The sequence below is a fragment of the Streptomyces sp. NPDC090045 genome (assembly GCF_044747975.1).
Taxonomy (GTDB): Bacteria; Actinomycetota; Actinomycetes; order Streptomycetales; family Streptomycetaceae; genus Streptomyces.
The window spans coordinates 1-57,671 of the sequence record NZ_JBIVFA010000012.1 but is presented as its reverse complement, the minus strand read 5'-3'; the positions used below and the strand labels follow the sequence as shown (position 1 = coordinate 57,671).

The 57,671-nt window shown below is 73.6% G+C and carries 19 protein-coding genes and 1 pseudogene (1 of these 20 running past the window's edge); 16 read left to right on the top strand and 4 right to left on the bottom strand.

The genetic code is table 11. From position 1 onward, the window contains the following. The 16 genes from ACIPYQ_RS28195 to ACIPYQ_RS28120 form a co-directional block, all read left to right on the top strand. A protein-coding gene (locus ACIPYQ_RS28195; protein ID WP_401256431.1) for an MAB_1171c family putative transporter crosses the window boundary here: on the top strand, positions 1 to 868 show its 3' portion. Its footprint begins 326 nt before the window's first position; only the last 868 of its 1,194 coding nucleotides appear in the window; its start codon lies off the left edge, out of view; its stop codon occupies positions 866 to 868. Positions 869 to 943: 75 nt separating this feature from the next. Further along, on the top strand, positions 944 to 1,747 hold the full coding sequence (locus tag ACIPYQ_RS28190) for an APH(3')-V family aminoglycoside O-phosphotransferase (protein WP_401256696.1): 804 nt from the start codon (positions 944 to 946) through the stop codon (positions 1,745 to 1,747). A gap of 84 nt (positions 1,748 to 1,831) precedes the next feature. Next, entirely contained in the window at positions 1,832 to 3,904 is a 2,073-nt protein-coding gene (locus ACIPYQ_RS28185) for a UvrD-helicase domain-containing protein (RefSeq protein WP_401256428.1), read from the top strand. Between the two features lie 35 nt (positions 3,905 to 3,939). Then, a complete protein-coding gene (locus tag ACIPYQ_RS28180; protein ID WP_401256425.1) occupies positions 3,940 to 4,437 on the top strand; it encodes a hypothetical protein in 498 nt (165 codons plus the stop codon). Positions 4,438 to 4,708: 271 nt separating this feature from the next. Beyond that, complete coding sequence (locus tag ACIPYQ_RS28175) at positions 4,709 to 5,239, top strand: toxin-antitoxin system HicB family antitoxin (RefSeq protein WP_361754698.1); 531 nt, start codon at positions 4,709 to 4,711, stop codon at positions 5,237 to 5,239. A gap of 107 nt (positions 5,240 to 5,346) precedes the next feature. After that, positions 5,347 to 6,195 carry a DUF4097 family beta strand repeat-containing protein gene (locus ACIPYQ_RS28170; RefSeq protein WP_361754701.1) on the top strand — a complete coding sequence of 283 codons (849 nt, stop codon included), beginning with the start codon at positions 5,347 to 5,349 and terminating at the stop codon, positions 6,193 to 6,195. A gap of 45 nt (positions 6,196 to 6,240) precedes the next feature. Then, entirely contained in the window at positions 6,241 to 7,254 is a 1,014-nt protein-coding gene (locus tag ACIPYQ_RS28165) for an ATP-binding cassette domain-containing protein (protein WP_362232567.1), read from the top strand. Further along, entirely contained in the window at positions 7,251 to 8,048 is a 798-nt protein-coding gene (locus tag ACIPYQ_RS28160; protein WP_361754707.1) for an ABC transporter permease, read from the top strand. Before ACIPYQ_RS28165 ends, ACIPYQ_RS28160 begins: the two co-directional genes overlap by 4 nt. A 338-nt stretch (positions 8,049 to 8,386) precedes the next feature. After that, positions 8,387 to 9,181 carry a thioesterase II family protein gene (locus ACIPYQ_RS28155; protein ID WP_401256419.1) on the top strand — a complete coding sequence of 265 codons (795 nt, stop codon included), beginning with the start codon at positions 8,387 to 8,389 and terminating at the stop codon, positions 9,179 to 9,181. A 206-nt stretch (positions 9,182 to 9,387) separates the two neighbouring features. Continuing rightward, positions 9,388 to 16,014: an amino acid adenylation domain-containing protein gene (locus ACIPYQ_RS28150; RefSeq protein WP_401256417.1), complete on the top strand. Its 6,627-nt coding sequence runs from the start codon at positions 9,388 to 9,390 to the stop codon at positions 16,012 to 16,014. Between the two features lie 10 nt (positions 16,015 to 16,024). Further along, positions 16,025 to 33,595 (top strand): amino acid adenylation domain-containing protein, encoded by a 17,571-nt coding sequence (locus ACIPYQ_RS28145; protein WP_401256414.1) that lies wholly within the window; start codon positions 16,025 to 16,027, stop codon positions 33,593 to 33,595. 2 nt (positions 33,596 to 33,597) lie between these two features. Continuing rightward, positions 33,598 to 34,830, top strand: coding sequence for a cytochrome P450 (locus ACIPYQ_RS28140; RefSeq protein WP_401256411.1), 1,233 nt, complete (start codon positions 33,598 to 33,600; stop codon positions 34,828 to 34,830). 46 nt (positions 34,831 to 34,876) lie between these two features. Beyond that, positions 34,877 to 36,070 carry a cytochrome P450 gene (locus ACIPYQ_RS28135; RefSeq protein WP_401256408.1) on the top strand — a complete coding sequence of 398 codons (1,194 nt, stop codon included), beginning with the start codon at positions 34,877 to 34,879 and terminating at the stop codon, positions 36,068 to 36,070. Positions 36,071 to 36,199: 129 nt separating this feature from the next. Further along, a complete protein-coding gene (locus ACIPYQ_RS28130; protein WP_401256405.1) occupies positions 36,200 to 37,408 on the top strand; it encodes an NAD(P)/FAD-dependent oxidoreductase in 1,209 nt (402 codons plus the stop codon). Next, positions 37,405 to 40,566, top strand: coding sequence for an amino acid adenylation domain-containing protein (locus ACIPYQ_RS28125; RefSeq protein WP_401256402.1), 3,162 nt, complete (start codon positions 37,405 to 37,407; stop codon positions 40,564 to 40,566). Before ACIPYQ_RS28130 ends, ACIPYQ_RS28125 begins: the two co-directional genes overlap by 4 nt. Positions 40,567 to 40,655: 89 nt before the next feature. Then, a complete protein-coding gene (locus ACIPYQ_RS28120) occupies positions 40,656 to 41,915 on the top strand; it encodes a cytochrome P450 (protein ID WP_401256398.1) in 1,260 nt (419 codons plus the stop codon). A gap of 80 nt (positions 41,916 to 41,995) precedes the next feature. Here ACIPYQ_RS28120 and ACIPYQ_RS28115 read toward each other — a convergent pair whose 3' ends face one another. From ACIPYQ_RS28115 to ACIPYQ_RS28100, 4 genes and pseudogenes are all read right to left on the bottom strand, one after another. Beyond that, positions 41,996 to 42,793 (bottom strand): thioesterase II family protein, encoded by a 798-nt coding sequence (locus tag ACIPYQ_RS28115; RefSeq protein ID WP_401256395.1) that lies wholly within the window; start codon positions 42,791 to 42,793, stop codon positions 41,996 to 41,998. Further along, positions 42,790 to 44,868 carry an alpha-hydroxy-acid oxidizing protein gene (locus tag ACIPYQ_RS28110; RefSeq protein ID WP_401256392.1) on the bottom strand — a complete coding sequence of 693 codons (2,079 nt, stop codon included), beginning with the start codon at positions 44,866 to 44,868 and terminating at the stop codon, positions 42,790 to 42,792. The genes ACIPYQ_RS28115 and ACIPYQ_RS28110 overlap by 4 nt, the downstream gene beginning before the upstream one ends. Continuing rightward, positions 44,865 to 51,479 (bottom strand): annotated as a pseudogene (locus ACIPYQ_RS28105) (type I polyketide synthase); the annotation flags it as partial. The gene ACIPYQ_RS28110 and the pseudogene ACIPYQ_RS28105, both read right to left, overlap by 4 nt. Before the next feature lie 136 nt (positions 51,480 to 51,615). Further along, a partial coding sequence (locus ACIPYQ_RS28100) for an SDR family NAD(P)-dependent oxidoreductase (RefSeq protein ID WP_401256389.1) occupies positions 51,616 to 57,671 on the bottom strand: 6,056 nt, incomplete at its 5' end.

Below are 57,671 nucleotides of genomic sequence, written 5' to 3'. Positions count from 1 at the left end.
CGCCGTCATGGCCGTACTGCTGGTGCTCGCGGCCCTCGGACGGGGGCCGGAGCAGGCCCACGGACCCCGGTTCGCCCTGGCCCGTGACCCCGGCACCGCCTACTGGCTCCTCCTCATCGCCCTCCACGGCGTGGCCTGCGCCGCCTGCGTCCGGGTCTGCTGGGTGTACGGCCGGTGCAGCAACAACCGGTCCCTCAACCTCGGCCTCGGGCTGTTCGGCTGGGGCACCGCCTTCGCCGGACTGTTCTGGCTGGCCCACCTCGTACTGCTCGCCGCCGACTCCAGCCCCGGCCCCGCACTGTGCCTCCTGCTCAGCGCACACGCCGTACTGCGCGCGGCCGCGCTGCTGGTCCCCACCGCCCTCGAACTGCGGCGCGCCCTGGCCCACGCGCGCACCATCTGGCGGATCTGGCCCTTGTGGCAGGACCTGGTGGACGCCGTGCCGCACGTCGCGCTCGGGGAAAGCCCCAGCCGCCTGCTCGCCATCCTCCAACCGCACGTCTCCTGGCGGCTGATCGCGTACCGGAAGTCCATCGAGATCCGCGACGCCATCCTCACCCTCGGCCACTACGCGGATCCGGCCATTTCCGACAGCGCCCGCGCCCATGTGGCGCGCTGCGGTGTCCCGCCCGAACGGGCCGGGATCCACGTGTCGGCCTGCGTGCTCCGCCGTGCCCGCGCCGCCAGACTCTCCGGCGCCGACCCGTACCCGGCCGCCGACGCCTCCGCCATCAGCCAGGACACCGGTGACCTGGCGGCCGAGACGGCCTACCTGCGGCTCCTTGCGGAGGCGTACCTCTCGCCCTGCGCGAGGGAGTTCGACGCGGCGGGAACGACGGCGCCGACCGCCGCAGGAGAACTCCGGTGAACCCCTCGGAGACTGTGTCCGAAACCATTCCGGACCCGTCAAAAGCATCCGGCGGGAAGTGCGCCTTCTGCCATGATGCCGCTCATGGACAGCACGTTGCGCCGGAAATACCCGCACCACGAATGGACTCCCGTGAATGAGGGGGATTCGGGGGCCTTCGTTTATCACCTCACCGGACACCAGCCCGAGCTCTACGCGAAAATCGCACCGCGCGCTCCGGGCAATTCCGCCTTCGACCTGGCCGGCGAGGCGGACCGGCTCGAATGGCTGATCGGCCACGGCATCCCGGCCCCCCGTATCGTCGAGCGCGGCGAGGACTCCACCTCCACCTGGCTCGTCACCGAGGCGCTGCCGGGCGTACCCGCCTCCGAGGAATGGCCCGAGCACCAGCGGTTCGCGGTCGTCGAGGCGATCGCAGGCCTGGCCCGCACCCTGCACGGCCTGCCGGTCGACGACTGCCCCTTCGACCGCGGTCTGACCGTGACCGTCGCCGAGGCCCGCCACAACGTCCGCGCCGGACTCGTGGACCTCGACGACCTCCAGGAGGAGCACGAAGGCTGGTCCGGCGACCGACTGCTCGCCGAACTCGACCGCACCCGACCGGAGACGGAGGACCTGGTCGTCTGCCACGGGGACCTCTGCCCCAACAACATCCTGCTCGACCCCGACACCTGCGAGATCACCGGAGTCATCGACGTGGGCCGGCTCGGCCGCGCCGACCGCCACGCCGACATCGCCCTGACCGCCCGCGAACTGGCCATCGACGAGGACCCCTGGTTCGGCCCCGCCTACGCCGAACACTTCCTCGAACGCTACGGCGCCCAGCGCGTCGAGAAGGACAAGATGACCTTCTACCAGCTCCTCGACGAGTTCTTCTGACCCCTCGCCCCGGCGGCAGGCGCTCTGCCCATTTCGTTGTGGTCCGTCCTATGATCGCTGCTCCGCGTACGAGGGGGGCTTGGTATGGGGACGGGTGGGGCGGGAGCGCAGCGGGTGCAGGAGGCGCGGCGGCAGGAGCGGTTGCTTCGGGAGCAGTGGCAGGCCGCCCGTCGGCAGGCCCTGGGGTGGACGGCGGTCGGTGAGGGCGAGCAGCGGGTCCTCGCACAGCTGTTGGTGCTGACCGCGCGCGGGTGGCGGTTGCTCGTCGACCGGCGATGGTCCGGGACGCGGAGCGCGAACGCGGACATGCTGCTGGTGGGGCCCGGCGGTGTCTTCGTCGTCGACGTCACGGCCGGCGGCGAGCCGCGGGACGAGCACGCGGCCGGGCTGCTCGCCGCCACGAAGGCCGCCGAGAGCGCGGTGGCCTCCCTCGGGATGTCACCCGTGGCGGTCCAGCCGCTCATGGTGTTCGCCGGGCGGCGCTTCGACGCGGGCCTCGGCCGGATACGGCTCCTGGGCGAACACGAGATCGGGCCCGTGCTGCTGTCGCAGCGGCACAGGCTGCGGGCGGAGTCGGTCCGTGCGATCGCCGATCATCTCGAGCGGGTGTTCCCGGGTTACGTGGGGTCGGCGGTCGAGCAGCAGGCGCCGTCCGTGCCCGAGCTTCACCGACAGGAGTCCGTGGAGGGGCTGTTCGATCTGGAGGGGCTGCGCGACGCGGCCTTGAAGGGGGCGAGGGAGGCGCCGATCGAGCAGTGGATGACCTTCCTCCACCCCGATCAGGTCGCACTGGTGCGCCGCAACTGGTCGGGCCCGGCACGCATCAGCGGACCGGCGGGTACCGGGAAGACGGTCGTCGCCCTGCACCGTGCGGCCCACCTGGCCCGGCGGACCACCGGCCGCATCCTGTACGTCACCTTCGCCAACAACCTGCCCCGGGTGCAGAGCACCTTCCTCAGGACCATGGCGCCGGCCGTCGCCGACCGGGTGGACTTCCGCAGCCTGCACTCCTGGGCACAGGAGTTCCTGCAGGAGCGGGGCGTACAGGTGCGGCTGCACGGGGACAAGGCCGAGACCGCCTTCAGCCTCGCCTGGAAGAACGTCGGCCGCGAAAGCCGACTGGTCGAGCTCGATCCGGCGCCGACCTACTGGCGCGAGGAGATCGACTACGTCATCAAGGGGCGGGGCCTCACCAGCTTCGAGGAGTACGCGACCGTCCACAGGAGGCGACGGAAGGCGAGCCTGCGCCGAACCCACCGGCAGTCGGTGTGGGAGCTGTACGAAGCGTACGAATCGCTGCGCGGCGAGCGCGGCGTCCACGACTTCAACGACGTCCTCTCCTTCGCCCTGGCCGAAGCGTCACGCCGGCGCGAGCGGCCCCCGTACGCGGCCGTCATCGTGGACGAGGTCCAGGACCTCACCCTGGTCGGCGTGCGCCTCCTGCACGCACTCGTCGGGGACGTGCCCAACGGTCTGCTGCTCGTCGGCGACGGCCAGCAGACCGTGTACCCGGGCGGCTTCCGCCTCACCGACGCGGGCATCGACATCCGCGGCGACCGTGGACAGGTGCTGCGCACCAACTACCGCAACAGCAAGCAGATCCTGGACGCGGCCCTCGCCGTCGTGGCCGACGACGCGTTCGAGGACATCGACGGCCTGCGCACTCCCGGCCGCCGCGACGTCGACCTCACCTACCACGAGGGGGAGGTCGTACGCGTCACCAGGCCCACCGTGGACGCCCACGACAGGGAACTCCTGGACGCCTTGCGCGCCCTGCCCGACGGCGCGCCGGCCGACACCGCGCTGCTGTGCCCCTCCATGCGTGCCATCGGGCACTACCAGCGACTGCTCACCCAGGCGGGCATCCCGGTGTGCCAGTTGGAGCACTACGAAGGCCACGCGGTCGACGCGGTGAAACTGGGCACCTATCGCCGGGCCAAGGGCCTGGAGTTCAAGAACGTCTTCCTGCCCCAGCACGATGCGGTGTTCGCGAACGGGGCGGCGGCCGGCACGGCAGGCGGTACGGAGACGCCGCAGACGGCCCGGGAGCGTGAGGAACTGCTGCGCAGCCAGCTCTTCGTGGCCATGACAAGGGCTCGTGACCTGCTCTGGCTCGGCAGTGTCACCCGTGTCTCCGAAGGCGGCGCCCCGAGCTGACAATGGGAGGGATTCCCAGGAAAAAGGACCGGTTGATGCACCTCTTCTCGTATGTGCCCGCCCAGGACCCGCTGTTCGGCGTGGTCGATGTCGAACTCGACCACGAGGGCGGGAGTCTCGTCGTGGACGGGGAGGGGATCGTGCGGGTCGAGGTGCGGCGGGCCGCCGGTGCGGCGGTGGAGAGCCATGTGCCGATCGGGACGCGGGATCCGGCCTGCCTGTCGATGACCGTCGACGGGGCGGAGGTGTCGTTGCGGCCCGCGAAGGGGTTCCTGACGCGGAAGTCCTACCGGGTGGATGTCGGCGCGTACCGGCTGGTCCCCGACTCGCTCGACGGGAGCAGGCTGCTGCGGGACGGAGCGGTGCTCGGGGTCTTCTCGTCGAGCGGGGACGGCCGGGTGTCCGTCGAGTGGAAGGGCGGGCCGTCTGCCGACGACGCGGCCGTCGGGTACGCGCTCGCCGCGGCGTTCGGGACGGGTGCCGAGCCGATGTGGAAGCTCACCCTGGACGCGCTGCTCGAGCTCTGGCCGTAGCGCCCGTAGCTCCTGCAGCTCCCGCAGTTCCCGCGGCGCACCGTTTCCGATCAATGTGCGGGGGTGGGTGCCTTTGTCCTGCCGACGGGACGGGACGGGTGGAGCCTGGCGCCGCGTGGTGCCGGAGTGGTGCGATCGAGGGGTGGTGGCGCCATGTGGCTCAGAGTGGCGCACCGGTGATGCCGCTCCTGACCTGCAGGTTTGTAGATGGTGGCAGATGTGGTGCCAGTTTGGCTCGACATGGCGCCACGTGTGTGTCATGCTTTGGGACATGGACCTCACGCCCTATGTCGCCAGTCTTCGGCACGAGCTCGCGGTGGCCGCCGAAGCGGGTGGCGACGATGCTCGCGCTCTCGCCGAGCGCATCACCGCACCGCTAGAGTCGGCAGCCAGACTCACCCTCCTGAACGCCCTGTCGGACGCCATGGGTGAGGTCACCCGGGAGCTCGCTCCGGGGTCGGTGGACGTGCGGCTGCGCGGGCTCGAGCCCGAGTTCGTCGTGACCGCGCCGCCGAGGGACGAGCCCTTCGCGGCGCAGGGCTTCGAGGAAGCGCATGCGCTGCCCGCCGTGCCGCCCGTGCCGGAAGGAGAGGACAGCAGTACCGCACGGATCAATCTCCGACTCCCCGGCCACGTCAAGACGCGTGCGGAGCAGGCGGCCGCGCGGGAGGGGCTGTCGCTCAACGCATGGCTCGTCAGGGCCGTTTCGGGAGCGCTCGAGCCCGGCGGCGGACGGCAGGGTGACGGGCCGGCGCCCCAGCGGGGCAGTGGCAGGAAGAGCTTCACGGGCTGGGTGAGCTAGCCCCACCGGAGCACCGTATCGGCGTGCGAGAGGCCGACCACTCTCGCGTCACATCTTCACGTCCCCGGAGCGGGGGCGACCACCAGACTCACGAGGACGGGACAGCCATGCCTTCTTACGACACCAAGGGACCCATCACCGCGAACATCCACGTCGAGGTCGGTGTCGCCCGGATCACTGCCGGGGACCGCACCGACGCGGTGGTCGAGATCCACCCCCGCACCGCCGGGGACAAGGACGACCAGCGCGCCGCCGACGAGACCAAGGTCGACTTCTCCGACGGCACGCTGACGATCCGTACGCCGAAGGCGCGCGGGCTGTTCACCGCCCGCGGTTCGGTCCTGGTCGAGGTCGCGCTGCCGCAGGGCTCGCGGCTCCTCGGGACCCTGGAGATGGGCGACATCAGCTGCAAGGGAACGCTGGGCGAGTGCGAGGTCCGCACCAGCGCCGGCGACATCCGGCTCGACCAGGCCGGTCCGGTGCGCCTGAAGACCCAGCACGGGGACGTGCAGCTCGACACGGCGACGGGCGACGTCGACGTCACGACCGGTTCGGGCGAGGTGCGGGTCCGCACGATCGGCGGGGACGCCGACATCAAGAACTCCAACGGCAACACGTGGCTGGACGACGTGGCGGGCGATCTGCGACTGAAGGTCGCCAATGGAAACATCACCGTCGGCCGGGCGCAAGGGTCGGTGACGTCAAAGAGCTCGAATGGCAACGTACGCATCGAGGAAGTGGCGCGCGGCACCGTCGAGCTCCAGACTAAGGCTGGCAACCTCGAAGTCGGGATTCGCCAGGGGACTGCCGCCTGGCTCGACATCAACTCCCAGTCCGGGACGGTCTACAGCACCCTCGGATCCGCCGAAGGCCCCACGGAGGGCGCGGAGACCGTCAAGGTGCACGCGAGGACCAGCCTCGGTGACATCACCATCCAGCGTGCGCACGGCGCCTGACGTCAGAGCTCTGCCTCGCAACAGCTACGAAATGGAGGGGGCACGATGAGTGCCGCGACCGAACAGATGGCCCCGCCCAAGGGGATCAGCGCAGTCGGCCTGCGCAAGTCGTACGGGGAGAAGCTCGTACTCGACGGGATTGACCTGCATGTGCAGGCGGGCACGATCTTCGCGCTGCTCGGTCCGAACGGGGCGGGGAAGACCACCACGGTCCAGATCCTCTCCACGCTCATCGCCGCCGACGGTGGCGAGGCGACCGTGGTGGGGCACTCGCTGGAGCGGAGCGCGGACGCGATTCGTGCCCGGATCGGTGTCACCGGCCAGTTCGCGGCGGTGGACGGGCTGCTGACCGCCGAGGAGAACATGCTCCTCATGGCGGACCTGCACCACCTGGACCGCGCGGAGGGCAAGCGCCGTACCGCCGAATTACTCCGGCAGTTCGAACTCACCGAGGTGGCCGGCAAGATGGCCTCCACCTTCTCCGGGGGCATGCGCCGCAAGCTGGACCTGGCGATGACCCTGGTCGGGAACCCGAGCCTGATCTTCCTCGACGAGCCGACCACCGGCCTCGACCCGCGCAGCCGCCGCACCATGTGGCACCTGATCCAGCAGCTCACCGCCCAGGGCGTGACCATCTTCCTCACCACGCAGTACCTGGAAGAGGCCGACCAGCTCGCCGACCGGATCGCCGTCCTCGACAAGGGCAAGATCGTCGCCGAGGGCACCGCGGACGAGCTCAAGCGCCGCATCCCCGGCGGGCACATCCGCCTTCAGTTCTCCGACGTCCTCAGCCTGGACGCCGCCTCCCGCCGGCTCGGCCTCGACGAGGGCGCCCGCGACGAGGAGAAGCTCACCCTGCAGATCCCGAGCGACGGCAGCATCCCCGCGCTGCGCGCCGTCCTCGACCTCCTGGAGGGCGCCGGTGTCACGGCGGACGCACTGACCGTCCACACGCCCGACCTGGACGACGTCTTCCTCGCCCTCACCGGTGACGGGTCGCGCCACCACGCGACCACCGTTCCCAGCCCCGCCAACACGGCGCAGGAGGCCCGCCGATGAGCACCACCTACGCGATGCGCGACTCGATGACGATGCTGCGCCGCAACCTCAAGCACGCACAGCGCTACCCCTCGATGACGATCTCGATCGTCGCGATGCCGATCCTGATGCTCCTGCTGTTCGTCTACGTCTTCGGCGGTGCGCTCGGCGCCGGCATCGAACTGCCCGGTGGCGGTACGGGTGACCGCGGCGACTACACCAACTTCGTGGCCCCCGGCATCCTCCTGATGGCGGCCACCGCCGGCGCGGTCTCGACCGCCGTGTCGGTCTGCACGGACATGACCGAAGGCATCATCAACCGCTTCCGGACCATGTCGATCTCGCGCTCCTCGGTGCTGACCGGGCACGTGGTGGGCAACGTCATCCAGACCATGATCAGCCTGGTCCTGGTCATCGGCGTCGCGCTCCTGGTGGGCTTCCGGCCCAACGCCACCGTCGTCGAGTGGATCGCCGCCCTCGGCATCCTGGCCCTGCTCGCCTTCGGCCTCAGCTGGCTGTCCGCGGCGATCGGTCTGGGCTCCAGCAGCGTGGAGGCGGCGAGCAACGCGCCCATGCCGCTGACCTTCCTGCCCTTCCTCGGCAGCGCCATCGTCCCGCCGGAGTCCATGCCGGTCGGACTGCGCTGGTTCGCCGAGTACCAGCCCTTCACCCCGATGACCGACACCCTCCGTGGCCTGCTCATGGGTACGGAGATCGGCAACAGCGCGTGGCTGGCGCTCGGTTGGGGCGTCGTCCTCAGCGTCCTCGGCTACCTCTGGGCCCGCTCCGCCTTCAACCGCGAGGCGAAGATCTAACCGCGGCACCGCACCACGCGAGCACCCGAACGGGGCTGCCCGGCCGAAAGGCCGGGCAGCCCCGTTCTTCGTGCTCCCGCCGTCCCGTCGACGGGACAGCGGGAGCGCAAAGAACGGGGCGCGATGGCCGAAAACGCAAGGAGGAATCGCTCACCAGTACCCGTTCGGCAGAGCTGTGCGGGCATTCCTTGCCTCGTCGGAGGGCCACTCCTACGATCAATTGCGGAAGTGCGGGAAATAGGCCGTGACCGATCCGGCCCACTGCACCAGCGCACCCGGTACTGCATTCCACTTTCTGCGTTCTGCTTTCCGCTTCCACCGAAATCTGCAGAGGGGTCATGGTCATACACACGCGCAGCCACGCAACGGAAACCGCCGCCGGACTGGTCGTCGAAAGTCCCTTCATATGGCGGGCGCGACGGCCCGGACACCGCCACCAATTGGTCTGCTTCCCGCAGGCGGGCGGCGGCGCGGGGGCCTTCGCCGACTGGGTGCAGGAACTCCCGGCCGACATCGAGGTGGTCGCGGTGCAGCTGCCCGGCCGGCAGAACCGCATCATGGAGGACCCCGCCACCGAGGTCGGCCCGCTCGTCCGGGCCCTGATGCAGGCCCTGCGCCCCGTCCTGGACGGCCCGTTCTCCTTCTTCGGCCACTCCTGCGGGGCCCTGCTGGCCTTCGAGCTGGCGCTGGCACTCCAGTCGCGCGGCGGCCCCCGGCCGGCCCACCTGTTCCTCTCCGGCCAGGCCTCGCCCGAGCCCTTCCGTGACCGGCCCCAGCTGCACGGACTGTCCGACGAGGAGTTCCGCGCCGAGGTGCTGCGGCTCGGCGGCTTCGACGAGGAGCTCGCCGACGACGAGGACGCCATGGAGGCCCTGCTGCCGTCCGTGATGGACGACTTCTCCCTCTGGGAGCAGCACGCCATGCCCGTCGACGCACGGCTGGACGTGCCCATCACGGCACTGGTCGGCGAGTCCGACAGCCGGGCACCGCTGAACGAGATGGAGACCTGGGGGGCGCACACGGACACCGCCTTCGACCTGCGTGTCTACCCCAGCGGGCATTTCTATCTCTTCGAGCCCGGACTGAGCTCCGAGCTCCTCGAATTCATCGCCGGTACGGTGCTGGAGCCCTAAGCTCCCCATCGGGTCGCATTCGGGCGGTGCGGTTTCCGCGGGAAATACCTGTGTGGCAGCTTTTTCGGGCTTGCCGCACCGCTCGCCGGCTGAGATCAATGAGAAATCAAACCCACGAGATTCCGGTCTTCATGTCCAACCATTGGGGGATGGTCGCTTTGTGCTCGTTCCATGACACGGCGGTGCCGGCGGCGACGATTCCTGAGATGTTCGAGAAGCAGGTCGTCGCCGCGCCGGACGCCGTCGCGCTGGTCTTCGGCGAGACCTCGCTGACCTACCGCGAGGTCGACGCCCGTGCCAACCGCCTGGCCCGGGTCCTGATCGGACGCGGAGTCGGACCGGAGTCGGTCGTGGGCGTGGCCGCGCAGCGGTCGCCGGAGCTGTGGGTGGCCGTCCTCGCGGTGCTCAAGGCGGGCGGCGCGTACCTGCCGATGGACGCCGCGTACCCCGCCGACCGCCTCCAGTACATGGTGGAGGACTCCGGCGCCCGCCTGGTCCTGGCGGACGCCGTCACCGGCGCCCTGCTGCCCGGACTCCCCGCCCCCGTACTGCTGCTGGACGCCCCCGAGACCACGGAGGCCGTCGGCGCCGCGGCGGCCGGCCCGCTGACCGACGAGGACCGGATCCGCCCGCAGCGGGTGGCGCAGACCGCGTACGTCATCTACACCTCCGGCTCCACCGGCCGCCCCAAGGGCGTCGCCGTCACCCACAACGGCCTCGCCCCGCTGCTCGCCACGCACGTAGAGCGGCTCAAGGTGACCCCCGCGAGCAGAGTGCTGCAGTTCGCCTCGCCCAGCTTCGACGCCTCGGTGTGGGAGATGTGCATGGGCCTGCTGTCCGGCGCCGCCTTCGTGCTGGCCGACAAGGAGGCGCTGGCCCCCGGCGACCCCCTGGCCGACACCATCGCCCGGCACGGCGTGACCCACGTGACGCTGCCGCCCCCGGTGCTCGCCGCGCTCCCGGCCGGGGCCATGGCCTCCGTCGAGACCCTCGTCGTCGCCGGTGACGCGACCACCCCCGAGCTGGTCGCCACCTGGTCGGCCGGCCGCCGCATGATCAACGCGTACGGGCCCACGGAGACGACCGTGTGCGCCACGATGAGCGCGCCGCTCGCCGGCGACGGCCGCGTACCGCCGATCGGACGCTCGATCACCGACACCGGCGTGCACGTCCTGGACGACGCGCTCCGCCCGGTCGGCGCCGGCGTGATCGGCGAACTGTACGTCTCCGGCGCCTCGCTGGCCCGCGGCTACCTGGGCCGCCCCGACCTGTCCGCCCTGCGTTTCGTGGCCTGCCCCTTCGCCGGGCCCGGCGCGCGGATGTACCGCACCGGCGACCTCGTGGAGTGGACCCCGGAGGGCGAACTCGTCTTCCACGGGCGCGTCGACACCCAGGTCAAGATCCGCGGCATCCGGATCGAGCCGCTCGAGATCGAGGCGGTGCTCAGCGGCCACCCCGGCGTGGCGGACACCGCGGTCCTCCCGTACGAGCGGCGCGGCAGCCGCCAGCTGGTGGCCTACGTCGTCCCCGCGGCCTCCGGCCGCCCCGGCCAGGCCGGCCCGCAGGGCAGCGCCTACGGCAGCATCGCCCTCGACTCCGGCTTCGGCGTCGGTGAGCTGCGCGCCTTCGCCGCCGCACACCTGCCCGACCACATGGTCCCCGCGGCCTTCGTCCTGCTGGACCGGCTGCCACTGACCCCGAACGGCAAGCTCGACAAGGCCCGCCTGCCGGAACCCGAGTTCAAGGGCGAGACCTACCGGGCCCCGCGCACCCCACAGGAAGAGATACTCGCCGACCTCTTCGCCAAGGCGCTGGGCGTGGGCCAGGTCGGCATCGACGACGACTTCTTCACCATCGGCGGCGACAGCATCCAGTCGCTGCAGGTCGTGTCCTGGGCCCGGGCCCGCGGCCTGGTCGTCACCGCCCGCCAGGTCTTCGAGCAGCGGACCGTCGCCCGCCTCGCCGAGACCGCCGTCGCGAACGGGGAGGGCGCCCCCACCGGCCCGGTCCTGGAGGAGTTCGAAGGCGGCGGCACCGGATGGATGCCGCTGCTGCCCGTCGCCCGCTGGATCCGCGAGTGGGGCCCCGGCTTCGACCGTTTCCTGCAGGCCATGGTGCTGGAGCTGCCCGAGGGCATCGACCGGGCCGGCCTGGCCGCCACCCTGACGGCCGTGATGGACCGCCACGACCTGCTGCGCTCCCGCCTCGTCGCCGACGCCGAGGGAGAGGGCGACGGTGAGGCCGACGGCCTGGTGGTCGCACCCGCCGGCTCCGTGGACGTGGAGCCGCTGCTGCACCGGGTCGCCTGCGACGGCCGGTGGGACGCCGAGTCCTGGCGGGGCCTGCTGCTCGGGGAACTGGAGGAGGCCGCGCAGCGGCTGGACCCGGCGGCGGGCGTGGTCGCCCGGTTCGTCTGGTTCGACGCGTCCGGCAGCGAGGGCGCCGAGGGCGCCGCCGTCGCCGAGGGCGCCGAGAGTGCCGGGCGCGGTGGCACCGGACGGCTCCTGCTCGTCCTCCACCACCTCATCGTGGACGGCGTCTCCTGGCGCATCCTGATGCCCGACCTCGCCTCGGCCTGGCAGCAGATCAGCGCCGGCCGCACCCCCGAACTGCCGCCCGTGGCCACCTCGATGCGCCGGTGGGCGCACGCCATGGCCGACGAGGCCCTGCGCCCCGAGCGGGTCGCGGAGCTGGACCTGTGGCGCTCGATCGTCGAGGGTCCCGACCCGCTGCTCGGCACCCGCCGCCTGGACCCGGCCGTCGACGTACGGTCCTCGGTCCGCGTCACCCACGTCCAGCTCCCCGTCCCCGTCACCGAGGCCGTGCTGACCGACCTGCCCGCGGCCTTCCACGGCGGGGTCAACGACGGCCTGCTGGCCGCGCTGGCCCTGGCTCTCGCGCAGTGGCGGCGTACCCGCTCCGTCGACGAGACCTCCGCGCTGATCCGCCTCGAAGGACACGGCCGCGAGGAGGCCGCCGCCCCCGGCGCGAGCCTCGCCCGCACGCTGGGCTGGTTCACCACCGCCTTCCCGGTGCGCCTCGACCTCGCCGGGGTGGACCTCGACGAGGCCTTCGCGGGCGGACCGGCCGCCGGGGTGGCCGTCAAGAAGGTCAAGGAGCAGCTCCTTTCCCTGCCCGACAAGGGCATCGGCTACGGCCTGCTGCGCCACCTGAACCCGCAGACCGCCGCCCAGCTCGCCGGACACCCCCTCGGACAGGTCGGTTTCAACTACCTCGGCCGCTTCGCCGCCGGCTCCGACCGGCCCGGCGAACAGGGCGGGGCGGGCTTCACCCAGGCCCCCGAGGCGGCGGCCATCGCCGAACTGGCCGAGCTCGACGCCGCCCAGGACCCGCGGATGCCGGCCTCCGCCGAACTCGACATCAACGCCACCGTCAGCGACCAGCCGGCCGGCCCGGTCCTGAACGCCGCCTTCAGCGCCCCCGAGGGGGTGCTCACCCCGGCGGAGGTACGGGAGCTCGCCGACCTGTGGTGCGCCGCCCTGGAGGGCCTCGCCCGGTACGCGGCCCGGCCCGGCGCCGGCGGTCTGACCCCCTCGGACCTGCCGCTGGTGACCGCGAGCCAGTACGACATCGACGGCTGGGAGCGGCGCTTCCCGGGCCTCACCGACGTCTGGCCGACCACCCCGCTCCAGTCGGGCCTGCTGTTCCACTCGATCTTCGAGGACTCCTCCTTCGACGCCTACCAGGTGCAGTACGCCCTGCACCTGACCGGGCGGGTGGACGCCGGCCGGCTGCGCGCCGCCGGACAGTCGCTGCTGGAGCGGCACTCCAGCCTGCGGACCGCCTTCGTGCACAACGCGTACGGGGACCTGGTCCAGCTCGTCCTGGACTCCGTCACCCTGCCCTGGCAGGACCTCGACCTGTCCGGGCTCGGCGAGGCGGAGCGCTCGGAGGCCTTCGAGCGGTTCCTCGCCGAGGACCTGACCACGCACTTCGACCAGATCGCGCCGCCGATGCTGCGCATGACGCTGATCCGGACCGGCGAGGAGAGGTACGAACTCGTCCTGACCGCCCACCACGTGCTGTTCGACGGCTGGTCGGTGCCCCTGCTGATGCAGGACCTGCTCACCTTCTACGGCTCGGCCGGGCAGGCCACCGGGCTGGAACCCGCCCGCGACTACCGGGACTTCCTGGCCTGGCTCTCCCGCCAGGACCCCGAGGAGTCCGCCCGCGTCTGGCGCGAGGAGCTCGGCGGACTGGGGGAGCCGACGCTGCTCGCCCCGGTCGTGGCCACCCCGGCCGCCGCCGGAGCAGCCCCGGCCGCCGAGTCCGCCGAGGACATCGCCATGCGGCAGGCCGAGGTGCCGCTGCCCGTCGAGGCCTCCCGCGAGCTGTTCCGGCGCGCCTCCGATCTCGGCGTCACCCTGAACACGGTGGTCCAGGGCGCCTGGGCGATCCTGCTGGCCCAGCTCACCGGCCGCCAGGACGTGGTGTTCGCCTCCACCGTCGCGGGCCGCCCGCCCGCCCTGCCCGGCGCCGACTCCACCGTCGGCATGTTCCTCAACACCCTGCCGGTCCGGGTGCGGTGCGCCCCCGCGGACACCCTCGCCGAGCTGCTGACCACGGTGCAGGGCCGGCAGGCCGCACTGATGGACCACCACCACTTCGGCCTGAGCGAGATCCAGCAGGCCGCCGGAATGGACACCCTCTTCGACACGATCGTCGGCTTCGAGTCCTTCCCGATGGACCGGGCGGGCATCGTCGAGGCCAGCCGGGCCGCCGGGATCTCGATCACCGGTATCCGCTCCTTCACCGCCAGCCACTACCCCGTGACGGTGCTCGCCTTCATCGAGCCCGACCGGCTGCGCCTGGCGGTGCAGTACCAGCGCACCGTGCTCGACCCCGCCGTGGCCGGGTCCATCGCCGCCCGGTTCGCCGCGATCCTGCGGCAGCTGGCCGAGGACACCGGCCGCCGGGTGGGCGCCGTGGACGTACTGGAGCCCGCCGAGCGGGACCGGCTGCTGAACGGGCTCGGCGCGGGCCCGCGGACCGCCGGCGCGGAGACCGGCGGGACGACCGTCCCGGAGCTGTTCGAGCGGCAGGCCGCCGCCACCCCCGACGCGGTCGCGGTGGTCGCGGGCGCGGACTCCCTGACCTACCGGGAGCTCGACGAGCGGGCGAACCGGCTGGCACACGGCCTGATCGCCCGCGGGGCCGGCCCGGAGACCCCGGTGGCCCTGGCCCTGCCCCGGTCGGCGGACCTGGTGGTCGCGCTGCTCGGCGTACTGAAGTCCGGCGCCGCCGCCCTGCCGCTCGACCCGCGCCACCCGGCCGGCCGCCTCGCGCGGGTCCTGGCCGACGCCCGGCCGCTGCTCGTGCTCACCGACCCGGACACGGCGGCCTCGGCGGACACCGCGGTCCCCGCCGTGCACCTGGACGAACTGGGCTCCGGTGACGGCGCCTGCGCTCCGGCGGCCCCCGTCCGGCGGCCCGACGGGCTCGCGTACCTCGCGTACGCCTGCGGCGGTCCGGGCGGGCCGACCGGGGTGGAGACCACCCACCGGAACGTGGCCGACCGGGTGACGGGGCTGCTCGCGCGGCTCGGCTCCGCGGCCGGCCCGCGGCTGCTGGCCGGGCTCCCCGCGGACACCGAACCGCCCGTCCTGGAGATCCTCGCCGCGCTCTGCGGCGGCGGGGGCGTCGAGGTGCTGCCCGATCCGCGGGCCCTCGCCGGAGACCGCCTCCTCGACCCCACGGCCGCCGCGCGCGGGGCGCTCGCGACGACCCCCTCGGCCTTCGCCGACCTGCTCGACGAGGTGGCCGGGGACCTGCACGCGGACACGATCGTGCTCTCGGGCGAACCGCTGCCGGCCGCGCTGGCGCGGCGGGCGGCCGAGTCCGCCCCCGGGGCCCGGCTGGTCAACCTCCACGGGCACCCCGAGACCGGCTTCGCCACCGCCTTCTCACCGCCGGACGGGGAGGAGCCACCGGGCACCGGGGCCGTGCCCGCCGGGACGCCGCTCGCCGGAGTGCGGGCGTACGTCCTCGGCGCCGGTCTCACGCCGGTGCCGCACGGCGCGGTGGGGGAGCTGTACCTCGCGGGCGGCGCGCCGGCCCGCGGCTACCGGGGGCGCGGCGGCCTGACCGCCGGGCGGTTCGTGGCCGACCCGTATGGCCCGGCCGGCTCGCGGATGTTCCGCACCGGCGACCTGGTCCGCTGGACCGGGGACGACCGGCTGGAGTTCCTCGGGCGCGGCGACACGGAGGCGGCCGTCCGCGGCACGCGGGTCGCGCCCGCCGAGGTCGAGGCCGTCCTGACCGGGCACCCCGGGGTGGCGCAGGCCGCCGTGGTCGCCCGCGAGGGCCACGGGCCGGGCGGGACCGCGCAGCTGGTGGGCTACCTCGTACCCGCCGAGCCGTACGGCGCCCAGCCCGGGGCCTTCGCCGACGAGGTACGGGCCCACGCGGCGCAGCACCTGCCCGCGGCCCTGCTCCCCGCGGTCCTCGTGACCCTGGAGGGGCTGCCGCTGGCGCCCGACGGCCGTCTCGACCGGGCCGCGCTGCCCGAACCCGAACCGGCCGGCCGCCCCTACCGGGCGCCGCGCACTCCCGAGGAGGCGGCTCTCTGCGAGCTGCTGGCGGAGGTGCTCGGCGTGGAACGGGTCGGCATGAACGACGACTTCTTCGAACTGGGGGGCAACTCCCTGCTGGCAACACGGCTCACCAGCCGTATCCGGAAGGTGCTCGGGGTGAGCGTGCCTTTGCGGTCGATCTTCGAGTCTCACGCAATTTCAGAGCTTTCGCGCACGGTCAAGAACGCAGGCACGTCGAGCCGGCCTCGACTGCGCAAGATGGACAGGAGTGGACAGTAAAATGATCCCGTTGTCGTTCGCACAGCGTCGGTTGTGGTTCATCGACCGATTCGAGGGACCGTCGGCGACGTATAACGTCCCCTTCCTCGTGCGGTTGACCGGCGAGCTGGACCGGACCGCCCTGCAGTCCGCGGTGCGCGATGTCGTGGCACGGCACGAGAGCCTCCGCACGCTCATCGTGATGAACGAGCAGGGCGTGCCCTCGCAGCAGGTGCTGCCGGTGGCCGAGGCGCTGCTCGACCTGCCGCTCGTCGAGGTCGCGCCCGACGCGGTGGACGAGGCCGTGTTCCAGGCGGCGCAGTACACCTTCGACCTGTCGGCGGAGATCCCGGTCCGCGCCACCCTGCTGCGCTCCGGCGAGCGGGAGCACGTCCTGCTCCTGCTGGTCCACCACATCGCCAGCGACGGCGAGTCGATGGAGCCGCTCTCCCGCGACCTGGCCACCGCGTACACCGCGCGACTGCGGGGCGGGGCCCCGCAGTGGGCGGACCTGCCCGTGCAGTACGTCGACTACACGCTGTGGCAGCGCGAGCTGCTCGGCGACGAGAACGACCCCGACAGCGTGGTCTCCACGCAGGTCGCCTACTGGCGGGACGAGCTGCAGGGCGTGCCGACTCCGCTGCGCCTGTCCTCGGACCGCCCGCGCCCGCCGGTGGCCAGCCACCGCGGTGACACGGTCGGCTTCCCGATCGACGCCGAACTGCTGGCGGCCGTCGAGACCCTGGGACGCGAGCGGGACATGACCGTCCCGATGGTGCTCCAGGCCGCCCTCGCCGTGGTGCTCCAGCACCTGGGCGCCGGCCAGGACATCGCCATCGGCTCCACCGTCGCGGGCCGCACCGACGACGAACTCGCCGACCTGGTCGGCTTCTTCGTCAACACCTGGGTGCTGCGCACCGACCTCTCCGGCGCGCCCACCTTCGACCGGGTGCTGGAGCAGGTCCGGCAGAAGGCGCTGACCGCGTACGACAACCAGGACGCCCCCTTCGAGCACCTGGTGGAGGTCCTGAACCCGGAGCGGTCCACGGCCTACCACCCGCTGTTCCAGGTCATGTTCACCTGGGAGAACGACGCCTGGATCGAGCTGGACCTGCCGGGTCTGGAGCGGGCCCGCTTCGAGGTGCTCGCCACCCCGACGGCCAAGTTCGACCTGGAGTTCAACTACTTCTCGGACCCGGCCGGTCCGGGCATGCTCTGCTACCTCGAATACGCGACCGACCTCTTCGACCGCTCCACGGCGCAGTCCGTCGTCGACCGCTACCTGCGGGTCATCCGCGAGGTCGTCGCCCGCCCGGACCGCCCGGTCGCCCTGGCGCCCGTCTTGGACGGCGCCGAACTGGACACCGTCGTACGGGAGTTCAACGACACCGCGGTGACCCTGCCCGAGGTGACGGTGGCCGACCTCTTCGAGCGGCAGGCCGCGGCGACCCCGGACGCGGTCGCCCTGGAGGCCGGGGACGAGGTCCTCACCTACCGCGAACTCGACGCGCGGGCCTCCCGCGTGGCGCGTGAGCTGGCCGCGCACGGGGTGGGCGCCGAGACGCTCGTGGGCGTGGCCCTGCCGCGCACGGCGGACCTGGTCGCCGGGCTGCTCGGCGTGCTCAAGGCCGGCGGCGCGTACCTGCCGATCGACCCCAGATACCCGAGCCGACGGCTCGACTTCATCCTGGAGGACGCGGCCCCCGGGCTGATCCTCACCGACGAGCAGACCGTCGGCGTGCTGCCGAAGACGCAGGTCCCGCAGCTGTTCCTGGGCGACATCGACTTCGACGCGCCGGCGGACGCGGACGCGGCCCCGGCCCCCGTCACCACCCGCCCCGGCCAGGTCGCGTACGTCATGTACACCTCCGGCTCCACGGGCACCCCCAAGGGCGTGGCGATCACCCACGCCAACGTGGTGAACGACGTGCTCGGGCTGGCCACGGCGATCGGCGTCGGCGCGGGGACGCGCGTGCTCGCCGGCACCTCGGTCAACTTCGACGTCTCCGTCTTCGAGCTCTTCGCCACCCTCTGCTCCGGCGGCACCGTCGAACTGGTGCGTGACGCACTGGTGATCGGTGAGCGCGGCGGCTGGAGCGGCGGCGTGATCAGCACCGTCCCGTCCGTCTTCGCGGAGCTCCTCGGACAGGTCGACGGGAACATCCGCGTCGACACCGTGGTCTTCGCCGGTGAGGCCCTGCCCGCCTCGCTGGTGCAGCGGGTCCGCGAGGCGATCCCCGGGGTCCGCGTCGTCAACGCCTACGGCCAGAGCGAGTCGTTCTACGCCACCACCTACGCGCTGCCCGCCGACAAGGAGTGGGACGGCTCCGGCAGCGCCCCCATCGGCGCCCCGCTCGGCAACGTCCGCACCTACGTGCTCGGCCCCGGCCTGCGGCCCGTCCCGGTCGGCGTGGTGGGCGAGCTGTACGTCGCCGGCGAGATCGGCCGCGGCTACTTCGGCCGCACCGGGCTGACCGCCGACCGCTTCGTCGCCGACCCCTTCGGGCCGGCCGGTTCGCGCATGTACCGCACCGGCGACCTGGCGCGCTGGAACACCGCCGGACAGCTGGAGTACGCCGGCCGCGACGACGCGCAGATGAAGGTGCGCGGCTTCCGCATCGAGCCCGGCGAGATCGAGGCCGTCCTGACCGCCCACCCGGGCGTCGCCCAGGCCGTGGTCACCATCCGCGAGGGCCGCGGCAGCAAGCAGCTCGTCTGCCACGTGGTCCCGCTGGAGGCCGACCAGAGCGGCTTCGGCACCGTCGCCAGCCTCGGCGACCTCGACGTCGACCTGACCACCAGCGTGTCCGTGCGCGAGCTCCGGCGCTTCGCCGCGGGCCGGCTGCCCGAGTTCATGGTCCCGTCCGTCTTCGTCATGGTCGGCCGGCTGCCGCTGACCGCCAACGGCAAGCTCGACCTGGCGGCGCTGCCCGAGCCCGACTTCACCGGCGGCGAGTACCGCGCCCCGCGCAACGCCGCGGAAGAGGTCCTCGCCGCGGTCTACGCCGAGGTGCTCGGCCTCGACCGGGTCGGCATCGACGACGACTTCTTCGCCATCGGCGGCGACTCCATCCGCTCCATCCAGGTCGTCTCCCGCGCCCGTAGCGGCGGTGTGGAGGTCAGCCCGCGCCAGATATTCGACCACCGCACCGTCGCCGAACTGGCCGCGGTCGCGGTCGTCGGGGTCGCGGCCGGCACCGGCCCGGTGCTGGCGGAGCTGGAGGGCGGCGGCGTCGGCTGGATGCCGCTGCTGCCCATCGGCGAGTACCTGCTGGAACTCGGCGCGGGAACCGACCGGTTCGCCATGTCCATGGCCGTCGAGCTGCCCGAGGGCATCGACCGGACCGCTCTCGCCGCCACCCTCGGCGCGGTGCTGGACCGGCACGACGTCCTGCGCTCCCGCCTGGTCACCGGCGACGGCGGCGACGGCACGGGCCGCGCGGGCCTGGAGGTCGGCGCGCCCGGCTCGGTCGACGCGGACGCGCTGATCCGCCGCGTCGAGTGCGACGGCCGCTGGGACGAGCAGTGGTTCGAGACGGCCACCGCCGAACTGGACGCCGCCACCGGGCGGCTGGACGCCGCGGCCGGTGTCATGGCGCAGTTCGTCTGGTTCGCCCCGCAGGAGGGCGCCGGCCGGCTGCTGCTGGTCCTCCACCACTTCGTCGTCGACGGCGTGTCCTGGCGCATCCTGCTGCCGGACCTCGCCGCCGCCTGGGAGCAGGTCCGCGAGGGCCGCACCCCCGAGCTGCCCGAGGTGGGCACCTCGGTCCGCCGCTGGGCCCACGCCCTGGCCGAGGAGGCGTCGTCGCCCGAGCGCGTCGCCGAACTCGCCCTGTGGCGCTCGGTCGTGGCCGGCCCCGACCCGCTCCTGGGATCGCGCGCCCTGGACCCCGCCGTCGACGTGATGTCCACGGTCGACCACACCTGGCTCAAGCTCTCGGTGCCCGTCACCGAGACCCTGCTCACCACCCTGCCGGCCCGCTTCCACGGCGGTGTCAACGACGGCCTGCTCGCGGCGCTGACGCTGGCCGTCGCCCGCTGGCGCCGGGCCCGCGGCATCGACGAGTCCTCCGCCCTGATCCGGGTCGAGGGACACGGCCGCGAGGAGGACCTCGCCCCGGGCGCCGACCTGTCGCGCACGGTGGGCTGGTTCACCACCATGTTCCCGGTCCGCCTCGACCTCGCCGGGATCGACCTCGACGAGGCGTTCGCGGGCGGCGCTGCCGCCGGCTCCGCCGTCAAGGCGGTCAAGGAGCAGCTCCTGTCCCTCCCGGACAAGGGCGCGGGCTACGGCCTGCTGCGCCACCTGAACCCGCAGACCGCCGAGGTGCTGCGCCGGTACCCGACCGGCCAGATCGGCTTCAACTACCTGGGCCGCTTCTCGTCCTCCGCCGACGTGCCCGAGCACCTGCGCGGCCTGGGCTGGACCCTCGCCGAGGGCACCACCGAGCTGATCGCGCACCCCGACGGGCGGATGCCCGCCCTCTCGACGCTGGACGTCGGCGCGCTCGTCACCGACACCGAGCAGGGCCCGCAGCTCACCGCGCGGCTCGCCTTCCCCTCGGGCCTGCTCTCGGCCGAGGACGTCGAGGAGCTCGCCGAGCTGTGGAGCACCGCCCTCCAGGCCCTGGCCCGGCACGCCGCCGAGCCCGCCGCGGGCGGTCTGACCCCCTCGGACGTGCCGCTGGTCCGGGCGACCCAGGGCGAGATCGAGGCCTGGGAGGAGCGCTACCCCGGCCTGGAGGACGTCTGGCCGCTGACCACGATGCAGGACGGTCTGCTCTTCCACGCCCAGCTGGCCGGCTCCACCTTCGACGCGTACCAGATGCAGCTGGTCTTCCACCTCGCCGGCGAGGTCGAGCCGGCCCGGATGCGGGCCGCCGGCCAGGCGCTGCTCGACCGGTACCCCAACCTCCGCGCCGCGTTCGTGTTCGACGCGGCGGGGGACCGGGTGCAGGTCGTACGCGACCGCGTGGAGCTGCCCTGGCAGTACCTCGACCTCAGCGGGTTCGGCGAGGAGGGCCGCGAAGAGGCGCTGAAGCGCTTCCTGACCGAGGACCACAACTCCCACTTCGACCTGAGCCGGCCCCCGCTCGTGCGGATGTCCCTCGTCATGCTGGCCCCCGACCGCTGGGAGCTGGTCTTCACCGCCCACCACGTCCTCTTCGACGGCTGGTCGATCCCCGTCCTCATGCAGGACCTGCTGCGGCTCTACGGCTCCGAGGGCGACGCCTCCGCGCTGCCGCGGGTGCCCGGCTACCGCGACTTCCTGGTGTGGCAGACCGGCCAGGACCGCGAGGCCTCGGCCCGCGCCTGGGCCGAGGAGCTCGCCGGAGTCGAGTCGCCGACCCTGATCGCCCCCGAGTCCGCCGCCGCGGCCGACCCGGCCGGCATCGGCCAGATCGACATCCCGCTGTCCGCGGACGACGCCCGCGACCTCGGCCGGCGCGCCGCCGAACTGGGCCTCACCCTCAACACCCTGGTCCAGGGGACCTGGGCGCTCGTGCTCGCCGGGCTGACCGGCCGCCAGGACGTGGTGTTCGGCGCCACCGTCTCCGGCCGCCCGCCCGTCGTCCCCGGCGTGGACTCGATGGTCGGCCTGTTCATCAACACCCTGCCCGTCCGGGTGGAGTGCGGCCCCGGCGCCACCCTCGGCGAGCTGCTGCGCGACCTGCAGAACCGGCAGAGCGCCCTGCTCGACCACCACCACCACGGGCTGCTCGACATCCACCGCTCCATCGGGCTGAACATCCTGTTCGACACCCTCGTGGGCTTCGAGTCGTACCCGATCGACGGCGTCGCCATCAAGGAGGCGACCTCGGCCGCGGGCATATCGATCACCGGCATCAGCCCGCTCAGCGGCGCGCACTACCCGCTGGTCGTGATGGCCTTCGCCGACCCGCACCTGCGGGTGGCGCTCCAGTACCAGCACCACCTCTTCGACCCGGAGACCGTCGAGGGCATCGCCGCCCGGTTCGCGCGGATCCTCCGGCAGCTCGTGTCGGACCCGGACACCCGGGTCGGCGCGGTGCACGTCCTGGAACCCGCCGAGCGCGAGCTGCTCCTGGGCGAGTTCAACGACACGGCCGTGCCCGCCCCCGGGAAGACCGTCCCGGCCCTGTTCGAGGAGCAGGCCGCCGCGACGCCCGAGGCGACCGCCGTCGCCTTCGGCGGCCAGAGCCTCACCTACCGCGAACTGGACACCCGGGCCAACCGGCTGGCCCACGTGCTCGCCGCCCGCGGCGTCGGCCAGGAGTCCGTCGTGGGCGTGGCCCTGCCGCGCTCGACGGAGCTGGTCGTGGCCCTCCTCGCCGTCCTGAAGGCCGGCGGCGCCTACCTGCCGGTGGACCCGGAGTACCCGGCCGAGCGCATCGGCTTCATGCTGAACGACGCCGCGCCGACCCTCCTCCTGACCGACTCCGAGATCGTCGCCGGGCTGCCGGCCGGTCCCTGCCCGTACGTGGTCCTGGACGACGCGGACACGGCCCTGGCCGTCGCCGCGGCCCCCGCCGACGCCCTGCCGGCCGCCGCCCACGGACGCGTCGACCAGCTCGCGTACGTCATGTACACCTCCGGCTCGACCGGCGTCCCCAAGGGCGTCGGCGTCACGCACCGGGCCGTGTCCGGCCTGGCGCTGGACCGCCAGTACCGGGGCGGCGCCCACGAGCGGGTCCTCGTCCACTCCGCACAGTCCTTCGACGCCTCCACCTACGAGCTGTGGGTCCCCCTGCTGGGCGGCGGCACCGCGGTCGTGGCGCCCGTCGGCAAGCTGGACGCCGGCGCGCTCGCCGCGGTCATCGCCGAGCAGCGGGTCACCGCGCTGTGGCTGACCGCCGGTCTGTTCAAGGTGATCGCCGACGAGAACCCGGAGTGCTTCGCGGGGGTCCGCGAGGTGTGGACCGGCGGTGACGTCGTCTCCCCGGCCTCGGTCACCCGCGCCCTGCGGGCCTGCCCCGGCCTCAAGGTCGTCGACGGCTACGGCCCGACCGAGACCACCACCTTCGCCACCACCCACCCGATGCCCGACCCGGAGCGGGTCGGCGAGCCGATCCCGATCGGCCGCCCGATGGACAACATGCGGGTCTACGTCCTCGACGCGGGCCTGCGCCCCACGCTCCCCGGCGTGGCCGGCGAGCTCTACATCGCCGGTGCGGGCCTGGCCCGCGGCTACGCCCACCGGTCCGCGCTGACCTCCGAGCGCTTCGTGGCCTCGCCCTTCGGCGGCCCCGGCGAGCGGATGTACCGCACCGGCGACGTGGTGGCCTGGACCCCGGACGGCGAACTCGTCTTCCAGGGCCGCGTGGACACCCAGGTCAAGATCCGCGGCTTCCGCATCGAGCCCGCCGAGGTCGAGGCCGCCCTGGCCGCCCACCCCGGCGTCGCCCAGGCCGTGGTCACGTGGAACGAGGACCGGGCCGGCGAACGCCGCCTGGTCGGCTACGTGGTCCCGCGCGTGGACGGCTCCGACACCTCCGGCGCCGCCGAGCAGGTCGACGAGTGGGAGGAGATCTACGACGACCTCTACGCCGTCTCCGACGCGGCCTGGGGCGAGGACTTCACCGGCTGGAACTCCAGCTACGCCGGCGGAGCGCCGATCGCGCTGGACGAGATGGCCGTGTGGCGCGACGCCGCGGTGGAGCAGATCACCAACTGGTCGCCGCGCCGCGTGATGGAGATCGGCGTCGGCACCGGCCTGCTGATGTCGCAGACCCTCGGGCAGGTGGAGGAGTACTGGGGCACCGACATGTCGGCCGCGGTGATCGACCGGCTGCTCGTACAGGTGGAGCAGACCGGCTTCGGCGACCGCGTGCACCTGCGGCACCAGAACGGCGACGACATCGCCGGCCTGCCGCGCGAGCACTTCGACCTCGTGGTCATCAACTCCGTCGTGCAGTACTTCCCCGACGCCGAGTACATGGACCTGGTCCTGGCCAACGCGATGGAACTGCTGGCCCCCGGCGGCCGGATCCTCGTCGGCGACGTCCGCAACGCCGCCACCCTGCGGCTCTTCCGCTCCGGCGTGCAGCGCGCGCTGCACCCCGAGGCCTCCGCCTCGGTCAGCCGCGCCGCCGTCGCCCGCGCCATCCTCATGGAGAAGGAGCTCGTCCTCGACCCCGAGTGGTTCACCCGGTGGGCCGAGCGGCACGGCGCGGGCGGCGTGGACATCCGGCTGAAGGCCGGCCGTCCGCACAACGAGCTGACCCGCCACCGCTACGAGGTGCTGCTGCACAAGGCGCCCGTGGCCGCGCTCCCGCTGAGCGAGGTCCCGGCCCGGCAGTGGGGCCGCCAGGTCGACGACCTCTTCGGCCTGGAGGACTTCGTCCGCGCGGGCGGCGACCGGCCCGTACGCGTCACCCGCATCCCCAACGCGCGGCTCGCCGAAGAGGTCGAGTCCGCCGCGGCCGTGGGCGTGATCTCCGCACCCGCCGCCTCCGGCCCGGTGCTCGACCCGCAGGACCTGCGGGAATGGGCCGCCGAGCGCGGTTGGGGCGTACTGCTCACCTGGTCGGCCGCCGCGGCCGAGTGCTTCGACGCGGTCTTCTTCCCGGCCGGGCCCGTCACCGACCAGGTGCTGACCGGCGGCTTCACGCCGTCGGGCCGGGCCGACCGGACGCTGGCCAACGAGCCGGCCGCCGCGGGCCGGATCGGCACTCTGGTGGGCGCCCTGCGCGGCTACCTGAAGGACCGGCTGCCCGACCACCTGGTGCCGTCCACCGTCGTCGCCATCGCCGAGGTGCCGCTGACCCCCAACGGGAAGCTGGACCAGCGGGCCCTGCCCGCCCCGGACTTCGCGGCGGCGGCCACCGGCCGGGCTCCGCGCACCCCGCAGGAAGAGGTCCTGTGCGGCCTGTTCGCCGCGGTGCTCGGCCTGGACCGGGTCGGCATCGACGACGACTTCTTCGCCCTGGGCGGCCACTCCCTGCTCGCCACCCGCCTGGTCAGCCGGATCCGCCAGGTCCTCGACGTCGAACTGCCCATCCGGGTCGTGTTCGAGGCGCCCACGGTCGTGGAGCTGGTCGAGCACCTCGCCGCCGGAGCGCCGGTCCGCCCGCCGCTGCGGCGCACCGCCGAGCGCCCGGACTCCGTACCGCTGTCCTTCGCCCAGCGCCGCCTGTGGTTCATCGACCGCTTCGAGGGACCCTCGGCCACCTACAACGCGCCCTTCCCGCTGCGCCTGACCGGCGAGCTGGACCTGCCGGCGCTGGAGGCCGCGCTGCGCGACGTCGTGGCCCGCCACGAGAGCCTGCGCACGCTGATCGTCGAGGACGCCGACGGCGTCCCGGCCCAGCACGTGCTGCCGGCCGACGAGGCAGAGCTGCAGGTCCCGCTCGTGGAGGTGGCGCCCGGCGGCCTGGCCGACGCCATGGCCGAGGCCTCGGCGTACCTCTTCGACCTGGCCACGGAGATCCCCGTACGGGCCCCCGTGCTCCGGCTCGGCGCGCAGGAGCACGTCCTGGTCCTGCTGATCCACCACATCGCGAGCGACGGCTCCTCGATGGCCCCGCTGGCCCGCGACCTCGCCACCGCGTACGCGGCCCGCAAGGAGGGCGGCGCCCCGCAGTGGGCCGAGCTCCCGGTCCAGTACGTCGACTACACGCTGTGGCAGCGCGAGGTGCTCGGCGACGAGGAGGACCCGGCCAGCGCGCTCGCCGCACAGGTGGGCTACTGGCGCGGGGAGCTGGCGGGGGTGCCGCAGCCGCTGCAGCTCGCCTCCGACCGCCCGCGCCCGGCCAAGGCCTCCCACCGCGGCGAGTCGGTCGAGTTCGCCCTCGCCCCCGAGGTCGCCACCGCGGTCGAGGAGCTGGCGCGCCGGCACGGTGCGACCTCCTCGATGGTGCTCCAGTCCGCCCTGGCCGTGCTGCTGCACGGACTCGGCGGCGGGGACGACCTGACGATCGGCTCCCCGATCGCCAACCGCACCGACGAGGCCCTCGCCGAACTGGTCGGCTTCTTCGTCAACACCTGGGTGCTGCGCGTCGACCTGTCGGGCAACCCCGCCTTCACGGAGCTGCTGGAGCGCGTCCGGGGCAAGTCCCTGGCCGCGTATGACAACCAGGACGTCCCCTTCGAGCGGCTGGTGGAGGTGCTGAACCCGGAGCGGTCCACCGCCTACTCCCCGCTGTTCCAGGTGATGTTCGCCTGGCAGAACTTCGCCCGGAAGGACTTCGCCCTGCCGGGTCTGCAGGTGGAGTTCGAGCGGGTCCGCACCGAGACCGCCAAGTTCGACCTGTTCTTCAACATGGCCGACCTGCCCGGCATGGGTGTGGTGGGTCTCCTGGAGTACGCCACCGACCTGTTCGACCGGGAGACGGCCCAGGCCGTCGCCGACCGCTTCGTACGGGTGGTGGGCCTGCTGGCCGCAGCCCCCGAGCAGCGGGTGTCCGCGGTCGAGCTGGTGCAGCCGGCCGAGCGCGAGCTGGTGCTGCAGGGCTTCAACGCCACGCAGGAGCCGACCCCCGAGGTGACCGTGCCCGGGCTGTTCGAGCTCCAGGTGGCGGAGCGGCCCGACGCGGTCGCGCTGGTCTGCGGCGAGGAGTCGCTGACCTACCGCGAACTGGACGAGCGTGCCAACCGGCTCGCCAGCGAGCTGGCCGGACACGGCGTGGGCCCGGAGACGGTGGTGGGCGTCGCCCTGCCGCGGTCGGCGGACCTCGTCGCGGCCCTGCTCGGCGTGCTGAAGGCGGGCGGCGCGTACCTGCCGATCGACCCGAAGTACCCGAGCCGGCGCCTGGAGCACATCCTGTCCGACGCGCGGCCGAGGCTGCTGCTCACGGACGCGGCCACCGCCGGTGTCCTGCCGGAGTCCGGGATCACCCGCCTGTACCTCGGCGACCTGGCCCTCGGCTCCGCGGCCGGCTCCGGCGACACGGCGCCGCCGGCGGGCCTGCTGCCCGGCCACGCGGCGTACGTGATGTACACCTCCGGCTCGACGGGCGTGCCCAAGGGCGTGACCGTCACCCACGCCAACGTGGTCAACGGCGTGCTGCGGCTCGCCTCCACGATCGGCGTGGACTCCGGCACCCGTACGCTCGCCGGCGCCTCCGTCAACTTCGACGTCTCCGTCTTCGAGGTCTTCACCACGCTGGCGGCGGGCGGCACGGTCGAACTGGCCCGCGACGTCCTCGTCATCGGCGAGCAGGGCGGCTGGACCGGCGGCGTGATCAGCACGGTCCCCTCGGTCTTCGCCGAACTCCTCGACCAGGTCAACGGCGAGATCACCGCGGACGCCGTGGTGTTCGCCGGCGAGGCACTGCCCGCGTCCCTGGTCCGCCGGGTCCGCGAGGCCGTCCCGGGCATCCGGGTGGTCAACGCCTACGGCCAGACGGAGAGCTTCTACGCCACCACCTTCGCGCTGCCGGCCGACGAGGACTGGGACTCCGCGCACACCGCCCCGATCGGCGCACCCCTGGGCAACATGCGCACGTACGTCCTGGGAGCCGGCCTGAAGCCGGTGCCCGTGGGCGCCGTGGGCGAGCTCTACGTGGCGGGCAACCTGTCCCGCGGCTACCACGGCCGCGCCGCGCTGACCGCCGAGCGCTTCGTCGCCGACCCGTACGGTGCGGCCGGATCGCGGATGTACCGCACCGGCGACCTGGCCCGCTGGCGGGCCGACGGGCAGCTGGAGTACGTCGGCCGCGGCGACGCCCAGCTCAAGATCCGCGGGTTCCGCATCGAGCCCGGTGAGATCGAGGCGGCACTGACGGCCCACCCCGGCGTGGAACACGCCGTGGTGACCAGCCAGAGCGCCCCCGACGGGGCCAAGCGCCTGGTCGGCTACGTGGTCAGCTCCCCGGACTCCGGCGGTCAGGTCGACGCCCAGGGCCGGTTCGAGGCCGACATGACCTCCGGCATCACCATGCGGGAGCTGCGCCGCTTCATCACCGGCCGGCTGCCCGAGTTCATGGTCCCGGCGGTGCTCGTCCCGCTGGACCGGCTGCCGCTGGCCCCCAACGGCAAGCTGGACCGCGCGGCCCTGCCCGAGCCGGACTTCGCCGGCGAGAGCTACCGCGCCCCGCGGGGCCGCACCGAGGAGGTGCTGGCGGGGGTCTACTCCGAGGTGCTCGGCCTGGAACGGGTCGGCATCGACGACGACTTCTTCGCCATCGGCGGCGACAGCATCCGGTCCATCCAGATCGTCTCCCGCGCCAAGGCGCAGGGCGTCGTGGTCAACCCGCGGCAGATCTTCGAGCTGCGGACGGTCGCCGAACTGGCCACGGCCGCCGGCAGCCAGAGCCTGGGCCCGGTCCTGGCCGAGCTGGAAGGCGGCGGCACCGGCGTCATGCCGCTGCCCCCGATCGCCAAGTACATGCTCGAACTGGGCAGCAGCTTCAACCGGTTCTCGATGTCCGCGGCGCTCGAACTGCCCCGGGACATCGACGAGGACGGGCTGACCGCGGTCCTGACCGCCGTGCTCGACCACCACGACATCCTGCGCTCCCGTCTCGTCCTCGACGGCGACGGCAGCCTGGAGATCGCCGCCCCCGGCACGGTCGATACGGCCGCGCTGGTCCGGCGGGTGGAGTGCGCGGGCACCTGGGACGCGGCCTGGCTGGAGACGGCCAGGGCCGAACTCGACGCCGCCACCGGCCGCCTGGACCCGGCCGCCGGCACCATGGCCCAGTTCGTCTGGTTCGCCCCGGAGCAGGGCGCCGGCCGGCTGCTGGTGGTCCTGCACCACCTCGTCGTCGACGGCGTGTCCTGGCGCATCCTGCTCCCGGACCTCGCCACCGCCTGGGAACAGATCGGCGCGGGCTCCGCCCCGAGCCTGCCCGCGGTCGGCACCTCTGCCCGCCGCTGGGCGCACGCCCTGCTCGACGAGGCGTCCGACGCGGACCGCATCGCCGAACTGGCGCAGTGGTCCGAGCTGCTGGACTGCAACGACCCGGTCCTCGGCTCGCGGGCCCTGAACCCCGCGGTGGACGTCATGTCCACCGTGGAGACGGTCTCCCTGGAGCTGCCGGAGCAGGTCACCGAGGCGCTCCTGACCACGGTGCCCACCGCCTTCCACGGCGGGGTCAACGACGGCCTCCTGGCCGCCCTCGCGCTCGCGGTGACGCAGTGGCGCGCCGACCGGGGCGTCGAGGAGTCCTCGACGCTGATCCGGCTCGAGGGACACGGCCGCGAGGAGCAGGTCGTGCCCGGCGCCGACCTGTCCCGCACGGTGGGCTGGTTCACCAGCATGTTCCCCGTACGGCTCGACCTCGGCGGCCACGACGTGCAGGAGGCACTCGCCGGCGGCGCCGCCGCGGGCGGCGTGCTCAAGGCCGTCAAGGAACAGCTCCTGGCCATCCCCGACAAGGGCGTCGGCTTCGGCCTCCTGCGCTACCTCAACCCGTCCACCGCCGCCGAACTCGACTGGCGGGCCACCCCCCAGATCTCCTTCAACTACCTGGGGCGGGTCGCCGCCGGCGACACCGCCGACGGGCAGCAGAGCGGCTGGAACCTGGCCGCCGACGCGCTCGGCCTCGCCGCCGACCTGGACGCGGACATGCCCGCGCTGTCCACGGTCGAGATCAGCGCCTACGTCACCGACACCGACAGGGGCCCGCGCTTCAACGCCCGGGTCTCCTACCCGGCCGGCGTGCTCACGCAGGCCGAGGCCCAGGCACTGGCCGACCTGTGGGTCCGCGCCCTGGAGGGCTTCGCCCACCACGTCGCCGCCCCCGGCGCCGGCGGCCTGACCCCCTCGGACGTGCCGCTGGTCCGCATGACCCAGGGCGAGATCGAGAACTGGGAGGCGCAGTACCCGGGTCTGGCCGACGTCTGGCCGCTGACCCCCCTCCAGTTCGGTCTGCTCTTCGAGACCATGCGCCTGGAGGAGGACGCCTTCGACCCGCACATCGTGCAGGTGGCCTTCCACGTCCAGGGCCAGGTCGACCCGGCCCGGATGCGGGTCGCCGCGCAGGCGCTCCTCGACCGGTACGCCAACCTGCGCACCGCCTTCGTCACCGACGCGAGCGGCGACCTCACCCAGCTCGTCCTCGACGAGGTCGAACTGCCCTGGCGGGTCGCCGACCTCCGCGGGCTCGACGAAGCGGGCCGCGAGGAGGGGCTGGAGCGGATCCTCGCCGAGGACCACTACGCGCAGTTCGACCCGGCGAAGCCGCCGATGCTGCGGGCCTCGCTGGTCCAGCTGGCGGAGGAGACCTCCGAGCTGGTGCTGACGGTGCACCACGCGCTCTTCGACGGATGGTCGTTCCCGCTGCTCGTACGGGACCTCGCGTACCTGTACGCGTCCGAGGGCGACGCCTCCGAGCAGCCGCGCGTGCCCGAGTACCGGGAGTTCCTGCGCTGGCTGTCCCGGCGGGACGACAAGGCGGCCGCCGCGGCCTGGGCCAAGGAGATGGAGGGGGTCGGCGAGGCCACCCTGCTCGCCGCCGAGACCCCGGAGGACGCCGGCGACGACGCCCGCGTCGGACAGGTCGACGTCCCGCTGCCGCTGGACGAGGCCCGTGCGCTCAAGAAGCGCGCCGCCGAACTGGGCGTGTCGATGGGCACCCTGGTCCAGGGCGTGTGGGCGCTGATGCTCGGCCAGCTCACCGGAAAGCGGGACGTGATCTTCGGAACCACGGTCTCCGGCCGCCCGGCGGAGGTGCCCGGCGTCGACCAGATGGTGGGTCTGTTCGTCAACTCCCTGCCCATCCGCGCCGAGTACGCGCCGAGCGACACCCTCGGCCAGGTGCTGAAGAACCTCCAGGAGCGCCAGACCGCACTGCTGGACCACCACCACTTCGGGCTCCACCGCATCCAGCGGGAGGCCGGCCTGAAGGAGCTCTTCAACACGATCGTGCTGTTCCAGTCCTTCCCGGTCGACAAGGAGGCCCTGGGCGCGGCCAACACCGCGGCGGGCGTCTCGTTCACCGGCATCCGCCCGTCCGCCGGCGCCGCCTACCTGGTGGGTCTGGCGGCCGACGCCGAGCCCTACCTGCGCATGATCCTGCAGTACCAGCGGCAGGCCATCAGCGCGGAGACGGTGGAGCGGATCGCCGAGCGGGTGCTGCACATCCTGCGGCAGCTGATCGCCGACCCGGAGATCCCGGTGGGCGCGCTGGACGTGCTCCACGAGGCCGAGCGCGACCGGATCCTCCTCGCCTTCAACCAGACGGCGACCGAGACCCCGGCCCTCACGCTCCCCGCCCTGTTCGAGCGGAAGGCCGCCGAGACGCCGGACGAGATCGCGGTGCTCTTCGAGGACGAGAAGGTGACCTACGGGGAACTGGACGCGCGGGCCAACCGGCTGGCGCGGGCCCTCGTAGAGCGCGGTGTCGGACCGGAGACGGTCGTCGGCGTGGCCCTGCGGCGCTCGCCGCAGTGGCCGGTCGCGGTCCTCGCCGTGACGAAGGCGGGCGGCGCCTACCTGCCGCTCGACCCGGCCTACCCGGCCGACCGGCTCACGTACATGGTCGAGGACTCGGCGATCGGGCTGATCCTGACCGACGCGGTCACGGCGGACCGGCTGCCCGACCTGCCCTCGCAGCTGCTGGTCCTGGACGACCCGGAGTTCGCCGGGGCCCTGGCCGGGACCGACGGCGCCGTGCTGACCGACGCGCAGCGGACGGGCCCGCTCGTGGTGTCCAACACCGCCTACGTCATCTACACCTCGGGATCCACCGGCCGGCCGAAGGGCGTGGCCGTCACGCACACCGGCTTCGCCAACATGGTCGCGGAGGTGACGGAGCTGCTCGGCATCACCGCCGGGAGCCGGGTCCTGCAGTTCGCCTCGCCGAGCTTCGACATCTCGGTCGCCGAGATGTGCATGTCCCTGTTCGCCGGGGGCGCCCTGGTCATGGCGGACCCGGACCGGCTCACGCCGGGGGCCCCGCTCGCCGAGACCGCCGACACGTACGGGGTGACCCACGCGATCCTGACGCCCACGGTGCTCGCCGCCATGCCGGCGGGCTCGCTGTCCAGCGTCTCCTCGCTGATGGTGGCCGGTGAGGCCACCTCGCCGGAGCTGGTGGCCACCTGGTCCGCCGGACGCCGGATGTTCAACGGCTACGGTCCGACCGAGACCACCATCGGCGCGACGGTGGGCGAGCTCACCGCCGAGGGCACCGTGTCGATCGGCCGCCCCATCCGCAACACCCGGGTGTACGTGCTGGACGCCGCACTGCGGCCGGTCCTGCCGGGCGTGCCCGGTGAGCTCTACATCGCCGGCGCGGGCCTGACCCGCGGCTACGTGGGACGGCCGGAGCTGACCGCCCAGCGGTACGTGGCCTGCCCGTTCGGCGAGCCCGGCGAGCGGATGTACCGCACCGGCGACCTGGTCGAGTGGACCCGGGACGGCGAGCTGGTGTTCCGCGGCCGCACCGACAACCAGATCAAGATCCGCGGCTTCCGCATCGAGCTCGGCGAGATCGAGTCCGCGCTGGCGGCCCACCCGACGGTGGACCACGGCGTGGTCACCGCCCGGGACAACCTGGCCGGCGACAAGCAGCTCGTCGCCTACGTCGTCCCCGCACCCGGCGAGAGCGTGGTGGCCGAGGCCCTGCGCAAGCACCTCACCAGCCGGATGCCGGAGTACATGGTCCCGTCGGCCTTCGTCACGCTGGAGCAGCTGCCGCTCACCCCGAACGGCAAGCTGGACCGGGAGGCCCTGCCCGACCCGGAGTTCACCGGCGGAGCGGACTACCGCGCCCCGCGCAACCCGCTGGAGACCACCCTGGCGAAGCTGTTCGCCGAGGCGCTGGAGCTGGAGAAGGTCGGCATCGACGACGACTTCTTCGACCTCGGCGGCCACTCGCTGCGCCTGACCCGCCTGATCAGCCGGATCCGCGCGGTCCTCGGGGCCAAGGTCCCGATCCGCGTGATGTTCGGCGCCACCACGGTGGCGAAGCTGGCCGAGTACCTGGAGTCCCAGGTCAAGACCGCCCAGGCGCCCGTCTTCGCCGACCCGTTCGCGGTCGTCCTGCCGATGCGCACCGAGGGCACGAAGCCGCCCCTGTGGTTCATCCACCCGGGTGTCGGACTGTGCTGGTCCTACGTGGGCCTCGCCCAGCTCCTCGGCGACCGGCCGGTGTACGGCATCCAGGGCCGCGGCTTCGACGGCACGGGCCGGGCCGAGTCCACCCAGGCGATGCTCGACGACTACCTGGAGCAGATCCTGGCGGTCCAGCCGGAGGGTCCGTACCACTTCGTCGGGCACTCCACGGGCGGCACCTACGCCCACGCCCTCGCCGCGGCACTGAAGCGGCGGGGACACGAGGTGGCGCTGCTGGCCCTCATGGACAGCCCGCCGAGCGGCTGGTTCCGGCACATCGAGGACCCGGTGAACATGCCGGAGGTCCGCGAGTTCTTCAAGGAGTTCTTCATCGGCTCCGGAGTGGACGAGGACCGCGAGGCGCTGGTGGAGAACGGCAGCCACCTCTTCAAGTCGCACGCCGAGATGCTGCTGGAGTGGGACTCGCCCGTCTACGACGGCGACGCGGTGTTCTTCAACGCCACGCAGAACCCGGACGAGTCCTACGCGGCGATCTGGGCCCCGCACATCGGCGGAACCATCCACGAACACGACATCGACGCCACGCACATGGGCATGCCGAAGGCCCAGCCCGCGGCCGAGATCGCCCGCATCATCAACCTCCACCTCGAGGGGAACTGACCATGACCGGGACACCCGCCGGCGCGGACGCGAAGGAAGCGGCGGCCTTCGTCGACCGCCTGGACATCAATCCGGAGTTCTTCTGGCTGCGCGGCCACAAGCCCGAGCACCCGGTCGAGGTCAACGACTACGGCATCGTCAACGTGTACGGGTACAAGGAGGTGCTGGAGGTCGTCGGCGATCCGAAGACGTTCTCCAGCGACGTCGCCGAACTGATCGCGGGCGACGTGGAGATCGACCCCGAGTTCAGCGACGGCACCCTGCTGCAGTCCGACCCGCCGGACCACACCAAGCTGCGCAAGATCATCAGCAAGGCGTTCACCCGGGGGATGGTCGCGGCCCTGGAGCCGCGGATGGTCGAGATCACCCACGAACTGCTCGACGCGGTGGACGGCCAGGACAGCATCGAGATGGTCGACGACCTCGCCTACCCGATGCCGATCATCGTCATCTCCGAGCTGCTCGGCGTACCGCAGAGCGACCGCGACCTGTTCAAGACGTGGGTCGACCGGATGGCCCACAGCGCGGTCGCCCTCACCTCGGGCGACCGGGACCTGGACGAGGACGTCGACGCCCAGGCGGCCATGCGCGTGGTCCCGGAGATGTTCCAGTACCTCCGGGAGCACGCCGCCGAGCGCCGGATCAAGCCGCGCGAGGACCTGCTGACCAAGCTGGTCGAGGCGGAGGTCGACGGGGAACGGCTCAGCGACAACGCGGTCGTGAACTTCGCCAACGAGCTGCTCGTCGTCGGCCACGCCACCACCAGCGCACTGCTCGGCAACACCCTGCTGTGCCTGGACGCCTACCCGGAGCACCTGGCCGCCGTACGCGGGAACCCCGGCCTCACCCCCGGTCTGATCGAGGAGTCGCTGCGCTACCTCAGCCCGATCGCGACGGCCTACAAGGCCTGCGTCGCCGAGGGCGAGCTCGCCGGCGTCAAGGTGCACCCGGGGCAGCTGGTCGCCATCTCGCTGTCGGCGGCCAACCGGGACGAGCGCCAGTTCACCCGCCCGCACCTGTTCGACCCGTACCGCGACCCCAATCCGCACATCGGCTTCGGCCGGGGCATCCACTTCTGCCTCGGCGCCCCGCTGGCCCGGATGGAGGGCCGGATCGCGACGGACATCCTGCTGGACCGCTTCCCGAAGATGCGGACGGACCCGGACAACCCGCCGACCTTCCTGCCGCTGCCCCACGTCATCTCGACCTCGGAGCTCCCGCTCCTCGTCCGATGAGGCGCCGACCCGCGGCCCGTGACCGGGCCACCGAAGGAGAAGTTCGATGACCAGCCCCCTCGACAAGTGGGAGATGCATCCACGGCACTTCTGGCTGCGCGGGATCCAGCCCGAGGCGCCGATCGAGTACGACCCCGAGGTCGGGATGTGGCACGTCTACGGGTACCCGGAGACCCTCGAGATCCTCAGCGATCCCGCGACGTACTCCTCCGAGGTGGCCGCGCGCTACGTCAGCCCCGAACAGGCCGAGGTCGCCTTCGACGGGAACCTGACCCAGGCGGACCCGCCGGAGCACCAGAAGCTGCGCAAGCTGGTGGGCCGCACCTTCACCCTGAAGATGGTGGCCGAGCTCGAATCGCGCATCACCGCGCTCACCCACGAGCTGCTCGACGAGGTCAAGGGCGACACCTTCGACCTCGCGGAGGCACTGGCCTACCCGCTGCCCGTGATCGTCATCTGCGACATGCTCGGCATCCCCCGCGAGGACCGCGAGCTCCTCAAGGAGTGGGCCGACCAGTCGCTGATGGCGAGCACCCAGCTCACCACGCACCAGGGCGACCAGGCGCAGGAGGAGTCCCTCGACACCCAGGCCGAAGCGGCCATGGCGATGGGCTTCTACATCCTCGACCTGGTCACCCAGCGCCGCGCCGAGCCGCAGGAGGACCTCCTGTCCCGGCTCGTCGAGGCGGAGGTCGACGGGGAGCGGCTCACCGACCGGCAGATCGTCAACTTCGCCAATCTGCTGATCTCGGCCGGCCACATCACCACCACCATGCTGCTGGGCAACACCATCCTGTGCCTGGACGCCTTCCCGGACGTCGACGAACGGGTGCGGAAGGACCGGTCGCTGGTGCCGACCCTGCTGGAGGAGTCGCTGCGCTACCTGAGCCCGCTCGCCGCGGGCTACCGGGTCACCACGCGCGACGTGGAGATCGCCGGGGTCAAGGTGCCCGAGGGCGACGTGCTGGAGGTCTGGTTCTCGGCCGCCAACCGGGACGCCCGGGTGTTCGAGAACCCGGACGTGTTCGACCCGGCCCGCAATCCCAACCCGCAGATCGGATTCGGCCGGGGCATCCACTTCTGCCTCGGCGCCCCGCTCGCGCGGCTGGAGGGCCGGATCGCGATGAACATCCTGTTCGACCGCTTCCCGAAGCTGCGGGTGGACCCGGACGACAAGCCGACCTTCCTCACGTCCCCGGAGTTCACCGGGGTCTGGAAGCTGCCGATCCGGGTGAACTAGCCCCCCGTACCCCCCCACACCACCCCGTGAGGCATACGCCGGCAGCGCGCCGGCGTATGCCTCACGGGCGGTCTCCACTGGGCACGACGACACCGGCCACCGCGGCCGGCGCAGGACAAGGAGCATCTCTTGACCCACTACGACGTGATTGTGGTCGGCGCCCGGTGCGCCGGGGCTCCGGCCGCGATGCTGCTCGCGCGCGCCGGCTACCGGGTGCTCATGGTCGAGCGCGGCACCTTCCCCAAGGACACCCTCTCCACGCTCTACATCCATCAGCCCGGCGTCGCCTCCCTCGCCCGGTGGGGCCTGCTCCCCGCGGTGGTGGCCACCGGCGCCCCCGCCCTCGACCACGTCCGCTACACCCACGGCGACATCCAGCTCGACGGCTGCTCCTGGGCCGCCGACGGGCAGCCCGCCGCCTACGCGCCCCGCCGCTACCTGCTCGACCCGATCCTCGCGCAGGGCGCCGTCGACGCGGGCGTCGAATTCCGCGAGAACTGCTCGGTGAGCGACCTCGTCTTCGACGGCGACCGCGTCGTCGGCGTCCGGCTCGGCTCCACCGGCACCGTCGAGCGGGCCACGCTCGTCGTCGGCGCCGACGGCATGCGCTCCACCGTCGCGGCGAAGGCCGGCGCCCCCCTCGTCGTCGAAGACCCCACCTCTACGTGCGCCTACTACTCCTACTGGTCCGGCCTCCAGCCCGGATTCAGGCTGTACGACACCCCCGGGCACTGGGTCGGCACCGTGCCGACCAACGACGGGGCGACGCTCGTCGCCGGCTACCTCCCCCAGGAGCAGTTCCACAGCGTGCGCGGAGACGCCCTGAACGCCCTGCTCACCAACGTGGAGAAGACCGCCCCCGAACTGCGGGAGGAGATGGCGGGCGGCGCCCGCCTGGAGCGCGTCTACGGCACCGGCGACCAGCGCAACTTCTTCCGGCAGGCCGCCGGGCCCGGCTGGGTGCTCGTCGGCGACGCCGCCCACCACAAGGACTCGATCACCGCACGCGGCATCACCGACGGCTTCTACCAGGCCCAGCTGCTCGCGGACTGCATCGGCGACGGCCTCCACGACCCCGACCGGCTGCGGACGGCCCTCGACACCTACGCCGAACAGCGGCTGGAAGCCCTCACGCCCGAATACCGCGCCACCCTCAAGACCGCCCGGCTGGACCCACCCGCCCACCACGTGGACCTGCTGCGCGCCATCGCCACCAGCCGCGACCTGACGGACCGGTACTTCTCCACCCTGTCCGGTGTCTGCCCGCTCGACGAATTCGTCACCCCCGAACTGCTCGACCTGATGGAAGAGATGGAAATGAAAGGAATGAAGGGATGACCGACGGGACCACCGGGAACGACCGGCTGCCGCTCACCTTCGGGCAGGAGCTCATCCGGTCCGGACACCGGCAGGAGGGGGCGTACGGTCACCACCCGGTCATCGCGCTCCGGCTGACCGGCACCCTCGACCGCGCCGAACTCACCGGGGCCCTGCGGCTCCTGGCGGCCCGGCACGAGCCGCTGCGCACCACGTTCACCGAGGCCGGCGGCCGGCCCGTGCAGAAGGTCTGGCCGGCCGGGCCGCTGGAGCTGGAGTCCGCCGACCTGGCGGCGCTGCCCGAACCCGAGCGCGGCCGCGGGCTCGACGCCCGCGTCGCGGAGCTCGCCGCCAGGCCGTACGACCTCGCCTCCGGCCCGCTGCTGCGCTCCCTCCTGGTCCGCCTCGGCGCCGACGAGCACGTGCTGGTGCTGAACGCCCACCGCATCGCCGTGGACGCCCGCTCCCGGGACCTCGTCGTCGCCGAGCTGACCGAGCTGTACGCGGCCGCCGTGTCCGGGACGGCAGCCCGGCTGCCCGAACTCCCGGTCCGCTACGCCCAGTACGCGGCCGAGCAGCGCGCACGCGTCTGCGAGGCCGGGCTCGCCGCGCAGCTGGAGCACTGGCGCGGACACCTCGCCGGCCTGCCCGCCCTGCGGCTGCCCACCGACCGGCCCCGCTCCCGGGCCCGCAGCGCGGCCGCGGCCCGCCACGCGTTCCGGATACCGGCCGAGGCCGCGAAGGGCCTCACCGCGGCGGCCGAGGCACACGGCGGCACACTGTTCGCCGGCCTCTTCGCCGCCTGCCAGGTGCTGTTCTCCCGGCACACCGGCCAGGAGGACCTGGCCCTGGGCACCCTGGCGGACGGCCGCCCCCAGCCGGTGCTCGACGGCCTGGTCGGGGCGTTCGACAACCCGCTCCTGCTGCGCGCCCACGTACGCTCCGAGGCGCCGTTCACCGAGCTGCTGGCGCAGACCTGCGCCACCCTCGACGAGGCCGCCGCCCACCAGGACGTGCCCTTCGAGCAGGTCCGCACCGCCCTGGGCGAGGGCAAGGACGCCGGCGACACCCCCGACGTCCAGGTGATGGTGGTGCTGCGCGGCGCCGGCCTGCCTGCTGAGCCGGTGCAGGCCCCGGGACTCGCCGTACAGGCCGTCCCCGCGCCCGGCGTGCCCGCCGAGTACGACATCACCGTCGAGTTCACCGAGACCGGCACGGGCGAGCTGGCCGGCGCCCTGGAGTACGACAGCGCCCTCTTCGACGCGGTCACCGTCGAGGTGCTGGCCCGCCACCTCTCGGTGCTGCTCGGCGCCGCCGCCGCCGACCCGGCCACCGCCGTGGACGAGCTGCCGCTCGCCGACGAGGAGGAGCTGCGCCTCCTCACCACCGCATGGGCCGTCAACCGGGCCGAGTTCCCCTCCGAGAGCTGCGTCCACGAGCTCGTCGCCGAACAGGCGCGCCTGCGCCCCGACGCCGTGGCCGTCAGCGCCGGCCTGGAGACGCTGACCTACGCCGAGCTGGACGCCCGCGCGAACCGGTTGGCCCACCTGCTCGTCGCCGACGGGGTCCGGCCCGGCACGTTCATCGCCGTCTGCCTGCCCCGCGGCCCCGAGCTCGTCACCGCGCTGCTCGGCGTACTGAAGGCGGGCTGCGCCTACCTGCCGCTGAACCCCGACTACCCCGGGGACCGGCTGAGCTTCATGCTCTCCGACGCCGAAGTGCCGCTGTGCCTCACCGAGTCCTGGCTGACCGGCAAGCTGCCGTCCGACGGTACGCGGATGATCTCCCTGGACGAGCAGGACGCGGCCCTCGCCGCCCAGCCGGCCGGGGCCCCGGACGTCCGGGTCACCGCCGACGACCCCGCGTACATCATGTACACGTCGGGCTCCACGGGCACGCCCAAGGGCGCCGTGATCGGACACCGCTCCGTCGTCCGGCTGTTCCGCAACGCCGACTGGATGTCCCTGGGCCCGGACGACGTCATGGCCCAGGGCTCGGACGTCACCTTCGACGCGGCCATCCTCGAGATCTGGGGCCCCCTGCTGGCGGGCAGCCGGATGGTCGTCATCGACAAGGACACGCTGCTGGACCCGGCGGAGCTCACCGCCGCACTGCGCCGGGGCGGCGTCACGACCCTGTTCGTGACCACCGCCGTCTTCAACCAGATCGTCGCCTCCGACCCGTACGCCTTCGGGGCGCTGCGCCACGTGCTCTTCGGCGGCGAGGCGGCCAACTCCGTCCGCGTGGCCGAGGTCCTGGCGGCCGCGCCGCCGCAGCGGCTCGTGAACCTCTACGGACCCACCGAGACCGCCGTACTCGGCACCTGGCACCTCATCCGGGAGGCCGACGAGAACATGCCCGTCCCGATCGGCCGCGCCGTCGCGAACACCACCGCGTACGTGCTCGACGAGCGGCTGCGGCCGGCACCGATCGGGGTGGCCGGCGAGCTGTTCATCGCCGGCCCGGGCGTCGCCCAGGGCTACCTCAACCGGCCCGAACTGACCGCGGACCGTTTCCTGGACAACCCGCACGGCGAGGCCCCGGACCACCGGATGTACCGGACCGGCGACCTGGTGCGCTGGACCAGCGCGGGCGTCATCGAGTACGTGGGCCGGGCCGACCACCAGGTCAAGGTCCGCGGCTACCGCATCGAGCCGGGCGAGATCGAGCTCGTGCTCCAGCAGCACCCGGACGTCGGGGTGGCGCTGGTCCTGGCCCTGGCCGACGGCGAGCACAAGCGCCTCGTCGGCTACGTGACCCCCGCCGTGGCGGGACACCACCCGCAGCCGGCAGAGCTGCGGGAGTTCGTCTCGGCCCGGCTGCCGGTTCACATGGTGCCCTCCGCCGTGGTGTCCCTGGAGCAGTTCCCGCTCACCCCGAGCGGCAAGGTCGACCGCAAGGCCCTGCCCGCCCCGGAGCACGGCGCCGCCCCCTCGGGCGCCCGGGAGCCCCGTACCGCCACCGAGCGGCTGCTCGTCCAGATCTGGTCCGACGTGCTCGGCATCCCGGCCGTCGGCGTCACCGACAACTTCTACGAGTTGGGCGGGGACTCCATCCTCGGCATCAAGGTGGTCGCCGCGGCGAGGAAGGCCGGGCTGACGATCTCCGCCAAGGACGTGCTGCGCAAGCAGACGATCGCCGATCTCGCCGCCACCGCCGTGGTGGCGGAAGCCGCCTGAGGCCCTCCGCCCGCCCCCTGCCACTCTCCGTGGAAGACCTTGACCGGGCCGCGGACCTCAGGGTCCGCGGCCCTGGAGGAGACATACCGATGACTGCCACCACCCTGCCGGCGGCCGACCTCGCCGACCTGGCGACCCTGGCCGATCCGGCCGCCTACGACCTGACCGACCCGCAGACCTTCGAAGACAACGACCCGCACCAGCTGTGGCGGCCCTTCCGCGCGCACAACCCGGTCTTCTGGCACGCGGCCCGGGACGGCAAGCCCGGATTCTGGGTCCTCACCAAGTACGACGACATCATGACCGCCTACCGCGACAACAAGCGGTACACCTCCGAGCAGGGCAACGTGCTCAGCACCCTGCTCCTCGGCGAGGACTCCGCCGCGGGCAAGATGCTCGCCGTCACCGACGGCCCGCGCCACCGCGAGATCCGCAACCTGATGATGAAGTCCTTCTCGCCGCGCGTCCTGGCCCCGGTCGTGGAGAACGTCCAGAAGCTCACCGACCGCCTCATCTCCGAGGCCGTCGAGGAGGGCGAGGTGGACTTCGTCACCGCCGTCGCCGACCGGATCCCCATCCACAGCATCGGCGACCTCATGGGCATCCCCGCCGAGGACCGCGAGCAGCTCGTGGACTGGAACGCCCAGACCCTGTCGCGGTACAGCGCCGACGACGGCGAAGAGGTCTCGCTGATGGCGCGCAACGAGATCGTGCTCTACATCTCCGGCCTGATGGCCGAGCGCCGCCGCAACCCCGGCGAGGACGTCCTCAGCACGCTGGCCACCGCCACGATCGACGGCGAGCCGCTCAGCGAGGAGGAGATCATCTACAACGCGTACAGCCTCATCCTGGGCGGCGACGAGTCGAGCCGGGCCACCGCCTCCGGCATCGTCCACGCCTTCAGCCAGTACGAGGACCAGTGGCGCCGGCTGAAGAACGCCGAGGTCACCCTGGAGAGCGCCACCGAGGAGGTCATGCGATGGACCACGCCGACCATGCACTTCGGCCGGCACGCCCTGGTGGACATCCCGATCCGCGACCACGTCGTCAAGGCCGGTGAGATCGTCACCCTGTGGAACAGCTCGGCCAACTTCGACGAGGACGTCTTCGCCGATCCGTACACCTTCGACCTGGCGCGCACGCCCAACAAGCACGTCAGCTTCGGCCACGGCCCGCACTTCTGCCTCGGCGCCTACCTGGGCCGTGTCCACATGATCTCCATGCTGGAATCGCTGCGCACGCGGGTGGCCGGCATCGAGCTGCTCGCCCCGCCCACCCGGCTCTTCTCCAACTTCGCCAACGGCCACGCCACCCTGAAGGTCCGCCTCACCGGCGAACGCTCCGCCTAGCCCCCCCGCGGTACACATGGCGAAGGCCCTCCCGATCGGTTGACCGGGAGGGCCTTCGCCGTGGTCGCAGGGCCGCCGGGTCAGCGGCCGCTGCCCACCAGCGAGGCGGTGGCGAAGGCGCGGAGGTCATCCGTGATCGCCCGGGCCACCTCGTGCTCGGAGGACTGGATGTAGAAGTGGCCGCCCTCGAAGAAGCGCGCCGTGAAGGCGGCCGCCGTGTGCTCGCTCCACCGCAGCAGCCCCTCGCGCGGCACGTTGAAGTCCTGCGCCCCGGAGTACGCGTGGAGGGGGCAGGCGAGCCGGGAGCCCACGCCGCCCTGATAGCTCTCCGCCGCCTTGAAATCGGCGCGCAGGGAGGGCAGGACCGCAGCCATCAGGTCCTTGTCGGCCAGCAGCTCCGGCGGGGTGCCGGCCAGGTCGAAGATCGACGAGGCGAGCTCCTCGTCCTTCATGCGGGACAGGCCCCGGCTCAGGTGGATGGCGGCCGCGGGCCGGCCCGAGACGATCACGCCGATCGGGGCGCGGTCCGGGTGCAGTCGCTCCAGCCGCAGGGCCACCTCGTACGCCACGATCGAGCCCAGGCTGTGCCCGAACAGCGCCAGCGGCCGGGGCGCGCGGGGGAGCAGGGCCTCGACGACCTGGTCGGCCATCTCCCCGATGTCCTCGATGCAGCGCTCGCCCAACCGGTCCTGGCGGCCCGGGTACTGCACGTTGAGCACCTCGGCGCTGTCGGACAGGGCCGCCGACAGACTGTAGTAGCCCGTCGCCGAACCGCCCGCGTGCGGGAAGACGACCAGCGTCGGGGCGGCGGCCGGCGGCCGGTGGTAACTGCGCAGCCAGCCCGTCGGGTCGGAGCCCGAGCCGTAGGGTCGCTTCATCGCCGATCTCCGTTCTCCGCGGGCCCGTGGGGCCCGGAGGTGTCCGAGGTGGTGCCCGCGAGCAGGTGCGGCCCGACGTCCGCGAGGGAGGCGCAGCCGGTGAGGGCCAGCGCCAGGCCGAGGTCGGTCAGCAGGCAGCGCAGGACGTGCTCGACGCCGGCCCGGCCGCCGAGCCCGAGCCCGTACACGTAGGGCCTGCCGTAGAGGACGGCGTCCGCGCCGAGGGCCAGGGCCTTGACCACGTCACTGCCGGTCCGCACCCCGGAGTCCATCAGCACCGGTACGTCCGGGCCGACGGCCGCGCGCACCGCGGGCAGCGCGTCCAGGGCGGACACGCTGCCGTCGAGCTGCCGGCCGCCGTGCGTGGAGACGACCACGCCGTCCGCGCCGTGCTCCAGCGCCAGCCGGGCGTCGTCCGGATGCAGGATGCCCTTGACGAGGAGCGGCAGCCGGGTCAGCCCGCGCAGCCAGGCCAGGTCCTCCCAGGTGAGGGTCGGGTCGGTGGAGATCTGCGCCCAGCGCAGCACGGCCGCGGTGGCGTCCGCCCCGGCCGGCAGTCCGGCCAGGAACGCGGGATCGCTGGTGAAGTTGGCGATGCCCGTCCCGCGCAGGAACGGCGAATAGCCGCTGTCGAGTTCGGCCGGACGGAAACCGAGGTGGGTGGCGTCGACCGTGACCACGATCGCCGTGTAGCCGGCAGCCTCGGCGCGCCGCACCAGCGACTCGCCCACCGCCCGGTCCGAGGGCAGGTACAGCTGGAACCAGCGCCGGTGGTCACCCGCATGCTCGGCCACCTCCTCCAGGGTGCGCGAGGCGAAGGTCGACAGCACCAGCGGCACTCCGGCCGCCGCGGCGGCCCGCGCCGTGGCCGACTCGCCCTCCGGATGGGCCACTTGCTGCGCGGCCAGCGGCGCGAGCAGCACCGGGACGGGCAGCCGCTGCCCGAACAGGGTCACCGAGGTGTCCGTCCGGCGGGTGCCGCGCAGCATCCGCGGCACCAGCTGCCGGCGGTCGAAGGCGGTGCGGTTGGCCCGGCCGGTCGCGCCGGAGCCGGCGGTGCCCGCCACGTACGCGTAGCCCTCGGGGGACATCACCGCGCGGGCCGCGGCCTCCAGCGCGGTCGGGTCGGTCGGCAGCGCCGGGGTGCGGCCTTCGAGGCCGCCCAGCAGGATCTCCCGTACGAGGTCGGCGAGGGGCTCCTCGGCCGGGGCGGCGGGCGCCGCCGGTTCCGCGGCGGGAGGCGCCGCGGCGGGCCGCGCCAGGTCCTCGCGGACGCAGTGGGTGAGCAGCGGTCCGGTCTCCCCGGGCCGTTCGACGAGCGAGAAGTGCCCGCCGGACAGCGTCACGACCGTGTGTCCGTTCCTGCCGTGCGCCGCCCAGCCGGCCATCTGCTCCAGGGAGTTCTTCGGGTCGGACGCCGCCAGGAGCACGGTCAGGGGGGCCGCAACGGCCGCCCCGTCGGCGCAGCGGTAGCGCATCAGGGCCCGGTGGTCGGCGCGCAGCAGGCGCAGCACCTCGCCGACGATCTCCGGGTCCCGCAGCAGCGGTTCGGGGATGCCCCCGAGCCGCCGCAGCCCGGCGACCAGTTCCTCGTCGCCGACCCCGGTCAGGTCGGGCTCCTCCCAGTCCTGCGCCGGGGGCCGGGCCGCCGAGACGAACAGCCGGGCCACGGTGGAGCGTTCCTCCAGGAGCCGGGCCGTCTCGAAGGCCACGAGGGCCCCCATGCTGTGGCCGAGGAGGAACAGCGGCAGGTCGGAGGAGGCGGCGAGGGCCTCGGCCACGCCCGCGGCGAGCTCGCCGATGTCCTCGGCGCAGGGTTCCGCGCGCCGGTCCTGGCGGCCGGGGTACTGGACGGCGAGCAGCTCGATGTCCTCGGGCAGCGCGGCCGACAGCGCCGCGAAGGCGTTCGCGGCCCCGCCCGCGTGCGGGAAGCACACGAGGCGGGCGGTCGCGGACTCCCGGGCGTGGTAGGTACGGATCCACCGGGAGGGGTCGACGGGCCGGTTCGCGGGCCCGGTCGACCCGGTGGCACGGCCGGCCGGCGGAGCCGGCGCGGCCGTCGGGGTGTTGGTCATGCCCACGCGGAGTGATCCTCCTTCATAGAACCCAATTCGGTCAGCAGCTCGCGCAGCCGCTCGCTGACGACGGCGCTCTGCGCCCCGCTCAGCGGCCGGTCGGCGACCGCGGCCTCCAGCCGGGCGATGTCGGCGAGCAGCGCCACGGTGGCGCCGGCGCCGGGGCCGGCCGCCGCCGTGGCACCGGCCGTGCCCACGGCCTGTTCCGCGGCCTGCTCCCCGGCCTGGCCCCCGGCCGGTTCGGCGGCCTCCTCCGGGAGCTGTTCCCGCAGGTGGACCACCAGTTCGGCCGGGGTCGGCCAGTCGTAGATGAACGTGGCGGGCAGCTTGATGCCCGTGGCGACGGCGAGCCGGTTGCGCAGCTCCACCGCCGTGAGCGAGTCGAAGCCCAGCCGGTCGAACGCCCCGTCCCGGTCCACCGCAGCGCCGGAGGTGTGGCCGAGGACGGCCGCGACCTCGTGGAGCACGGCGTCCAGCAGCCGGTCACCGGTCAGCGAGGCCTCGGCGGCCGCCTGCGCCGCCCCGGGCGCGGACCGAGCCCCCGCGGCGCTCGCCGGGGCGGGCACCAGGCTCCGCAGCAGGGCCGGCACCGCCGCGCCCTCCGCGATCCGGGCCCGCAGCCCGTCGAGGTTCCAGCGCGCGGCCACCGCCACCGGACGGTCGCGGCGCACCGCGGCGTCCAGCAGTTCGAGCCCGAGCTCCGAGGTGAGGGGAGCCACGCCCACCCGCGCCATGCGGGCGACGTCCGCGTCGGTGAGACCGGCGCCCATGCCGCCGGCCCCCTCCCACAGGCCCCACACGACGGAGACGCCGGGCCGGCCGACCGAACGCCGGTACTCCATCAGCCCGTCGAGGAACGCGTTGCCGGCCGCGTAGCCGGCCTGCCCCGGAGAGCTGAGCGTTCCCGCGAGGGAGGAGAAGACGACGAACGCGTCGAGGCCGAGGGGTTCGGTGAGCGCGTGCAGGTTGAGGGCCGCGTCCACCTTCGGACGCAGGGTCCGCTCCAGGCTCTCGGCCGTCATCGAGGTGATCAGGCCGTCGTCCAGGACGCCCGCCGCGTGCACGACCCCGCCGAGGCGGACGCCGTCGCCGGCCAGTCCGCCGAGGGCAGCGGCCAGCGCGGCCCGGTCGGCCGCGTCGCAGGGCACCGTACGGACGTCCGCGCCCAGGGCGCGCAGCTCGGCGATGTCCCGGGCGGCGTCCTCGCCGGGCAGGCCGCGCCCCATCAGGACCAGCTGCCGTATCCCGTGCTCCGCCACCAGGTGGCGGGCGGCGAGCCGGCCCAGCCAGCCGAGACCGCCGGTGATCAGGACGGCCCGGGTGGTGTCCCAGCGCTCGTTCTCGTCGGCCAGGTCCAGCACCACCTTGCCGATGTGCCGGGCCTCGCTCAGGTAGCGGAAGGCATCGGGTGCCCGGCGCAGGTCCCAGGCCGCCACCGGCGGTGCCTGGAGCGCGCCCCGCTCGAACAGCCCGAGGAGGTCGGTGAAGATCTCCTGGATCCGGTCCGGACCGGGATCGCGGACGTCGTACGTCCGGTACGTCACCCCGGGATGCGCGTCGGCCACCTCGGCCGCGTCGCGCCGGTCGGTCTTGCCCATCTCCAGGAACCGCCCGCCGCGCGGCAGCAGCCGCAGCGAGGCGTCCGCGAACTCCCCGGCGAGGGAGTTGAGGACCACGTCGACGCCTTCGCCCCCGGTGGCACCGAGGAAGGCCTCCTCGAAGTCCAGGGTGCGGGAGGAGGCGATGCGCCCCTCCGCGACCCCCGCGCCGCGCAGCGCGTCCCACTTGGCGGGGCTCGCCGTGGAGTACACCTCGGCGCCGAGGTGGCGGGCGATCTGGATCGCCGCCGTGCCGACGCCGCCGGCGCCCGCGTGCACGAGCACCGATTCGCCCGCGCGCAGGCCGGCCAGGTCCACCAGGCCGTAGTAGGCGGTCAGATAGGTGACGGGAACCGCCGCGGCCTGCCGGAAGGACCAGCCCTCCGGGATCCGGCACACGAACCGGCGGTCGGTGACCGAGGTCGGGCCGATGCCGTAGAACAGGCCCATCACCCGGTCGCCGGGCTTCAGGTCGGTGACCCCGGGGCCCACTTCGAGGACGGTGCCGGCGCCCTCGCCGCCCTGCCCCGAACCGCCCGCGTGCCCGTCCACGGACGGCGGGATCACCCCGAGGGAGAGCAGGACGTCGCGGAAGTTCAGGCCGGCGACCCGCATCCGGATCCGCACCTGGCCCTCCTCCAGCGGCGCGGCCGCCTCCGGCCAGGGCTTGAGGGCGAGGTTCGCGAAGGTCCCCCTGGCCACGTAGTCGAGGTGCCAGTGCGGGGTGTCCGCCGGCGGCCGCAGCACGGTGTCCGCGTCCTGCGCGGCGAGCGAGGGACGGTGGGCGGTGCCGCCGCGCAGGGCGAGCTGCGGCTCACCCGTGGCGAGCGCGGCCGCCACGGCCCGCCGGGAGGCGGGGGTGCCGTCCTCGTCGAGGACCGTGAACCGGTCGGGGTGCTCAGCCTGCGCGGAGCGCAGCAGGCCCCACACCGCGCGGTGGGCGAGCTCTCCGGGGTGCTGCTCTCCGCCCAGCGTGACGGCGCCCCGGGTGAGGACCGCCAGCCGGGTGCCGGCCAGCCGCTCGTCCTCGACGAGGAGCCGGACCGTGTCGAGGACCTGATGCAGGGCGGTGCGCACGGCCGCCCCGGCGCCGGTGTCCGGTGCGCCGCCGCCCGCGGAGGGCGGGCAGGGCAGGACGAGCAGGGCGGGGGCCTCGGCGCCGGCGGAGAGCGCGTCGGTCAGGGCCGGCAGGCCGGACAGGGCCGTGCCGAGGCCCGGTTCGGCGCCGTCGGGGCCGCCGTCGTCCTCGTGCCCGTACGCGCCGAGCAGCGCCCAGCGGTGCGTCGCGGGGGCCGGCGGCAGTTCGGCCAGCTCCTCCCACGTCGGCAGCAGCAGTCCGTCGCGCGGTGCGTCGGGGGCGTTCACGGCCCCCGCCGGCAGCGGGCGCAGGGCCAGCGAGCCGATCGAGGCGACCGGGCGGCCCGAGCCGTCCGCGACGTCGATGCGCACCGCGTTCGCGCCGGACGGCGCGAGCCGGACCCGCAGGACCGCGCCGGCGGGGCCGTGGGTGCGGACGCCGGACCAGGCGTACGGCAGGAAGGTCCGCTCGTCGCCGCCGTCGCCCTCGTCGATCAGGCCGCCGAGCGCGATCGGGTGCAGGGCCGCGTCGAGCAGCGCCGGGTGCAACCCGTACGCGTCGGCGCCGGGCCGGCCCTCACCGGGGAGCGCCACCTCCGCGAAGACCTCCGTCCCGCGCCGCCACACGGCGCGCACGCCGCGGAAGACGGGCCCGTAGGAGAGGCCCTTGGCGCCGAGGGCGGCGTAGAGCTCCGAGATCGGTACGGAGACCGGCCCGGCGCCCTCCGGCGGCCACACCGGGCCCAGGTCCGCTGCCTGCTCCGGCGCCGGGCCGGAGGCGTCGGGGAGGACCGAGCCCTGGGCGTTGCGGGACCAGCCCTGCCCGTCGGCGTCGTCCTCGGGACGGGAGTGGACGGCGACGGCCCGGCTGCCGGAGCCGTCCGCGGCGGCCAGGGACACCCGCAGCCGGACCTCCCCGTCCTCCGGGACGACCAGCGGTGCCTCCAGGAGGAGTTCCTCGACCAGGCCGCAGCCCGCCTCGCGGGCGGCGCAGGTCACCAGGTCGAGCAGCGCGGTGCCGGGCAGCAGCACCCGCCCGCCGACGCGGTGGTCGGCCAGCCACGGGTGGCGCGCCAGAGAGAGCCGGCCGGTCAGCAGCAGACCGCCGCTGTCGGGCAGTTCGGTGGAGGCGGTCAGCAGCGGATGCCCGACGGCGGTGAGTCCGGCGGAGCTCACGTCCCCGGTCCCGGCCGGCCGGTCGATCCAGTACGGCCGGTGCTGGAAGGCGTACGTGGGCAGCTCCACCCGGCGCGCCCCCCGGCCCGCGAACACGGCGGCCCAGTCGACGTCACCGCCGCAGGCGTGCATCCGCGCGACCGCCGTGAGCAGTGCGGTCACCTCGGGCAGGCACCGGCGCAGCGACGGGATCAGCGTGTGGCCCGCGGAGCGGCCCGGGGCCGCCTCCTCCAGGCAGTCGGCGGCCATCGAAGTCAGATCGGTGCCCGGCCCCACCTCCACGAAGCGGGCGCAGCCCAGCTCCGCGAGGGCGCCGACACCGTCCTGGAAGCGGACGGCGCGGCGCGCGTGCCGGACCCAGTACTCCGGGTCCGCGAGCTCGTCCGCGCCCGCGGGCCGGCCCGTCAGGTCCGAGACGAAGGTGAGCTCCGGTTCCTTGAACCTCAGCCGCGTGACCACGGCCCGCAGCTCCGCCATCGCCGGTTCCATCAGCGGCGAGTGGAAGGCGTGGCTGACGCGCAGCCAGGTGGCCTTCCCGCCGGCCGCCTCGAATTCCGCGACCACGGCGGCCAGGGCCTCCCGGTCGCCCGAGAGCACCGTGGCGGCAGGGCCGTTCACGGCCGCGAGGGAGACCAGCTCCTCGTGCCCCGCGAGCAGCGCCGTCGCCTGCTCCTCGGAGGCGCGCAGGGCCACCATCGCCCCGCCCGGAGGCAGTTGCTGCATGATCCGGCCGCGTACGGCCGCCAGCTCGGCGGCGTCCGCCAGCGAGAGGGCGCCCGCGGTGTGGACGGCCGCGAGGGCGCCGACGGAGTGCCCGAGGACGGCGTCGGGCCGGATGCCCCACGACTCCAGGAGGCGGAACAGGGCCACCTCGAAGGCGAAGAGCGCCGGCTGCGTGTACCGCGTCCGGTTCAGCAGCTCGCCCTCGGGGCTGTCCTCGGCCGCGAGGACCACCTCCCGCAGCGGCTGCTCCAGGTGCGGTTCCAGGGCCGCGCACACCTCGTCGAAGGCCGCCGCGAACACCGGGAAGGTCTCGTACAGTTCCTGGCCCATCCGGGCGCGCTGGGAGCCCTGGCCGGCGAAGAGGAAGGCGGTGCGGCCCTCTCCGGCCGTCGCGCGGACCACGTCCGGCCCCGGCACGCCGTCGGCCAGCGCGCGCAGCCCGTCGAGCAGTTCGTCGCGGTCCTCGGAGAGCAGCACCGCCCGGTGCGGGAGGTGGCCGCGGGTGGTGGCCAGCGAGAAGCCCACGTCCAGCAGGGCGTCGCCGTCCGCCTCGGTCAGGTGCCGGTACAGCCGGTCGGCCTGCGCGCGCAGCGCGGGCTCGCCGGCCGCCGACAGCACCACCGGTACGGTCGGCAGCGCGGCCGGCCGCCCGGCGGCGGCCGGCTCCTGCGCGGGCGCCTGCTCCAGGATGACGTGCGCGTTCGTCCCGCTGATGCCGAAGGAGGACACCGCGGCCCGGCGCGGCCGGTCGCCCTGCCCGGGCCACGGGATCGTCTCGGTCAGCAGGGAGACGGCGCCGCTCGACCAGTCCACGTGCGGGGTGGGCTCGTCCACGTGCAGGGTCCGCGGCAGCAGCCCCTCGCGCAGCGCCATCGTCATCTTGATGACACCGCCGACCCCGGCGGCGGCCTGGGTGTGCCCGATGTTCGACTTCAGGGAGCCCAGGTGGAGCGGCCGGTCCGCCGGACGCCCGCTGCCGTAGGTGGCCAGCAGCGCCTGCGCCTCGATCGGGTCGCCCAGCGAGGTGCCCGTGCCGTGCGCCTCCACGGCGTCGACGTCGGCGGTGGTGAGACCGGCGCCGGCCAGCGCCTGGCGGATGAGCTGCTCCTGCGCGGGGCCGCTGGGCGCGGTCAGCCCGTTGCTGGCGCCGTCCTGGTTGATGGCCGAACCGCGGACCACCGCCAGCACGGGGTGCCCGTTGCGGCGGGCGTCGGAGAGCCGCTCGACCAGCAGCAGACCGGCACCCTCCGCCCAGCCGGTGCCGTCCGCGGAGGCGGAGAAGGCCTTGCAGCGGCCGTCGGCGGCGAGTCCGCGCTGCCGGCTGAACTCCACGAACGGCATGGGCGTCGCCATCACCGTGGCCCCGCCGACCAGCGCCATCGAGGACTCGCCGCGCCGCAGCGAGGCACAGGCCAGGTGGAGCGCCACCAGCGAGGAGGAACAGGCCGTGTCGACCGTGATGGCCGGGCCCTCCAGCCCGAAGGTGTAGGCCAGCCGCCCGGAGGCCACGCTGCCGGCACCGCCGACGCTCAGGAAGCCCTCGTACTCCTCCGGGGCGGGGGAGAACCGGTTCATGTAGTCGGCGTACATGGTGCCCACGAACACACCGGTGCGGCTGCCGCGCAGCGTGGCCGGGTCGATGCCCGCGTGCTCGAAGGCCTCCCACGCGGTCTCCAGCAGCAGCCGCTGCTGCGGGTCGGTGCTGTGCGCCTCGCGCGGCGAGACGCCGAAGAACTCGGCGTCGAACTGCGCGGCCTCGTAGAGGAAACCGCCCTCCCGGGTGTACGAGGTGTGCGGCCGGTCCGGGTCGGGGTCGTACAGGCCCGCCAGGTCCCAGCCGCGGTCGGCGGGGAACGGCCCGACGGCGTCCACCTCGTCGGTGGCCAGTCGCCACAGGTCCTGAGGGGAACGGACGCCACCCGGGTAGCGGCAGGCCATGCCCACGATCGCGATCGGCTCGTGCTCGCGTTCCACGAGGTGGGCGTGGTCGGCCTTGAGCCGCTCGTTCTCCTTCAGCGCGGCCCGCAACGCCTCGACGACCTGCTGTTGGGTTGTGGAAGCCATCCTGTTCTCTCCGTACTTCCCTGTTGGGGGCCCCGTTGGGGGCTGGGTGTGGGTCTGGTGTCTGGGCCGGCGTCCGGAACGGGTCCGGGGCCGGGGGCCCGGGCGGGGGTCAGCCCTCGCCCAGGGCCAGGCGGATCAGGTCGTCGGCGCTCATGGTGTCGAGCGCGCTCCCGCCGTCCGGCAGGTCCGTGCCGCCGGGACCGGCGGCGCCGTTCACGGCTTCCCCGGGGGTGTCCTGCGCCGGCACGTCCGGTACGAGCGCGGCCCGCAGCCGGTCCGCGAGGGCACCCGGGGTCGGGTGGTCGAAGATGAGCGTGGGCGGCAGCTTGACGCCGGTCGCGGCCGTCAGCCGGTTGCGCAGCTCGACCGCGGTCAGGGAGTCGAAGCCCAGGTCCTGGAACCGGCCGTCGGCCGGCACCCGGTCACGGCTCGCATGGCCCAGGACGGCCGCCACTTCGACCCGTACCGCTTCGAGCAGGAGGTGACGGTGCTCCCGCCGGGGCGCCCGCGCCAGCCGCTCGCGCAGGTCGGCCGCCGTGTCCGGGGCCGCCGGAGCGCCGCCCGCGGGGCGGCGGGCCGGAGCCAGCCCCCGCAGCAGGACCGCGACCGCGTCCGGATCCACCGTCCGCAGGTCGAGGTGGGCGGCCGTCAGGACCGCGGCGCCGGAGTCCACGCCCGCGTCGAACAGGGCCAGGCCCTCCTCGGCGGACAGCGCCCCAATCCCGGAGCGGGCCAGGCGCTTCAGGTCCGCCTCGCCCAGGTCGCCGGTCAGTGTGCTCTCCTGCGCCCACAGGCCCCAGGCCAGGGACAGGGCGGGCAGCCCCGCGGCCCGGCGCCGCTGCGCCAGGGCGTCCAGGAAGGCGTTGGCCGCCGCGTAGTTGCCCTGCCCCGCGGAGCCCAGGGTGCCCGCGAGCGAGGAGAAGAGGACGAAGGCCGACAGTTCCAGGTCCCGGGTCAGCTCGTGCAGGTGCAGGGCGGCGTCGGCCTTGGGCCGCAGCACCCCTTCCATCCGCTCCGGGGTGAGCCCGGCGAGGACGGAGTCGTCGGTCACGCCCGCGGCGTGGACCACCGCGGTCAGCGGCCGGTCGGCCGGTACGGAGGCCAGCAGGGCGGCCACGGCGGCCCGGTCGCCGGTGTCGCAGGCGGCCACGGCCACCTCGGCGCCCAGCGCGGCCAGTTCGGCCGTGAACTCCTGCGCGCCCGGCGTCGCCGCACCGCGGCGGCCGGTCAGCAGCAGCCGCGGCACCCCGTGGTGCTTGACCAGGTGCCGGGCCAGCAGCCGGCCCAGCGTGCCCAGACCACCGGTGACCAGGACGTGGCTGTCCGCTCCGAAGGCCGCCGGGGCGTCCTCGGCGACGGTGGGCCGGTGACCGCGCAGGGCCGGCTCCGCGATCCGCCCGGCCCGTACCGCCAGCTGCGGCTCCTGCGCGGCCAGGGCCGGTACGAGAGCGCGGACGGACTCGGGCCGGCCGTCGGTGTCGACGAGCGCGAACCGGCCGGGCTGCTCCGACTGGGCGGAGCGGATCAGGCCCCAGACCGCCGCCACGGCGGGATCCGGGTACTCGGTGTCCGCGACCGCCACCGCGCCCTCGGTGACGAAGGCGAGCCGGGAGTCCGCGAACCGCTCGTCGGCCAGCCAGCGCTGGGCCGGCGCCAGGGCCGTGAGGACGGCCCGGCCGGACCCGGCCGGGACGGCGGGCACGGGGGCCACGACCACGGAGGGCACCGGAGCGCCCCCGTCGACCGCGTCCTGCAGCCCGTCGAGGCCGGGGTAGGCCCGGACCGCCACACCGGCGGCCCGTACGGCATCCACGACGGCGGAGTCCGCCTCGCCCAGGACGGCCCACGGGCCGGCCGGAACGGGAGCGGTCCCGCGCAGCGGGGACCAGTGCAGGTCGAACAGCGCGGCCCCGTGCACCGGTCCGGCGGCGGCCGCCGGGTCCTCCCGCAGCTCGCGCACGGCGAGCGCGTCGGCGGTGAACACCGGGGCGCCGGCCAGGTCCGCGATCAGCAGGGCGTAGCTGTCGCCCGCGCCCCGCCGCATGCGGACCAGCAGTTCGGTGGCTCCGGACGTCCGCAGGGTCACACCGCTCCACGCGAAGGGCACCAGCAGCCGGTCCCCGGCCCCCGCCCCGACGAGCGCGGTGTGCAGGGCCGCGTCCAGGGCGGCGGGGTGCAGACCGAAGCCGTCCGCGTGCGGGCCGGTGGCGCTCGCGGGGAGCACCACCTCCGCGTAGAGGTCGCTCCCGTGGCTCCACACGGCCCGCAGGCCCTGGAAGGCGGGGCCGTACGTGTATCCGCGCTCGGCGAGGCGGGCGTAGAGGTCGCCGACGGGTATCTCCGTGGCTCCCTGCGGCGGCCAGACGGCCAGGTCGGCCGCGTCGTCGGGTGCTGCGCAGGCCTCGTCGGCCAGCAGCCCGGAGGCGTGCCGCACCCATGCCGCGTCCGGCGTTCCCTCGGGCCGTGAGTGCAGCGCGAGGGTGCGCGTTCCGTCGGGCCCGGGGGCGCCCACCATCAGCTGGACGGTGACGCGCTCGTCCAGCGGCAGCGGCTGTTCGAGGGTGAGCTCGGCGACCTGCGCCGCGCCCGCCCGCCGGGCCGCGTACAGGGCGAGCTCCGCGACGGCCGCGCCGGGCAGCAGAGGCCGGCCCAGGATGGCGTGTTCCGCCAGCCACGGGTGGGCGCCGGTGTCGAGCGTGCCGGTGAACAGCCATCCCTGGCCCGCCGCGAGTTCGACCGTCCGGTCCAGCAGGGGGTGTCCGCCGGCCTGCAGCGGTGCCACCGGGGCGGCCGGGGCGCTCAGCCAGTAGCTGTCGCGCTGGTAGGGGTAGGTGGGCAGGGCGACGGCCCGGCCACCGGGCAGGAACCCGCCCCACTCGATGTCGGCGCCGCGTACGTAGGCCTGGGCGAGCGCGGCCGCGAGGGTCCCGCCTTCGGGGCGGCCCTTGCGCAGCAGCGGGGCCGCGGTGACCGGCTCCCGGGTCTCCGGTTCCCCGGCGGCCAGGATCGTACGGGCCATGGCGGAGAGCACGCCGTCCGGACCCAACTCCAGATACGTCGTGACGTTCTGGCTGTGGAGGTACTGGATGCCGTCGTTGAAGCGGACGGTGTGACGCAGGTGTCGGACCCAGTAGTCGGGGTTGGTGAGTTCTTCGGTGGTGGCGGGTCGTCCGGTGAGGTTGGAGATGATGGGGATGGTGGGGGTGTGGTAGGTGAGGGTGGCGGCGGTGGTGCGGAATGCGTCGAGGATGCCGTCCATGTGAGGTGAGTGGAAGGCGTGGCTGACGTTGAGTTGTGAGGTGCGTCGGCCGTTGTTGCGCCAGGTGGTGGCGAGTTGGTGGGCTGCGTTGTGGTCGCCGGTGATGACGGTGGAGTTCGGTCCGTTGATGGCGGCGATGTCGAGGTGGCCGTGGTGGGTGGGGAGGGTGTTGAGGATCTCGGCTTCGGTGGCCTCGATGGCGATCATGGCGCCGCCGGTGGGGGCGGACTGCATCAGACGGCCACGGACGGCCACCAGGGTGCAGGCGTCGTCCAGGGAGAGGACCCCTGCCACGTGCGCGGCGGCCAGCTCGCCCACCGAGTGGCCGAGGAGGTGGTCGGGGGTCAGCCCGTAGTGCTCCACCAGCCGGAACAGCGCGACCTCGACGGCGAACAGCGCGGGCTGCGTGTACTGCGTCCGGTTGAGGAGGGCAGCCTGCTCGCTGCCCTCGCCGGCGAGGATCAGCTCCTTGAGCGACAGACCCAGGTGCGCGTCCATCCGCGTGCACACGGCGTCGAGCGCGTCGGCGAACGCCGGGTGGGTCTCGTACAGTTCGCGGCCCATGCCGGGACGCTGACTGCCCTGCCCCGTGAACAGGAACGCGACTCCGGAAGCCCCGTTGGCCCTGCCGGAGTCCCCGGTCACGAGCTGCGGTACGGACTCGCCCCGGGCCAGCGCGTCCAGGCCCGCCAGCAGACCCGCCGGGTCCTCGGCGAGGACGACCGCACGGTCCGGGAGCGCCGCCCGTGTGGTGGCCAGCGCGTGACCGACGTCCAGGTGAGCGAGGTCGAAGCCGCCCTCCGTGCCGGCCTCGGCGGCCAGCCGCCGCAGCTGGGCGGCCCGGGCGCGCAGCCCCTCCGTGCCGCGGCCGGAGACCACCCAGGGCAGCTGGGCGGGGGTCGCCGGGTCGCGGGACTCCGCGGCCTCGGCGGCGGGGGCCTGTTCGAGGACGACGTGGGCGTTGGTGCCGCTGATCCCGAAGGAGGAGACGGCGGAACGGCGCGGCCGGTCGGTCTCTGGCCACGGGGTCGCCTCGGTGAGGAGGGAGACGGCGCCGCTCGACCAGTCCACGTGCGGGCTCGGCGCGTCGACGTGCAGGGTGCGCGGGAGCGTGCCGTGGTGCATGGCCATGACCATCTTGATGACGCCGCCGACGCCGGCGGCGGCCTGGGAGTGGCCGATGTTGGACTTGAGCGAGCCGAGGTGGAGGGGGCGGTCGGCGTCGCGGTCCTGGCCGTAGGTGGCGAGGATGGCCTGGGCCTCGATGGGGTCGCCGAGGGTGGTGCCGGTGCCGTGTGCCTCGACGGCGTCGACGTCGGAGGGTGAGAGTCCGGAGGCGGCGAGGGCCTCGCGGATGACGCGTTCCTGGGAGGGGCCGTTGGGGGCGGTGAGTCCGTTGCTGGCGCCGTCCTGGTTGACGGCGGATCCGCGGACGACGGCGAGGATTTCGTGGCCGTTGCGGCGGGCGTCGGAGAGCCGCTCCAGCAGCAGGATGCCCACGCCCTCGCTCCACGTCGTACCGTCCGCGGCAGCCGCGAACGACTTGACCCGCCCGTCGGGCGCCAGCCCGCGCTGGCGGCTGAACTCCACGAAGGGCCGCGGAGTGGCCATGACGGTGGCGCCGCCCGCCACGGCGAGGGTGCACTCGCCCTGGCGCAGGGCCTGCGAGGCCAGGTGCAGGGCGACGAGGGAGGAGGAGCAGGCCGTGTCGACGGTGATGGCCGGGCCCTCCAGCCCGAACGTGTAGGACAGCCGACCGGAGGCGACGCTGCCGGCACTGCCGGTGCTCAGGTAGCCCTCGTACTCGACCGGAACGGCGGACAGGCGGGAGGCGTAGTCGTCGTACATGGTGCCGACGAACACGCCGGTGCGGCTGCCGCGCAGCGTGCTCGGGTCGATGCCCGCCTGCTCGAAGCTCTCCCAGGTGGTCTCCAGCAGCAGCCGTTGCTGCGGGTCGATCGCGAACGCCTCCCGGGGTGAGACGCCGAAGAACTCGGCGTCGAACCGGTCGGCGTCGTAGAGGAACCCGCCGTGCCGGGTGTAGCTCTTGCCCGCCCGGGCGGGGTCCGGGTCGTAGAGGTCGTCGACGTCCCAGTCGCGGTTGGCGGGGAAGGGACCGATGGCGTCGGTGCCGTCGGCGACGAGTCGCCACAGCTCCTCGGGGGAGCGGGCGTCACCGGGATAGCGGCAGGCCATGCCGACGATCACGATCGGGTCGTCCTGACCGACGCCCGCGCCGGCCGCGGCCTCCCGGACCGGCCGGGCGGCGGCCTCACCGGCGATCTTGGCGAGCTCGGCGACGACGAAGTCGGTGAGCGCACCGGGCGTGGGGTGGTCGAAGACGGCGGTCGCGGGAACCGCGATACCGCTGTCCGAGGCCAGCCTGCGGCGCAGCTCCATACCGGTCAGGGAGTCCATGCCCAGCTGGATGAAGGGCCCGCTGTCGTTGACGGCGGCGGGGCCCGCCAGGCCGAGCACGGCGGCGACGGTGGTCCGTACGAGCTCACCGGCGGCACGCCGGCGGTCGGCCGGGGGCAGTTCGGCGGTGCGCTCGGCCCAGGAGGAACCGGTGGCCGCGGCGGCGCGCCGGCGCGGGGCGCGGACCAGGGTGCGCAGCAGGGCGGGCGCGGACTGCTCCGGGGAGCGCAGCGCCTTGAGGTCCAGCTCGATCGGCACCAGCTCCGGCCGGCCGGCGGTGAGCGCGGCGTCGAAGAGCTCCATGCCGCGTTCCGGGGTCAGCGGAAGGATGCCCTTGGCCGCCCACCGCTTGATGTCGGCCTCCGAGAACTGGGCGGCCATGCTCCCGGTGCTCGTGTCCCAGAGTCCCCAGGCGAGGCTGGTGGCGGGGAGGTTGTGGTGGTGGCGGTGGTGGGCGAGGGCGTCGAGGTAGGTGTTGGCGGCGGCGT

What these genes read in the sequence shown, in the direction of transcription:
- ACIPYQ_RS28185 (WP_401256428.1), top strand. Translation starts at nt 1,832, where the DNA reads ATGGGGACGGGTGGGGCGGGAGCGCAGCGGGTGCAGGAGGCGCGGCGG.
- ACIPYQ_RS28150 (WP_401256417.1), top strand. Translation starts at nt 9,388, where the DNA reads ATGTTCGAGAAGCAGGTCGTCGCCGCGCCGGACGCCGTCGCGCTGGTC.
- ACIPYQ_RS28125 (WP_401256402.1), top strand. Translation starts at nt 37,405, where the DNA reads ATGACCGACGGGACCACCGGGAACGACCGGCTGCCGCTCACCTTCGGG.
- ACIPYQ_RS28110 (WP_401256392.1), bottom strand. Translation starts at nt 44,868, where the DNA reads ATGACCAACACCCCGACGGCCGCGCCGGCTCCGCCGGCCGGCCGTGCC.
- ACIPYQ_RS28165 (WP_362232567.1), top strand. Translation starts at nt 6,241, where the DNA reads ATGAGTGCCGCGACCGAACAGATGGCCCCGCCCAAGGGGATCAGCGCA.
- ACIPYQ_RS28155 (WP_401256419.1), top strand. Translation starts at nt 8,387, where the DNA reads ATGGTCATACACACGCGCAGCCACGCAACGGAAACCGCCGCCGGACTG.
- ACIPYQ_RS28180 (WP_401256425.1), top strand. Translation starts at nt 3,940, where the DNA reads ATGCACCTCTTCTCGTATGTGCCCGCCCAGGACCCGCTGTTCGGCGTG.
- ACIPYQ_RS28120 (WP_401256398.1), top strand. Translation starts at nt 40,656, where the DNA reads ATGACTGCCACCACCCTGCCGGCGGCCGACCTCGCCGACCTGGCGACC.
- ACIPYQ_RS28175 (WP_361754698.1), top strand. Translation starts at nt 4,709, where the DNA reads ATGGACCTCACGCCCTATGTCGCCAGTCTTCGGCACGAGCTCGCGGTG.
- ACIPYQ_RS28170 (WP_361754701.1), top strand. Translation starts at nt 5,347, where the DNA reads ATGCCTTCTTACGACACCAAGGGACCCATCACCGCGAACATCCACGTC.
- ACIPYQ_RS28160 (WP_361754707.1), top strand. Translation starts at nt 7,251, where the DNA reads ATGAGCACCACCTACGCGATGCGCGACTCGATGACGATGCTGCGCCGC.
- ACIPYQ_RS28140 (WP_401256411.1), top strand. Translation starts at nt 33,598, where the DNA reads ATGACCGGGACACCCGCCGGCGCGGACGCGAAGGAAGCGGCGGCCTTC.
- ACIPYQ_RS28190 (WP_401256696.1), top strand. Translation starts at nt 944, where the DNA reads ATGCCGCTCATGGACAGCACGTTGCGCCGGAAATACCCGCACCACGAA.
- ACIPYQ_RS28115 (WP_401256395.1), bottom strand. Translation starts at nt 42,793, where the DNA reads ATGAAGCGACCCTACGGCTCGGGCTCCGACCCGACGGGCTGGCTGCGC.
- ACIPYQ_RS28135 (WP_401256408.1), top strand. Translation starts at nt 34,877, where the DNA reads ATGACCAGCCCCCTCGACAAGTGGGAGATGCATCCACGGCACTTCTGG.